The sequence below is a fragment of the Azohydromonas aeria genome, from assembly GCF_009760915.1.
In the GTDB taxonomy this organism is placed as follows: Bacteria; Pseudomonadota; Gammaproteobacteria; order Burkholderiales; family Burkholderiaceae_C; genus Azohydromonas; species Azohydromonas aeria.
The window spans coordinates 1-48463 of sequence record NZ_VIDQ01000012.1; the positions used below are offsets into that span (position 1 = coordinate 1).

81 protein-coding genes and 1 pseudogene (1 of these 82 cut by a window edge) are annotated in these 48463 nt (G+C 68.1%); 19 read left to right on the top strand and 63 right to left on the bottom strand.

Going from position 1 to position 48463, the window contains the following annotated elements; genetic code table 11:
- From FJ694_RS09335 to FJ694_RS09380, 10 genes are all read left to right on the top strand, one after another.
- Positions 1 to 1243, top strand: a 1243-nt coding sequence (locus FJ694_RS09335; RefSeq protein WP_198320778.1) for a coiled-coil domain-containing protein, incomplete at its 5' end; no start/stop codon positions are given.
- Complete coding sequence (locus FJ694_RS09340; protein ID WP_157266325.1) at positions 1240 to 2124, top strand: hypothetical protein; 885 nt, start codon at positions 1240 to 1242, stop codon at positions 2122 to 2124. The genes FJ694_RS09335 and FJ694_RS09340, both read left to right, overlap by 4 nt.
- Before the next feature lie 259 nt (positions 2125 to 2383).
- Positions 2384 to 3568 (top strand): autotransporter outer membrane beta-barrel domain-containing protein, encoded by a 1185-nt coding sequence (locus FJ694_RS09345; RefSeq protein ID WP_157266328.1) that lies wholly within the window; start codon positions 2384 to 2386, stop codon positions 3566 to 3568.
- Between the two features lie 17 nt (positions 3569 to 3585).
- Complete coding sequence (locus FJ694_RS09350; RefSeq protein ID WP_198320779.1) at positions 3586 to 3972, top strand: tail fiber assembly protein; 387 nt, start codon at positions 3586 to 3588, stop codon at positions 3970 to 3972.
- A 27-nt stretch (positions 3973 to 3999) separates the two neighbouring features.
- Positions 4000 to 4218 carry a hypothetical protein gene (locus FJ694_RS09355; protein ID WP_157266330.1) on the top strand — a complete coding sequence of 73 codons (219 nt, stop codon included), beginning with the start codon at positions 4000 to 4002 and terminating at the stop codon, positions 4216 to 4218.
- A gap of 4 nt (positions 4219 to 4222) precedes the next feature.
- Positions 4223 to 4699, top strand: coding sequence for a hypothetical protein (locus tag FJ694_RS09360; RefSeq protein ID WP_157266332.1), 477 nt, complete (start codon positions 4223 to 4225; stop codon positions 4697 to 4699).
- Positions 4696 to 4974, top strand: coding sequence for a hypothetical protein (locus tag FJ694_RS09365; RefSeq protein ID WP_157266334.1), 279 nt, complete (start codon positions 4696 to 4698; stop codon positions 4972 to 4974). Before FJ694_RS09360 ends, FJ694_RS09365 begins: the two co-directional genes overlap by 4 nt.
- A gap of 1 nt (position 4975) precedes the next feature.
- Positions 4976 to 5266: a hypothetical protein gene (locus FJ694_RS09370; RefSeq protein ID WP_157266336.1), complete on the top strand. Its 291-nt coding sequence runs from the start codon at positions 4976 to 4978 to the stop codon at positions 5264 to 5266.
- Positions 5260 to 5727, top strand: coding sequence for a hypothetical protein (locus FJ694_RS09375; RefSeq protein WP_157266338.1), 468 nt, complete (start codon positions 5260 to 5262; stop codon positions 5725 to 5727). Before FJ694_RS09370 ends, FJ694_RS09375 begins: the two co-directional genes overlap by 7 nt.
- Positions 5728 to 5729: 2 nt before the next feature.
- Positions 5730 to 6278, top strand: a complete 549-nt coding sequence (locus tag FJ694_RS09380) for a lysozyme (RefSeq protein WP_157266340.1) — start codon at positions 5730 to 5732, stop codon at positions 6276 to 6278.
- 6 nt (positions 6279 to 6284) lie between these two features.
- Here the strand turns inward: FJ694_RS09380 and FJ694_RS09385 are convergent, their stop codons facing one another.
- Positions 6285 to 7601, bottom strand: coding sequence for a TROVE domain-containing protein (locus FJ694_RS09385; protein WP_157266342.1), 1317 nt, complete (start codon positions 7599 to 7601; stop codon positions 6285 to 6287).
- A 1035-nt stretch (positions 7602 to 8636) separates the two neighbouring features.
- On the opposite strand from FJ694_RS09385, the pseudogene FJ694_RS37915 reads away from it, so the two are divergent.
- A pseudogene (locus FJ694_RS37915) lies at positions 8637 to 8771 on the top strand (FxDxF family PEP-CTERM protein); the annotation flags it as partial.
- Positions 8772 to 8774: 3 nt separating this feature from the next.
- Here the strand turns inward: FJ694_RS37915 and FJ694_RS09395 are convergent.
- Genes FJ694_RS09395 through FJ694_RS09485 form a run of 19 tightly spaced genes read right to left on the bottom strand, consistent with a single transcriptional unit; the run spans position 8775 to position 25589 of the window.
- Positions 8775 to 9098 (bottom strand): hypothetical protein, encoded by a 324-nt coding sequence (locus tag FJ694_RS09395; RefSeq protein ID WP_157266344.1) that lies wholly within the window; start codon positions 9096 to 9098, stop codon positions 8775 to 8777.
- 57 nt (positions 9099 to 9155) lie between these two features.
- Positions 9156 to 9842, bottom strand: coding sequence for a TraX family protein (locus tag FJ694_RS09400; protein ID WP_157266346.1), 687 nt, complete (start codon positions 9840 to 9842; stop codon positions 9156 to 9158).
- Positions 9842 to 11896, bottom strand: coding sequence for an LPD7 domain-containing protein (locus FJ694_RS09405; RefSeq protein WP_157266348.1), 2055 nt, complete (start codon positions 11894 to 11896; stop codon positions 9842 to 9844). Before FJ694_RS09405 ends, FJ694_RS09400 begins: the two co-directional genes overlap by 1 nt.
- Positions 11897 to 11905: 9 nt before the next feature.
- Complete coding sequence (locus FJ694_RS09410) at positions 11906 to 12574, bottom strand: OmpA family protein (RefSeq protein WP_157266350.1); 669 nt, start codon at positions 12572 to 12574, stop codon at positions 11906 to 11908.
- Between the two features lie 12 nt (positions 12575 to 12586).
- Positions 12587 to 12793 carry a hypothetical protein gene (locus FJ694_RS09415; RefSeq protein ID WP_157266352.1) on the bottom strand — a complete coding sequence of 69 codons (207 nt, stop codon included), beginning with the start codon at positions 12791 to 12793 and terminating at the stop codon, positions 12587 to 12589.
- The gene (locus FJ694_RS09420) at positions 12790 to 13065 is read right to left on the bottom strand and encodes a hypothetical protein (RefSeq protein ID WP_157266354.1); all 276 of its coding nucleotides are present in this window, start codon (positions 13063 to 13065) and stop codon (positions 12790 to 12792) included. Before FJ694_RS09420 ends, FJ694_RS09415 begins: the two co-directional genes overlap by 4 nt.
- Before the next feature lie 11 nt (positions 13066 to 13076).
- The gene (locus tag FJ694_RS09425; protein WP_157266356.1) at positions 13077 to 15362 is read right to left on the bottom strand and encodes a type IV secretory system conjugative DNA transfer family protein; all 2286 of its coding nucleotides are present in this window, start codon (positions 15360 to 15362) and stop codon (positions 13077 to 13079) included.
- Positions 15359 to 16384, bottom strand: coding sequence for a P-type DNA transfer ATPase VirB11 (gene virB11, locus FJ694_RS09430; RefSeq protein ID WP_157266358.1), 1026 nt, complete (start codon positions 16382 to 16384; stop codon positions 15359 to 15361). Before virB11 ends, FJ694_RS09425 begins: the two co-directional genes overlap by 4 nt.
- Positions 16385 to 16396: 12 nt before the next feature.
- Positions 16397 to 17743, bottom strand: a complete 1347-nt coding sequence (locus tag FJ694_RS37080) for a TrbI/VirB10 family protein (protein ID WP_232539971.1) — start codon at positions 17741 to 17743, stop codon at positions 16397 to 16399.
- Positions 17740 to 18606: a TrbG/VirB9 family P-type conjugative transfer protein gene (locus FJ694_RS09440; protein ID WP_157266360.1), complete on the bottom strand. Its 867-nt coding sequence runs from the start codon at positions 18604 to 18606 to the stop codon at positions 17740 to 17742. The genes FJ694_RS37080 and FJ694_RS09440 overlap by 4 nt, the downstream gene beginning before the upstream one ends.
- Complete coding sequence (locus tag FJ694_RS09445; protein WP_198320780.1) at positions 18603 to 19319, bottom strand: VirB8 family type IV secretion system protein; 717 nt, start codon at positions 19317 to 19319, stop codon at positions 18603 to 18605. The genes FJ694_RS09440 and FJ694_RS09445 overlap by 4 nt, the downstream gene beginning before the upstream one ends.
- Complete coding sequence (locus FJ694_RS09450) at positions 19316 to 20050, bottom strand: TrbJ/VirB5 family protein (RefSeq protein ID WP_157266362.1); 735 nt, start codon at positions 20048 to 20050, stop codon at positions 19316 to 19318. Before FJ694_RS09450 ends, FJ694_RS09445 begins: the two co-directional genes overlap by 4 nt.
- 41 nt (positions 20051 to 20091) lie before the next feature.
- A complete protein-coding gene (locus tag FJ694_RS09455; protein WP_157266364.1) occupies positions 20092 to 21108 on the bottom strand; it encodes a TrbL/VirB6 family protein in 1017 nt (338 codons plus the stop codon).
- Positions 21109 to 21120: 12 nt separating this feature from the next.
- A complete protein-coding gene (locus FJ694_RS09460; protein WP_157266366.1) occupies positions 21121 to 21519 on the bottom strand; it encodes a hypothetical protein in 399 nt (132 codons plus the stop codon).
- Positions 21516 to 23960: a VirB4 family type IV secretion/conjugal transfer ATPase gene (locus FJ694_RS09465; protein WP_157266368.1), complete on the bottom strand. Its 2445-nt coding sequence runs from the start codon at positions 23958 to 23960 to the stop codon at positions 21516 to 21518. Before FJ694_RS09465 ends, FJ694_RS09460 begins: the two co-directional genes overlap by 4 nt.
- On the bottom strand, positions 23950 to 24279 hold the full coding sequence (locus FJ694_RS09470; protein WP_157266370.1) for a VirB3 family type IV secretion system protein: 330 nt from the start codon (positions 24277 to 24279) through the stop codon (positions 23950 to 23952). Before FJ694_RS09470 ends, FJ694_RS09465 begins: the two co-directional genes overlap by 11 nt.
- 7 nt (positions 24280 to 24286) lie before the next feature.
- Positions 24287 to 24565, bottom strand: a complete 279-nt coding sequence (locus FJ694_RS09475; protein WP_157266372.1) for a TrbC/VirB2 family protein — start codon at positions 24563 to 24565, stop codon at positions 24287 to 24289.
- A 20-nt stretch (positions 24566 to 24585) separates the two neighbouring features.
- Entirely contained in the window at positions 24586 to 25071 is a 486-nt protein-coding gene (locus tag FJ694_RS09480) for a lytic transglycosylase domain-containing protein (RefSeq protein WP_232539972.1), read from the bottom strand.
- Positions 25072 to 25073: 2 nt separating this feature from the next.
- Entirely contained in the window at positions 25074 to 25589 is a 516-nt protein-coding gene (locus FJ694_RS09485; RefSeq protein ID WP_157266374.1) for a hypothetical protein, read from the bottom strand.
- Between the two features lie 66 nt (positions 25590 to 25655).
- On the opposite strand from FJ694_RS09485, the gene FJ694_RS09490 reads away from it, so the two are divergent.
- The 7 genes from FJ694_RS09490 (at position 25656) to FJ694_RS09520 (ending at position 30080) form a co-directional block, all read left to right on the top strand.
- Positions 25656 to 26240, top strand: coding sequence for a helix-turn-helix domain-containing protein (locus tag FJ694_RS09490; RefSeq protein WP_157266376.1), 585 nt, complete (start codon positions 25656 to 25658; stop codon positions 26238 to 26240).
- A 289-nt stretch (positions 26241 to 26529) separates the two neighbouring features.
- Positions 26530 to 27483, top strand: a complete 954-nt coding sequence (locus tag FJ694_RS09495) for a hypothetical protein (RefSeq protein WP_157266378.1) — start codon at positions 26530 to 26532, stop codon at positions 27481 to 27483.
- Positions 27480 to 27878 (top strand): hypothetical protein, encoded by a 399-nt coding sequence (locus tag FJ694_RS09500; RefSeq protein ID WP_157266380.1) that lies wholly within the window; start codon positions 27480 to 27482, stop codon positions 27876 to 27878. Before FJ694_RS09495 ends, FJ694_RS09500 begins: the two co-directional genes overlap by 4 nt.
- Complete coding sequence (locus tag FJ694_RS09505) at positions 27871 to 28086, top strand: hypothetical protein (RefSeq protein ID WP_157266382.1); 216 nt, start codon at positions 27871 to 27873, stop codon at positions 28084 to 28086. The genes FJ694_RS09500 and FJ694_RS09505 overlap by 8 nt, the downstream gene beginning before the upstream one ends.
- Entirely contained in the window at positions 28083 to 28901 is an 819-nt protein-coding gene (locus FJ694_RS09510) for a ParA family protein (RefSeq protein ID WP_157266384.1), read from the top strand. Before FJ694_RS09505 ends, FJ694_RS09510 begins: the two co-directional genes overlap by 4 nt.
- Positions 28898 to 29833, top strand: a complete 936-nt coding sequence (locus tag FJ694_RS09515; RefSeq protein ID WP_157266386.1) for a ParB/RepB/Spo0J family partition protein — start codon at positions 28898 to 28900, stop codon at positions 29831 to 29833. Before FJ694_RS09510 ends, FJ694_RS09515 begins: the two co-directional genes overlap by 4 nt.
- Position 29834: 1 nt before the next feature.
- Positions 29835 to 30080, top strand: coding sequence for a hypothetical protein (locus FJ694_RS09520; protein ID WP_157266388.1), 246 nt, complete (start codon positions 29835 to 29837; stop codon positions 30078 to 30080).
- On the opposite strand, the gene FJ694_RS09525 is transcribed toward FJ694_RS09520, so the two are convergent.
- Together FJ694_RS09525 and FJ694_RS09530 are read right to left on the bottom strand one after the other, a co-directional pair.
- The gene (locus FJ694_RS09525) at positions 30070 to 31023 is read right to left on the bottom strand and encodes a relaxase/mobilization nuclease domain-containing protein (RefSeq protein ID WP_157266390.1); all 954 of its coding nucleotides are present in this window, start codon (positions 31021 to 31023) and stop codon (positions 30070 to 30072) included. The two genes, FJ694_RS09520 and FJ694_RS09525, sit on opposite strands and share 11 nt — an antisense overlap.
- A 4-nt stretch (positions 31024 to 31027) precedes the next feature.
- The gene (locus tag FJ694_RS09530; protein ID WP_157266392.1) at positions 31028 to 31510 is read right to left on the bottom strand and encodes a plasmid mobilization protein; all 483 of its coding nucleotides are present in this window, start codon (positions 31508 to 31510) and stop codon (positions 31028 to 31030) included.
- Positions 31511 to 31694: 184 nt separating this feature from the next.
- Here FJ694_RS09530 and FJ694_RS09535 point away from each other — a divergent pair, with 184 nt between their 5' ends.
- Positions 31695 to 32024 carry a hypothetical protein gene (locus tag FJ694_RS09535; protein WP_157266394.1) on the top strand — a complete coding sequence of 110 codons (330 nt, stop codon included), beginning with the start codon at positions 31695 to 31697 and terminating at the stop codon, positions 32022 to 32024.
- Here FJ694_RS09535 and FJ694_RS09540 read toward each other — a convergent pair.
- The 41 genes from FJ694_RS09540 to FJ694_RS09740 all read right to left on the bottom strand — a co-directional run.
- A complete protein-coding gene (locus FJ694_RS09540) occupies positions 32006 to 32419 on the bottom strand; it encodes a DUF6011 domain-containing protein (RefSeq protein ID WP_157266396.1) in 414 nt (137 codons plus the stop codon). The two genes, FJ694_RS09535 and FJ694_RS09540, sit on opposite strands and share 19 nt — an antisense overlap.
- Positions 32416 to 32646 carry a hypothetical protein gene (locus tag FJ694_RS09545; RefSeq protein WP_157266398.1) on the bottom strand — a complete coding sequence of 77 codons (231 nt, stop codon included), beginning with the start codon at positions 32644 to 32646 and terminating at the stop codon, positions 32416 to 32418. Before FJ694_RS09545 ends, FJ694_RS09540 begins: the two co-directional genes overlap by 4 nt.
- Entirely contained in the window at positions 32643 to 32888 is a 246-nt protein-coding gene (locus FJ694_RS09550) for a hypothetical protein (protein ID WP_157266400.1), read from the bottom strand. Before FJ694_RS09550 ends, FJ694_RS09545 begins: the two co-directional genes overlap by 4 nt.
- A complete protein-coding gene (locus tag FJ694_RS09555) occupies positions 32885 to 33175 on the bottom strand; it encodes a hypothetical protein (RefSeq protein WP_157266402.1) in 291 nt (96 codons plus the stop codon). The genes FJ694_RS09550 and FJ694_RS09555 overlap by 4 nt, the downstream gene beginning before the upstream one ends.
- Complete coding sequence (locus FJ694_RS09560; protein WP_157266404.1) at positions 33168 to 33857, bottom strand: hypothetical protein; 690 nt, start codon at positions 33855 to 33857, stop codon at positions 33168 to 33170. The genes FJ694_RS09555 and FJ694_RS09560 overlap by 8 nt, the downstream gene beginning before the upstream one ends.
- 104 nt (positions 33858 to 33961) lie before the next feature.
- Complete coding sequence (locus FJ694_RS09565; protein WP_157266406.1) at positions 33962 to 34162, bottom strand: hypothetical protein; 201 nt, start codon at positions 34160 to 34162, stop codon at positions 33962 to 33964.
- On the bottom strand, positions 34159 to 34809 hold the full coding sequence (locus FJ694_RS09570; RefSeq protein WP_157266408.1) for a hypothetical protein: 651 nt from the start codon (positions 34807 to 34809) through the stop codon (positions 34159 to 34161). The genes FJ694_RS09565 and FJ694_RS09570 overlap by 4 nt, the downstream gene beginning before the upstream one ends.
- Positions 34802 to 35029 carry a hypothetical protein gene (locus FJ694_RS09575; protein WP_157266410.1) on the bottom strand — a complete coding sequence of 76 codons (228 nt, stop codon included), beginning with the start codon at positions 35027 to 35029 and terminating at the stop codon, positions 34802 to 34804. The genes FJ694_RS09570 and FJ694_RS09575 overlap by 8 nt, the downstream gene beginning before the upstream one ends.
- Positions 35030 to 35031: 2 nt before the next feature.
- Positions 35032 to 35751, bottom strand: a complete 720-nt coding sequence (locus FJ694_RS09580) for a hypothetical protein (protein WP_157266412.1) — start codon at positions 35749 to 35751, stop codon at positions 35032 to 35034.
- A gap of 97 nt (positions 35752 to 35848) precedes the next feature.
- On the bottom strand, positions 35849 to 36442 hold the full coding sequence (locus FJ694_RS09585) for an SAM-dependent DNA methyltransferase (RefSeq protein WP_157266414.1): 594 nt from the start codon (positions 36440 to 36442) through the stop codon (positions 35849 to 35851).
- A gap of 91 nt (positions 36443 to 36533) precedes the next feature.
- Positions 36534 to 36812 carry a hypothetical protein gene (locus tag FJ694_RS09590; RefSeq protein WP_157266416.1) on the bottom strand — a complete coding sequence of 93 codons (279 nt, stop codon included), beginning with the start codon at positions 36810 to 36812 and terminating at the stop codon, positions 36534 to 36536.
- Positions 36809 to 37498, bottom strand: a complete 690-nt coding sequence (locus FJ694_RS09595; RefSeq protein WP_157266418.1) for a hypothetical protein — start codon at positions 37496 to 37498, stop codon at positions 36809 to 36811. The genes FJ694_RS09590 and FJ694_RS09595 overlap by 4 nt, the downstream gene beginning before the upstream one ends.
- On the bottom strand, positions 37467 to 37757 hold the full coding sequence (locus tag FJ694_RS09600; RefSeq protein ID WP_157266420.1) for a hypothetical protein: 291 nt from the start codon (positions 37755 to 37757) through the stop codon (positions 37467 to 37469). Before FJ694_RS09600 ends, FJ694_RS09595 begins: the two co-directional genes overlap by 32 nt.
- 2 nt (positions 37758 to 37759) lie before the next feature.
- Entirely contained in the window at positions 37760 to 37939 is a 180-nt protein-coding gene (locus FJ694_RS09605) for a hypothetical protein (protein WP_157266422.1), read from the bottom strand.
- Positions 37932 to 38117 carry a hypothetical protein gene (locus FJ694_RS09610; protein WP_157266424.1) on the bottom strand — a complete coding sequence of 62 codons (186 nt, stop codon included), beginning with the start codon at positions 38115 to 38117 and terminating at the stop codon, positions 37932 to 37934. The genes FJ694_RS09605 and FJ694_RS09610 overlap by 8 nt, the downstream gene beginning before the upstream one ends.
- 2 nt (positions 38118 to 38119) lie before the next feature.
- Positions 38120 to 38578 (bottom strand): hypothetical protein, encoded by a 459-nt coding sequence (locus FJ694_RS09615; RefSeq protein WP_157266426.1) that lies wholly within the window; start codon positions 38576 to 38578, stop codon positions 38120 to 38122.
- Positions 38579 to 38837: 259 nt separating this feature from the next.
- The gene (locus FJ694_RS09620; protein ID WP_157266428.1) at positions 38838 to 39008 is read right to left on the bottom strand and encodes a hypothetical protein; all 171 of its coding nucleotides are present in this window, start codon (positions 39006 to 39008) and stop codon (positions 38838 to 38840) included.
- A complete protein-coding gene (locus tag FJ694_RS09625; protein WP_157266430.1) occupies positions 38992 to 39249 on the bottom strand; it encodes a hypothetical protein in 258 nt (85 codons plus the stop codon). Before FJ694_RS09625 ends, FJ694_RS09620 begins: the two co-directional genes overlap by 17 nt.
- 29 nt (positions 39250 to 39278) lie before the next feature.
- Positions 39279 to 39467 (bottom strand): hypothetical protein, encoded by a 189-nt coding sequence (locus FJ694_RS09630; RefSeq protein ID WP_157266432.1) that lies wholly within the window; start codon positions 39465 to 39467, stop codon positions 39279 to 39281.
- A gap of 47 nt (positions 39468 to 39514) precedes the next feature.
- Positions 39515 to 39751, bottom strand: a complete 237-nt coding sequence (locus FJ694_RS09635) for a hypothetical protein (RefSeq protein WP_157266434.1) — start codon at positions 39749 to 39751, stop codon at positions 39515 to 39517.
- A complete protein-coding gene (locus FJ694_RS09640) occupies positions 39748 to 40092 on the bottom strand; it encodes a hypothetical protein (RefSeq protein ID WP_157266436.1) in 345 nt (114 codons plus the stop codon). Before FJ694_RS09640 ends, FJ694_RS09635 begins: the two co-directional genes overlap by 4 nt.
- The gene (locus FJ694_RS09645) at positions 40085 to 40438 is read right to left on the bottom strand and encodes a hypothetical protein (protein WP_157266438.1); all 354 of its coding nucleotides are present in this window, start codon (positions 40436 to 40438) and stop codon (positions 40085 to 40087) included. The genes FJ694_RS09640 and FJ694_RS09645 overlap by 8 nt, the downstream gene beginning before the upstream one ends.
- Before the next feature lie 13 nt (positions 40439 to 40451).
- Positions 40452 to 40733 carry an NrdR family transcriptional regulator gene (locus FJ694_RS09650; protein WP_157266443.1) on the bottom strand — a complete coding sequence of 94 codons (282 nt, stop codon included), beginning with the start codon at positions 40731 to 40733 and terminating at the stop codon, positions 40452 to 40454.
- On the bottom strand, positions 40733 to 41071 hold the full coding sequence (locus FJ694_RS09655) for a hypothetical protein (RefSeq protein ID WP_157266445.1): 339 nt from the start codon (positions 41069 to 41071) through the stop codon (positions 40733 to 40735). Before FJ694_RS09655 ends, FJ694_RS09650 begins: the two co-directional genes overlap by 1 nt.
- The gene (locus tag FJ694_RS09660) at positions 41068 to 41511 is read right to left on the bottom strand and encodes a hypothetical protein (protein ID WP_198320781.1); all 444 of its coding nucleotides are present in this window, start codon (positions 41509 to 41511) and stop codon (positions 41068 to 41070) included. The genes FJ694_RS09655 and FJ694_RS09660 overlap by 4 nt, the downstream gene beginning before the upstream one ends.
- Positions 41508 to 41774, bottom strand: coding sequence for a hypothetical protein (locus FJ694_RS09665; protein ID WP_157266447.1), 267 nt, complete (start codon positions 41772 to 41774; stop codon positions 41508 to 41510). Before FJ694_RS09665 ends, FJ694_RS09660 begins: the two co-directional genes overlap by 4 nt.
- Positions 41774 to 42283: a dihydrofolate reductase gene (locus FJ694_RS09670; RefSeq protein ID WP_157266449.1), complete on the bottom strand. Its 510-nt coding sequence runs from the start codon at positions 42281 to 42283 to the stop codon at positions 41774 to 41776. Before FJ694_RS09670 ends, FJ694_RS09665 begins: the two co-directional genes overlap by 1 nt.
- Positions 42280 to 42537 (bottom strand): hypothetical protein, encoded by a 258-nt coding sequence (locus tag FJ694_RS09675; protein ID WP_157266451.1) that lies wholly within the window; start codon positions 42535 to 42537, stop codon positions 42280 to 42282. The genes FJ694_RS09670 and FJ694_RS09675 overlap by 4 nt, the downstream gene beginning before the upstream one ends.
- A complete protein-coding gene (locus FJ694_RS09680) occupies positions 42534 to 42872 on the bottom strand; it encodes a hypothetical protein (protein ID WP_157266453.1) in 339 nt (112 codons plus the stop codon). The genes FJ694_RS09675 and FJ694_RS09680 overlap by 4 nt, the downstream gene beginning before the upstream one ends.
- Positions 42869 to 43255 (bottom strand): ASCH domain-containing protein, encoded by a 387-nt coding sequence (locus tag FJ694_RS36655; protein ID WP_198320782.1) that lies wholly within the window; start codon positions 43253 to 43255, stop codon positions 42869 to 42871. Before FJ694_RS36655 ends, FJ694_RS09680 begins: the two co-directional genes overlap by 4 nt.
- A gap of 10 nt (positions 43256 to 43265) precedes the next feature.
- Positions 43266 to 43517, bottom strand: coding sequence for a hypothetical protein (locus FJ694_RS09690; protein WP_157266455.1), 252 nt, complete (start codon positions 43515 to 43517; stop codon positions 43266 to 43268).
- The gene (locus FJ694_RS09695; RefSeq protein ID WP_157266457.1) at positions 43514 to 43765 is read right to left on the bottom strand and encodes a phosphopantetheine-binding protein; all 252 of its coding nucleotides are present in this window, start codon (positions 43763 to 43765) and stop codon (positions 43514 to 43516) included. Before FJ694_RS09695 ends, FJ694_RS09690 begins: the two co-directional genes overlap by 4 nt.
- 10 nt (positions 43766 to 43775) lie before the next feature.
- Positions 43776 to 43955, bottom strand: coding sequence for a hypothetical protein (locus tag FJ694_RS09700; protein ID WP_157266459.1), 180 nt, complete (start codon positions 43953 to 43955; stop codon positions 43776 to 43778).
- Entirely contained in the window at positions 43955 to 44335 is a 381-nt protein-coding gene (locus tag FJ694_RS09705) for a hypothetical protein (protein WP_157266461.1), read from the bottom strand. The genes FJ694_RS09700 and FJ694_RS09705 overlap by 1 nt, the downstream gene beginning before the upstream one ends.
- Positions 44332 to 44547 carry a hypothetical protein gene (locus FJ694_RS09710; RefSeq protein WP_157266463.1) on the bottom strand — a complete coding sequence of 72 codons (216 nt, stop codon included), beginning with the start codon at positions 44545 to 44547 and terminating at the stop codon, positions 44332 to 44334. Before FJ694_RS09710 ends, FJ694_RS09705 begins: the two co-directional genes overlap by 4 nt.
- On the bottom strand, positions 44544 to 45002 hold the full coding sequence (locus FJ694_RS09715) for a hypothetical protein (RefSeq protein WP_157266465.1): 459 nt from the start codon (positions 45000 to 45002) through the stop codon (positions 44544 to 44546). The genes FJ694_RS09710 and FJ694_RS09715 overlap by 4 nt, the downstream gene beginning before the upstream one ends.
- A gap of 536 nt (positions 45003 to 45538) precedes the next feature.
- Complete coding sequence (locus tag FJ694_RS09720; protein ID WP_157266467.1) at positions 45539 to 46201, bottom strand: hypothetical protein; 663 nt, start codon at positions 46199 to 46201, stop codon at positions 45539 to 45541.
- On the bottom strand, positions 46198 to 47136 hold the full coding sequence (locus FJ694_RS09725; RefSeq protein WP_157266469.1) for a recombination-associated protein RdgC: 939 nt from the start codon (positions 47134 to 47136) through the stop codon (positions 46198 to 46200). The genes FJ694_RS09720 and FJ694_RS09725 overlap by 4 nt, the downstream gene beginning before the upstream one ends.
- 6 nt (positions 47137 to 47142) lie before the next feature.
- Positions 47143 to 47442 (bottom strand): hypothetical protein, encoded by a 300-nt coding sequence (locus tag FJ694_RS09730; protein ID WP_157266471.1) that lies wholly within the window; start codon positions 47440 to 47442, stop codon positions 47143 to 47145.
- A gap of 2 nt (positions 47443 to 47444) precedes the next feature.
- On the bottom strand, positions 47445 to 47810 hold the full coding sequence (locus tag FJ694_RS09735; protein WP_157266473.1) for a RyR domain-containing protein: 366 nt from the start codon (positions 47808 to 47810) through the stop codon (positions 47445 to 47447).
- A gap of 211 nt (positions 47811 to 48021) precedes the next feature.
- On the bottom strand, positions 48022 to 48463 hold the 3' portion of the coding sequence (locus FJ694_RS09740) for a hypothetical protein (RefSeq protein ID WP_157266475.1). The gene runs 296 nt beyond the window's last position; only the last 442 of its 738 coding nucleotides appear in the window; its start codon lies off the right edge, out of view; the stop codon is at positions 48022 to 48024.

Sequence of the window (48463 nt, forward strand, 5' to 3'; positions counted from 1 at the left end):
GCAGAACGCCTGGGAGCAGCAGGTTGAAGCGGTGCGCAACGAGCGTCTGGGCCTGGAGCAGCGGCTGCTGCAGGTGCAGGGCAACACGGCCGAACTGCGCCGCCGGGAGCTCGCGGCGCTGGACCCGACCAACCGCGCGCTGCTGCAGATGATCTTCACGCTGGAGGACGCGAAGCAGCGGGCCGAGGAGCGCGCCGGCATCGAGCAGGAACTGCTTCAACTGCAGGGCAACACGGCCGAATTGCGCCGCCGGGAGCTCGCGGCGCTGGACCCGGCCAACCGCGCACTCAAGCAGCTGGTCTTCAACCTCCAGGATGCGCAGGCCGTGGCCCAGGAGCGTGAGGGGCTGGAAGCGCGGCTGCTGCAGATCCAGGGCAACACCGCGGAGATCCGCCGGCGCGAGCTGGAGGCACTGGACCCCGCCAACCGCGCTATCCAGAAGATGATCTTCGCGCTGGAGGACGCCGCGGCCGTGGCCCAGGAGCGCGAGGGCCTGGAGCAGCGGCTGCTGCAGGTGCAGGGCAACACGGCCGAACTGCGCCGGCGCGAGCTCGCCGCCCTGAATCCGACGAACCGCGCGCTGCTGCAGAAAATCTTCGACCTGGAGGACGCGCAGAAGGCGGCCGAGGAGGCGAAGAGGCTGCGCGACGCCTGGAAATCCATCGGCGACACTATCTACCAGGAGATCCTGCGCATCCGCAACCTCGACGACGCCGGCGGCGGCAAGAGCTTTACCGAACTACAGGCCGAGTTCGCCATCGCCACGGCCAAGGCCAGGGCAGGGGATCAGGAGGCCGCCAAGAGCTTGCCGGACGCATCCAAGGCACTGCTCGAAGCCGCGTCGAAGATGGCCGGCTCCGCCGAGGAGTTGGCCGGCATCCGCGGCGCCACCGCAGGCAGCCTGGAGCAGACGATGAAGCTGCTCAAGGCGCTGGGTGTCGAGATTCCCGGCTTCGCCGCCGGCGGCAGCCACGCCGGTGGCCTGCGTGTGGTCGGCGAGGTCGGGCCGGAGCTCGAAGCCACGGGCGCCGCGCGCTACTTCAGCACCGAGGCGCTGCAGCGGCTCATGAGCGGCGGGGGCGCGCAGGAGGAGGTGCGGCTGCTGCGCACCGAGGTGCAGAAGCTGCGCGAGGACATGCGCGCCGGGCACGCCGCCATCGCCGGCAACACGGGCCGCATGGCCAGCCGCCTTGACGATGTCACGCCCGATGGTGACGCCATCAGCATCCGGGAGGCCGCTTGAACCTGATCGACCCCGTCGTCATCGACGACACCAGCTTCGTTTCGTCCAACGTCGCGGAGAACGACGCTGCGGCCTACAACCCGGCCACAACCTACGCCGCGGGTGCCACCGTGGTGTGGAAGCACAAGGTCTGGAGGTCGCTGCAGGACTCGAACGTCGGCCACGCGCCGGATGTGTCCTCCGCCTGGTGGAGCAGCACCGGCCCGACCAACCGCTGGGCGATGTTCGACCGCGCCGTGGGCACGCAAACCGTGGGCGGCACCGCCATCACGGTGTCGCTCATGCCGGGCGCCATCGACACGGTTGTGGCCATGGAAACCCAGGCGTCGAGCGTGCGCGTGCGCCTGGTGGCCGATGGGCAGACCCTCTTCGACAAGACGAAGTCCATGGAGGCCGGCGGGACGCCGATCACGGACTGGTACGCCTACTTCTTCGCCCCGGTCGGGCGCGCGAAGTCGGCCGTCATCACCGGCATCCCGCAGCGCAGCGACGGCACGCTCACGGTCACGATCGCGCATGAGTCCGAGGCGCGCTGCGGCGTGCTGGCCATGGGCCAGGCCTACCCGCTGGGCGAGGTGCTGGCCGAGCCGTCCTTGAGTTTCACGGACTACAGCCGCAAGGCGGTGAACCCCGACTTCGGCACCATCGACATCGTCGAGCGGGCCTGGAGTCGGCGCAACTCGCTGCAGATCAAGGTGCCCACGTCCAGCCTGTCGGACCTGATGGACAAGCTCGTGAGCGTGCGCGCCAAGCCCAGCATCTACCTGGCAGACCTGCCGCTGGACTGGCTGCGGATATACGGCCTGTGCAGGCGCGCGGATGCGGTTGTGAAGTACATCGACTTTTCCTACGTCTCGCTGGACCTCGAAGGGCTCATCTGAGCCCCTTCACCAGCCGCGCCACCGGCCGCCCTCGGGCGGCTTTTTCATGCCCGCCACTGGCGGGCCGTGAACCCAGGAGCCCGAATTGAGCGGCATCCAGCCCACCGGGACGCTTGCGCCCGGCACCGACATCGAGCCGGCGCCACCCGCGCCCGCGCCCGCTCCCTCTCCTTCGCCAACCCCTTCGCCGCCACCCCCGGCGCCAGCTCCGCCCCCGCGCGCACCCGTGCCGGCCGTTCCACCTGGACTGACAAAGATCATGGCCATCACCCCATTGCCGACCGCCCCGAGCCGGGATCGTCCCGCGACGTTCCGCCCCGAAGCGGACGCCTTCCTGGGGGCCTTCCCCGGACTCGTCACCGAGATCAACACCACCGGCGGCAACATGATGTCGCTGGAGGCCTCGACGTACAGCGCGATGCTGGCCGCGCAGCAGGCCGCGGCCAGCGCTGCGGCGTCGGTGAACTCCCCGAGCTACACCGGCACCAGCGTCAGCAGCCTGGCGCTGACCGCAGGCGCCAAGACCGTGGCCGTGCCGGCAGGGAAGAACTGGGCTGGCGGAATGACCCTGCAGCTGTGGAACAGCCCCACCAGCTTCATGAGCGGCGTCGTCACCAGCTACAGCGGCACCACGCTCACCATCACCATCAACAACGTCACCGGCACCGGCACGTTCGCGTCCTGGCAGATCAGCGTCTTGCCCAGCGTGGCAGGCCTGACCGATGACCTCGTCATTGCGGCGCTGGGCTACACGCCGCCGCGCGCGAACGGGACCGGCGCCACAGGCGTGTGGCCGATCTCGGTCAGCGGCAACGCCGCCACTGTGACGACGCTGACCGCGGCGCAGATCATCGCCGCACTCAACTTCACGCCGGTGTCCAGCACGGGCGCGAACGCCAGCGGCAACTGGAACATCAGTGTGCAGGGGTCGGCCGGATCTGTGGCCTGGTCAAACGTCGCCGGCAGGCCCAGCAACCTCAGCGACTTTGCCAACGGGCCCGGCTACATCACCACCAACGGCCGCGCCTATCCGCGGCGCAGCGACGGCGCCGCCGTGAACATCGTCTACAGCGGGCAGAGTGGGCAGCCCAACTACCTGCTCGGCACGAACGATGGGGTGACCTTCGCGGTGTGGGACCCCGACATCGTGGCGGTGAGGCGCGCAGCCACGGCAGGCGTCGCCGATAGCGCGAACGCGGTGGACTGGAGCCAGGTGGCGAACCGGCCGACGCGGGTGAGCCAGTTCACGAACGACAGCGGCTTCGTCACGACGGCCACGGCCAACGCGACGTATTTCAACGCGGTGGCCATCGTCAACGTCTACCAGGCGCCATCGGTGCCGCTCTACCACGAGCTCAGCGACGTGTCCTTCACGGACAACGGCGGGACGCTCACCGTGACGAAGAACTGGAAGTACGTGCCACCCGTGTTTGAGGGCACCTGAGCTTGAAGGAGAAGGCATTGAAGGAATTCATGCGGCTGCGCGCCGGCGTCGTGGTCGGCACCGCGCAGGCTCAACAACCGATGCCCGCGGTCGCGGGCGACGACGAGTGGCGGGAATGCACGCCGCAGCAGATCGAGCGCTGGCGCCAGGGCTGGCCCTACATCCCGAGTCCGGACGGTGACGGCGTCGTGGAGCAGGGCAAGCCGACGCAGACCCTGATCGAGGAAGTGATGGCGGAAGTCAATGGCCGCATCGCTGCCTCCGACTGGACGCAACTGGCCGACTCGCCACTGTCCGAGGAGGCACGTGGCGACTGGGCTGCGTACCGGCAACTGCTGCGCGAGGTGCCGCAGCAGGCCCTCTACCCGAGCGTGGTGGAGTGGCCCGAGCCGCCCACGTCATAGCGAAACCCTGACCTACAGAAAGCCGGCATGCCCAACAGAAACCACCCGCCGGCACCGCCGGCCGTTCCCGATCTGACCGATGACGAGAGGAAGGCCTTGCGAGAACTCCTGGAGCGCGACCGCCGCGTGACCTGGCTCTGGTCCACCGCGCGCACCTGGGCGGTATGGGTGGCCGCGGTCGTGGGCGGACTCACGATTGGCTGGGACTCGATCAAGAAGTTCATCCAGATCGCAGGGAAAGGCTGAGGTCGTGACTCAAGCAACCGACATCCTCTACCGTGGCCGCTGGTGGGCCACCGCCGTGCTCCTGCTCTGCCTGGTGCGGGTGGTGTTCTGGGCGCTCGATCGGGAGCCACCCTTCGAGCTTCGGGGTGCCAGCGTCGAACAGCCGGTGGAGCCCGGCGGGCCGGTGCGCATCACGCTCGACGTGCGGCGTGACCTATCGCGCAATTGCAGCCTCCTGATCGTGCGCTACCTCATCGACGGCGCCAGGTTCCGCTTCTACCTGCCAACGATTGAGCTCGACGCGAGCGCGCTGGAGCAGCTGGAGCGGCAGACGCCGGGCGAGAACCGCATCCTGCTGCAGATGCCGCCGGAGGCGACAGCAGGCAAGGGCGCCTTCGGCAACGTGCTGAGCTACGCCTGCAACCCCGTTCACTTCGTGTGGCCGCTGCGCGTGGCCTATGAAGTGCCTTTCGAGATCGCGCCCGCGGAGACCCAGCCATGAACGTCCCGACGATCCCGACCCGGCTGCGCTGGGACGGCAAGACCACCTTCATCCGCCATTCCGGCGTCGAGGTCGTGCTGCCGTTTCGGCCGCCCATCTTCGGCAAGGAGGTTGCGGAGATCGACTACGCGCCGACCATGGGGGCGATGCAGATCCGCGAGTCGGCCGATCGGTGGCGCGACATGACGGCCGCCGAGAACTCGCTGGCCCACGCCTGGCTGTCGCTGCTGTCCCAGGACGTGCTCGGCGCCGCGAACCGGCTGGTGGAGGCCTAGCGTGCTGCGCGAGGCTGTCCCCGCGACACCGCATGTCCGCTTCGATGGTGCCGTCTGCGCGATCCGGCACGAAGGTGTCGCGATCCAGATGCCGAATCGGCCTGCGGTGCTGCCGCGCATCGTGCTGGAGGTGGACTTCGCGCCGACGCAGGGCACGATGCAGCTGCGCGAGTGCGCGCAGAGGTGGCGCGACATGACCGCCGAGGAGGCCGCGCTGCTGCAGGTGTGGCTCGAAGGCGTCGTCGGCGCGGTGAAGGCGGCTGCGGGCCGCGAGGGGGGCTTGAGATGCTGACGACGCTGCTTTCGTTCCTGGGCGGCTCGTTCGTGCGGGCCATCTGGGGCGAGGTCTCCGCCTGGATCACGGCGCGCCAGGACCACCGCTTCGAGGTCGAGCGCATGAAGCTCCAAGCCGAGATGGACGCCGCGCAGCACGAGCGCGAGCAGGCCGCCATCCGGCTGCAGCACGAACTCGGCGTGCAGACCATCCGGGTGCAGGCCGACGCCGACCTAGCGCGGCTCGACGCGCAGGCCTTTGCGGGCGCCATGGAGATGACGGCGCGGCCTTCGGGCGTGCGCTGGGTCGATGCCTGGGCCGCGGCCGTGCGTCCCGCGCTGGCCACGCTGTGCCTGGCGCTGCTGGCGCTGCACTTTCACCGCAGCGGCTGGGTGCTGGATGACCGCGGCTGGGAGCTTGTCGGCGCCGTCCTGGGCGTTTACGTCGCGGACCGCACGCTGTTTCGCCGCGGGAAGTAGTCGTGAGCCGCTTCGACGCCGGACTGCTGGAACGCGCGCGCCGCGCTGTGGCCGCTTTCTCGGCCAAGCCGCAGGAGCCGGCCGCGCCGGCGCAGCCCGTCGATGACGACGAGGCAATCCTGGCCATCGTGATGCCGATGTGCGAGCACTTCGAGGGGTTCCGCTCGCATCCGTACCTGTGCAGCGCCGGCGTGCCCAGCATCGCCTTCGGCGCCACCTACTACCTCGACGGCCGCCGCGTCACGCTCAAGGACCCGCCGGTGTCCGTCGCGCACGGCCGCGCGCTGCTCCGCGCGCAGCTGCGGCGCGACTTCATCCCAAATGTTCGCCGGCTGTGTCCGGCGGCGCGCACGCCGCAGCGCATTGCGGCGCTGGCCGACTGGACGTTCAACCTTGGCGCCGGGCGGCTGCAGGCATCCACCATGCGCAAGCGCGTCAACGCCGAGGATTGGCCCGGCGCTCGCGCCGAGTGCCTGAAGTGGGACATGGCTGCGGGGCGCAGGCTGCGCGGGCTCGCGCGGCGCCGGCAGGCTGAAGCCGCGCTGCTGTAGGCGCCATCAGGCGCGCTGACGCTCCAGTTCGGCGATGTACTGCACCACCGCTTCAGAGAAGCCGTTGATGTGCGTCCAGTCGCCGTAGCCGACTCCGCGCTGATTGGTTGCCACGTTGATGATGTAGCCGCGCCCGATAGGCTTGCCGACGGCGTCGTGGCTTTGCTCGTCCGTGATGACGATGAGGCGGTCAGCCTGAAGCTGCGCACGCAGCTTCTCCAGCGCGCCGCCGAGGTAGGTGGCGCTGTGGCGCTGGGAGTGAATCACCGCGTCGATCAGTGCCATCCCGCTGCGGGCGGGCACCTCGACCAATCGCTCGGAGAAGGTGAACACGCGCGCATCCTCACAGACGCCGCGCACCAGCACAGCCAAGGCGGCGGCGGCATCCATGCGGTTGAGGTCCGACTTGGCCGACAGTGATGCGTCCATGGAGCCGGACACATCCACCAGCAGGACAGTCTTCCCAGGGATCTTCTCCAGACCCCCCAGTGCAATCTGCATGGCTGCGTCGATCTGCGGCTCCCAGGCCGGCACGGCGCGCGCCGCAGCCACGTAGCGGAAAGGCAGCGCCTTGGACTTAGCGGCACCCGACTGCAGCGCCTCGAACACCAGGGATGCGTCCACTTCCGCCTGCTGCATGTTGCGCAAATTCCGCAGCAGCGCCATGTAACCCAGCTTCTTCTCTCGCAGCAGCCGCTCGAAGGCATCCTTCTTGTCGGAGCCAGCAGAAAGCGCGACCTCCCAGGTGTCCGGCGCCGGCAGCGTGCCCTCGACCAGCTGCTTCCACACGGCAGCCTGAGCCTTGTCCTTGGGTGTGGCGTGAACCAGGAACAGGACATCGCGCAGCCGCACGGCATTGGCACGGTCGTACTTGGCCAGAGCGTAGGCGTCAAAACGTGTGAGCGCAGCCGCCAGCCCCTTTTTCACCTGCTTGGCCAGCGGCGCCTTGCCGTCCTTCCAGTAGAGCGACAGGAACTCGGCCGGCTCGTCCGCGCGCTGGATCACGTGCTGCAGGGTCCGAGCAATCAGCCCGTCCGGGCAGCGCTTCGCATCACGGGCGAGTTCGCGCACCAGCAGCAGCGGGGCGTGGCGCAGGCGCTGCTTGTCACGCGCCTCGATAGCGATCTCCGCCACCTCGTGTGGGTGGCACAGCGGCACCAGGCGCTTGATGCGATCGGCGACCGCCTCGCCGGATTCGTAAAACCCCGATTCCCAAAGCAGACAGGCCAGCACCGTGCGGCGCAACTCGTCAATGGGCTTGATCTGAGACGCCACCGCGCCTTCATGCGTGAAGGCCGGCTTCGGGGGGACGTTGATGCGCATGGTGTGATGCTCAAAAGAAAAGGCCGCGACAAGCGCGGCCTCGTTCGGAGCATTGCGGGGGAACAGGCGAAACCGGGTCTGTAAGCGCTCTAACCAACTGAGCTACCGGCGCCTTGCGGCGCCGGGCTGGACTCGAACCAGCGACCTCTCGCTTAGCAGGCGAAGGAACCGATCTCTACACCACCCAAACATTGCGGGAACAAGCGGCACCGGGCTTTCAAACCGATAGAAGTAACCGATGCCTTCACCACGCGAGCGCAATTCTATACGCGCCGACACCCATTCGGGCGGCCCTCACCCATTAGGGTGATACCTCAACAACCCGCCCCATTCCACCGTCGCACCTTCACCACCACCGGAGGCGTCGCGATGCGCTGGAAACGTCCCCTTCTTCCCCTGATCCTTGCCGCCTCAGCGGCCCCCGCTCTCGCCGTGCAAGTCGGCGCCGGCGTCCAACTCGGCGGCATCAGCTACCAGCTGCGCGATCTTGCGCCCGATGATGGCCAGCGGTCCTGGGCCGAGATGGTGTCCCGCTCGCTCGTCATGAACGCGCTGGCCTACAGCTACAGGCCGGACGGCCGCCAGGTGACCGTGGGCGGCCCCGTGTTCGGCGGCGCCGATGGCCCCCTGAGCACCACGATCCTTCGCGGCGCATCCTTCGCCAACGCCACCTCCTTCGCCGGCAACGAGACGCTGTGGCTGGCATCCAGCGGGACCGCGGCATCCGGCGCCGGCCGCTACGACGGCTTTTCGGTCACCAGCCGCTACACCGTGGCCTATCGGCTGGCGCCTCACACTGAAATGACCTGGACCGGCCAGGCCTCGGCGAACGCCTGGGCCGGCTTGGGTGATGTGACGCAGGCGGTCGCCCGCGTGGACTTCGGCGCGCCCGGGCGCACGCTCAGCGCGACCGGCTATTCCGACCCCTCGCTGGAGCAGCCGGTGGCCTTCAGTCTTGGCAACATGGACTTCGTGCTGCGCAACGACACCGACCGGGCGCAGCGCGTGGTGGCCACGTTCCGGACAATGGTCGCCGGGGGCAGCGCGCCTATGGCGTACAGCACAGCCGCGCATGTGGCGGCCGTGCCGGAGCCGGAGACCTACGCGATGCTGCTGGCCGGGCTAGGTGCGGTGGGGTTCGTGGCGCGGCGGCGCAAGACCGTCGCGTAGGGTTCAGAGTGCCCGGGCGATCCAGCCGAACAGGGAGATCGCCCCGACCGCCAAGGCGGCCAGCGTGCCGAAGATGGCAACGGTGGCCGTCGTAAACGAGTACCGGCCGTTCTGCGTGTCGCGCGCCAGCATGAAGCCGATGGGCGAGAACTTGAAGCTGCGCGGGCGCTCGCCGTCGGCCAGCGCCCAGTCCAGCTTCGACACTGCCCAGATGCCCAGCAGCAGCAGCGCCGGGCCGGCTAGGGTGTCGGTCTGCACAGCGATGGTCGCCCAGATGCCTGCGGGCCAGGCCAGTGCGTCGATGATGGCGAGGGTTCGGCGGCTCACGGGGTGTCTCCTTTACTGCTCAACGGTTCGAGCAGCAAATGGATTACTGGTGCGACCTCAACGCAATGCCCAAAGTGCAAAAAGGTGCAACGGATAGGCCGCGTAGAACGCCCAGCGCAGTCGTGGCACTGGCAGGTCAAGCCGAGACGCGAGCAGCACCAGCGGCGCCGCAGCAAGCGCCCACGCCGCATCCCACGGCTCGCGGTAGAACGCCGCCAGCAGCGCGAGGCACACGCCCCACGCCAGCGCCGCACCCCAGGATGGCCTGCGCCACCAGCACCAGGCCGCCACGGTCGCGCCCACCACCGGCCACCAAAACTCAACCAGCATGCCCCCGAGCACTGCAAGAACCGTTGCCATGACGATGCGCCTGCGCATCAGGAGCGCGATCACGGCCGTGCTCAGCGCCAGCGTGAACATAATGTTGAGCGGCCACCAGCGCCCCTGCATCGCCATGAAGGCGGGCGAGGCCAGCAGCCCGAAGACCAGCATGCGCCGGCAAGCGCGCCAAGCCGTTGCCTCGTCGGCGCGGGCGAGGTTGTGCGCCAGCACGATGCCGAACAGTGGCATCACCACGCGACCGGCGGCGAAGGCCCAGTGCACCTCGCCGTGGTGCAGGTACTTGTTCCAGTGGTCCACCAGCATGAGCGCAAGGCCCAGCCACTTCAGGGCTTCAGCGGACCCGTGGGATAGCGCCGGCACGCGCGCGGCGTTGCGCGTCAGGATGCGCACCGGCGCGGCCATCAGCGGCTCCTCTGCGGCGCGGCCACGTGCTGGGCCTGCTGTATGTGCACGGTATGTGCCCGCTGCGCCTGCGCGTCAAACACACGCACCTCGGGCACCTTGCCCTGCGCCGCCAACTTGTCCAACGTCTCGGCCCCCTGCTTCATGAGCGTCTGCATCTGCTCCTTGGGCACGTTCTGCGACTTCAGGTAGACCTCCAGGGCCCCCAGAGCCTGCTCGCGCGCCTTGGCGGCTTGCGGGTCCAGCGTGGCGGCTTCCCTGGCTGGCGCTGCTTGCTCGCGCGCGGCGCCCTGCTGCGGCGCCATGGGCTCGATGCGGTTGGTCTGCAGTGCGGCGTCGCGCTCGCGCATCTTGATGGCCAGCCGCTCGCGGTCCGCGCGCGTGGGCTCATAGCCCTGCGTCGGCAAGCCGCGCACCGACGCCTCCATCCAGGCCGCCGCCTTGAACGGCTCTGTTCCCTTGAGGTGCAGACCCTTCCAGCCCTTGGCTTCGGCCAGGTCCACCATGGCACGGGCGACCTCGGGCTCGTTGCGCGCAGTGGTCACTGCGGTGTCGCGATCCACAAAGGCCACCTGCGCCTGATCGTGGCGCGAGCGGTATTCACCGGCGTTGATCGTGAAGCGCTCGGCCAGCGACGCCATCAGTTCCTGGCGACGCCGCTCGGCGGGATCTACCGGCACTTCGGGCGGCGCGTAGGAGCCGATCTTGATGTCTGCATCGGGATGCGGCGCCTGCGTGCCGGCGGTTCGCTGTGCCTGGTCACGCGCCACGCCGTCGATGATCTTCTGCAGCCGCGGCGGCAGCTTGTACGGCTCTTGCGGCACGACACCCGCCTTCAGCAGCAACTCCTCGATGCTGTTGACCACCGGCTCCGGCTTGCTGGTCTGGGCGGCCGGCGCGGGCGTCTCCGGCGTCATGGCCTTCCACACGACGCTACTGGCGCTGGCAGTACCGAGCGAGTAGTTGATGTCTGCGGGCTTGAGCGTTTGCGCATTGCCGCCAATCGCTGGTCTGGGTGCCTGCGAGGCCTGCTGCTGTGGCGCCAAGGTAGCGGCTTTTGGCCCAGCCTCCGGTGTCGGCTGCTGCTGTACCGTCGCCTGCACCGGCGGCACCCCCATCCCCAGCGCATCGCCTCGCAGCGAGCCGTTGCGCCCGCGTGTGGCCTGCAGATGCTTTGCCGCCGTCTCGCCCACGTGCGCCGCCAACTCCTCCTTGGCCAGCGCCGGGTGCTTGGCCAGCACCTTGTCGCCACTCCCATAGGCGGTCACCTCGTAGCGCAGGCCCTGCTCGGTCTGCCGCTTTACGTAGGACATGCGCTCGACGGGCTGGCCGTCGATTTCCAGGCGGCGCTGCGGCACCGGCTGGTCCGGCGTCTTGGCGGTTGTCGCGGTCTTCTCCGGCGCCACCTCGCGCCGAACCTCGCTGGCGGGCACGTCCAGGTCTGTGCCGGAAAGCGAGCCCACGCGCCCCTGGAACTGCGCCAGCTTGGCGCCTACCGAGGGCCCCAGGATCTTTTCCAGATCCGCCTTGGCCACGTCCACGAAAGCAGCGATCACTTCATCCTCGCGGCCCGCACGGAGGGCCGTGAAATGCGCCCGGACACCGCTTGGCGTCGATTCCTTGCCGAAGTCGATTCGGCCGACTTCAATGCCGTTGATCTGCAGCCGCGCTTTGTCCTGATCCATGATTGTCTCCTTGGGTTGCTGCGGCCCGGCCGCGAGAAGGTCTTCCGTGTCGATCGCCTTGGCCGGCTGGCGCTGGCGCGCTTCCTCATAGCCGGACTTGAACTCCGGCGGCGCCTCCAGCATCACGTGCTCGAACTTGCCGGGCTTGTCTGGTGCCGGCGCCGTCATGGCAACCTGGGTCACATGCGGTGTCTCCAGCCGTTCGCCCTTGATGGTCTCGACCATCAATTCATGCCGCACGACGCGCGGCATGTCGGCGCGGTCGGCCGCGTAGAAGGCGGCGCCCGCCTGGTGGCCGTCAGCGTAGAAGCGCGGCTCTCGGCCCTTGGCCATGAGTTCGTAGTTGCCGGATTCAATGGTGGTGGACATGGCGACCCCTTACTGAGCGGCCACGGTGGCGCGCTCGTCCAGGGTGGCGGGGCGGGGTGCGATGCGGTGCACCACGATCTCGACGCGGCGGTTCATGGCGCGGCCCTCCGCGGTGTCGTTGGGCGCGGCGTGGTCGCCTGCGGCCTGCCAGGTGGCGCGGATGCGCGAGGCCGGGATGCCTGCCTGCAGCAGCAGCGCCTGCGGCGCCAAGGCGCGCTGGCGCGCGATGGCAGCGTCCGTGGGGTTTTCCTGCTTGGCGTCCGTGCGTCCGCGAAGCTCCACCAGTTCCGCGCCGCGCGCCGCCTCAATCAAGGCGCGCTGCGCCGGCAGCGGGAGCGCCAGCCTCGTGCTGCCGGTGGGGAACGTGACGGTGTAGATGCTGGCGACTGCACCGGCGTCGAACACCGGGATGCCGCTTCCCCGCATAGCCACCGGCACCGGCTTCAGGCCCAGGGCCTGCGCCTCTGTGAGCATGCGCTGCGACGCCGCCTCGCGGCCTGCAATGGCGAGCTCAACGCGGGCGCGCTGCAATTCGGCTTGCAGCTTCAGCGCCTCGATGTGTGCGGGGTCGTTGGCGGGCGCGCGCGTGGATTCCTCGGCCTTCGGCGGCTTCGGCGTCGATGCGCAGCCGGCGAGCAGGGCGGCGACGCCCAGGGTGGTGATAAGGGTGGTTCGCATGTCGAATCCTTTTCAGCACACGGGGATGGGGCAGCCTCCGCCGATTGGCATGCGCTGCTGCATCTGTTCCACCAGGCGCATGTTCTGCTCGGTTTGCTCCAGCAGTCGGCGCAGCGAGTCGTGGTCGAGCGTGGTGGTGGTAGGTGTTCCGGGGCTCGCGCAGCCGGCGAGTGCCACGCATGCGGCGATGGCGGCCAATCCGCAGGTACGGGCGTTCATTGCTGCCCCTGGGCGCGCAGCAACTGGGCAACGCTGGGCTGCTGCGCTCCCATGCCGCTGCGCGTTGGCGCCGAAACAAGAAGGGCATCCGGGCGGTACACGCGGCACGCTGGGTTGTCGGCGATGGCCTGCGCGGTGTCGGGGCCGTAAGCGCCGCTCAGCCGCTCGAAGAACCTCCACACCAGTTCCTGGTCAGTCTGCGCTTGCTGATCCGTGGGGTCGCATCCATCAAGGCGCACCGGGCGGTGTCCGCAGACAAGGCTGTATCGCATCACGTTTCCTTTCAGAGCTGGCGGCCGTCCTCGGGCCGTTCGGGGGCAGAACCGTTGAGCTTTTGAACGTCGATCTCCGGCCACATGCCGGCCGGTTCGTCGGCGGGCGGCGTCGCGCGGCGCGCAGGCTTGACCACAGTGATGACGCCGTCGCCGTCCACGTTGATGCTCTGGCCCAGCGTGGTCTTGATCGGCGCCGGTGGCGCTTCGCCGCCACCTTTGGCCGGCTGCGCAGCGTCCGCGTTCTCAGTGCGCCGTGGCTTTCGTGGTTTGACGGACTGCGCCACCAGCTTCACCGTGCCGTCCTTGGCCACGTTGATGTCCAAGCCGATCGCGTTGGGCTCGGCGCGGGCGCGCTCCGGCTTCGGCGGCACCGGAGCCGGGGTCGGCTCGGCAGGCGGCATCAGCCGGGAAAAGAAGTCGCCCAGGAAGGCCTCCGCCTTGTCCGGCGGGGTGTCCGGCTCCATGGGCACCTCCAGGCCCGTGGTGTCGATGGCCAGGCGCTCCATGGGCATCTCGCGCACCGGGCCGTCCTTGTCCTCGACCGGGCGGTGGCGGAAGTCGGTGCGGGCGATGTGCAGGTCGATGTTGATGGGTTCGACCTCGACCCTGGCGCGCTTGCGCTCGACCATCAGCGGGTCCTCGTGCCAGCGCGCCTTCGTCGCTTGGATCGGCGGCACGTTCTCGATGAAGATGAGTTCGGCTTCCGCGCCCAACTCCTTCACCTCCTGCGGCAGCAACAGCGGGCGGTTGTGCTCGCTCTCGTTTGTGGAGGTGCTGCTGGAGCCGCCGCCTCGGCCGCTGGAGTGACTGCGGCCACGGCTTGCCTTTCGCACGGTGGTGGTGCCGAGGCGGCGCGAGATTTCCTCTGCATCCTCCTGCTCGTTGGGCGCGAAGCAGACGTGGCAGGCGCAGGCCGTGCGGATCGCGCGTGCGGTGTCCTTGCCGTAGGTCGCTGACAACTGCGCAAGGCTCTGGATGATGATGAGCAGCCGCATGTTGTAGCCCGGCATGAAGCCGATGCCGCGCGCGATCACGTCAATGCGCCCGGCTGCCGTGAACTCGTCAAGCACCACCAGGCACTGATACTTGAGAGCCGGGTTCTGGCTCGGCAATTCCTGCACGTTGGCATGGACCATCTGCGTCAGGAACAGGTTCAGCAGCAGCTTGGCCGCGGCGAGTTCGTCGAAGGGCATCACCAGGTAGACCGTCATGCGCTTCTTGCGCAGATCCGCAAGGTCGAAGTCGTTGGCGCTGGTGGCCGCATCGGTGACCGGATCGGCGAAGGCCTTGAGCGGGCCGGTGAAGGTGCTCACGATGCCGCTGAGGGTGTTGTCGGCGGTGTTGGCCAGGAAGCGGCCGAAGGCGGCGACGCAGTCGAAGGACAGCGGAGTGCCCGACTTCTCGCGCTCGTTGATGAGGCCGGTCAGGTAGTCCCGAAACGGCTTGCCGTCGCCGGCTGTCATGCGCAGCATCTGCCCGATCGTGCGCGGCAGCGCCGGCGTCTCCAGCAGGTACAGGCCCATCGCCAGGAACAGGTTCTGCGCCTGGTCGGCAAAGAAGTTGGCGGTGTCGGAGCCCTTCGAGTCGTCGCCGTTGGGGAAGATGATGTTGGCGAGCTTCTGCAACTCCGACACGCGCAGCCGGCCATCCGTGCTCACGTAGCCCAGCGGGTTGTAGCGGTGCGAGCAGCCGCCCTTGTCAAAGGGCGCGAAGACGTAGACCTCCTGGCCGTGCGCGGCACGAAAGCCGCTCGTGGCATCGCGCAATTCGCCCTTCACATCCAGGAACACCATGGAGTCGGCGAAGTTCAGGCCATTGGGTACGGCGATGGAGACGCCCTTGCCGCTGCGCGGCGGGGCGGCCACCAGCACGTACTGCTGGCCGTCGTAGGTCAGTAGCCGCTTGCCGCGCCGACCGACGATGATCCCCTTGCCCTTGAGCAGCTTGGCCCTGCGGATCTCGGCCTCGTTGGCAAACCGCGCGCTGCCGTAGAGCTCGCGCCGGCGCTGCGCCCCCTTCCAAAGCGCCAGTGGCGCGCCGACGTAGCAGAGACCGAAGGCCAGCAGCATGGAAGCGAGCAGCTGCTTCTTGTGCTTGGGGTCCTCGCCGTAGCGTTCCCAGTAGCGCGGCAGGCTGTCCCAGTCCGCGCGCGTCGGATTGGTCTTGTTGATGACCAGGAACGTCGCGGCTGAAAGCCATAGCGCGGCGCCGGTCAGCAGGATGACCATGAAGGTGCAGAAGCCGGCCAGGGCCACGGCCTTCGTGTCGATGGTGATGGTGGCCTTGGTGCTCATCGCGCACCCCCTGCGGCCAGGGCCAGCTTGCGCTCCGGGTCGTAGTCGATCTCGCGCACGTGGCGCCCGCTGCCGTCGGTGCCGAACTGCACGATCACGTCCACCGTGAGCTTGAGCAGCCGCATGACCTTGTCGTAGTCCAGGCGGGCGCCGCCCTCGCTCATCAGGATCATCAGCGCCAACTGCTCCCAGGCTTCCGCGCAGGAACCGGCCTGCAGCGAGGTCATGCTGCCGGGGTGGCCGGAGGCGGCCACGCGCACGAAGATCGGACATTCGTCGGCGCGCACCTCGGTCAGCAGGATCGTGTCCGGGCGCATGCGCAACGCAGCCTTGAGCAGCGCCTTCGGGGTCGCCTTCTCGCCCTCGCGCTCCGTGTCGGAGTAGAAGAGGTGGGCGACGTTCGGGTGAGCGGACATGCGCAGTTCGCGCACGCTCTCGATGGTGATGACGCGCCGGCTGTGCGGGATCAGCCCCGCGGCGGCCTTCATGATGAAGGTCTTGCCGCAGCCGGTTGGGCCGCTGAAGGCGATGGTCTTGCGCAACTCGATGGCGCGACGCAGGAACGCCCCGACCTTGCCGGCGCGCTTCAACTCCAGCAACTCGACCTCGTGCTGCTGCAGCGCGGGCGCGGCCGTCACAACCCGCGAGAACAGGCCCGACGCCTCCAGGTCGGCCATCGTCGGCTCGGTGGCCGAGGGCTTGCGGATGGAGATGGCGACGGTTTCGCGCGGCACCGCCGGCGGGATCACGAACTGCGCGCGCTCGTCATCTGGCAGGCTCACGCTGAGCACCGGGCTCGTGGCGCTGATGGACTCGTCGAACAGCGTGGCCGCGGCCTTGGCCAGGTCGTAGCACTGGTTGAAGTTCATCGCCAGTTCGCTGCGCTGCCAGCCCTGGCCGGACGGCAGCACGAACACCTCACCGGGGCGGTTGATCGCGATGTCCTCGATGTCGTCGCGCTCCAGCCAGGGGCGCAACGGGGTCAGCAGCCGGCGCACGGCCACTTCGTCTCTTGCAGACATGGGGGATGCCTTTCAGCGGGCGGGCCGCAGTGCGTAAACCGAGCGGAAGTCCACGTCGTGCCTGACGTAGACGCCGACGGTGTCGCCTTGGTTGGCGGTGAGGAGGGGCGGGATGTTGATGGTGGCGCTCAGCACCTGCTCGGCGAGCTTGGAGCTGGTGTCGGCCGTGCCGCCCAGCACCACGGTGGCGCCGCCACCGTCCTGCTTGTCGGCGATGACGACCTTCACGGCGTCGTCGATGAGGGAGAGCAGCAGGGCAGCACCCAGGCGCTCGCCCCAGCGGTTGTCCACGTGGCCGCCGAGCCCGGCTTCGCCCAGCGCGCCGGTGGCCGGCGAGTCCAGGTCCACGATGACGCTCTCGGGTGCGGGTGTGCGCACGCGCGTCCACAGCACCGGGATGCGCGTCATGCCCGGGCGCACGGACACCATCTTGTACTCGCCCTCCAGGATGCTTCCCTTGGGCAGCAGCACCACGCGCTTGTCGGCCCCGAACACGGCTCGCGAGGTGATGCAGGAGGCATTGCCGGCCGTGGCCGTGACCACGCGCGTGGTGAGCGAGCACGTGAAGGATGTGCCCATGGGCATCACCAGGCTGGAGTCGGGCAACTGGCGCGCGGTGAGCATGCTGCCGGCGTCTCGCGCCGACTCCGTCTCGGCCTGCTGCGGCGTGGCCGGCTGGCGCGGCGGCTGCGTCGGCATGGCCGCGTTCATCAGCCCCGGCATGCCTGCGCCCATGCCCGGCGTCGGCGCGTTCATGCGCTGCTGCACCATCTGCATCATGTCGCGCAGCCCGCGCTGGCGCTCCTGCAACTCCGCCTTGGCGGCGGCAAGCTCGTCCTGCGGCCCAGCGGTCTGCGCATCGCTCACAGCCCCGCCGGCGCGGCCCTTGGACGGCGGCAGCAGCATGGGCGCATCCATAGGGTCGATGACCCGCTTGGCCTGCGCGGGTGCGCCGCCACTGCGGCTGCGGTTGTCCTTCACGCCGATCGGCTCGATGCCGTCGTCAGCGTTCGGGTCGAGCTTCGGGATCTCGTAGCGGGCGGCGGCTGACGCTGCAGAGTCGGCCGAGCGGGGCGCCGGCGGCGCGAGGGCGCCGGGGTCGAACTGGCGGCTGGCTAGCGCTGCGGCCGTGCGCTGCGACTGCTCGCGCGCCTGGGCGTCCTCGGTGTCCTGCTGCTTCGTCAGCTTCCAACTGACGCCGGCAGCCAATGCAGCGACCATGCACAGCAGGCCTGCAGCGATGGCCACGGTTCGCTTGGACAGGCGCCGATTCGTCTCCGCGGCGAGGTTGGGTATCTCCAAATCCTCGTCGCCTTCGGCGCGCGCGGCGCCGGGCTTGATGCGGTTGATGTCGGTCACGGGTTGGCTCCTTGCTCGAACTGGCCGGTCTTGGGGTTCTTCACCAGGCGCTGCACGCCGTCCGCGGCGGTGCCGGCCACGGGTGCGCGTCCCTCCACGTCGAAGGCCTCGTTGCGCACCGCCACCACGGCCGCGCCCTGGCGCAGCACGAACTGGCGCACCACGCGGTCGAGCACGAGGAAATCACCCTCCATGCCGAGGTTCACGATCTGCTCCGACCCGTCGGGGTTGACCTGGAAGGCGGCAGGCACCTCGCGGTTGCCAGTGAACTGAACGTAGGTGAAGCGGCCGTCGTCGAAGATCGCGCGCGGGCGCAGGTCTTCGCTGCCCTTGCCCAGCGCCACCGTGTAGGCCGCGTTGCGCACCTCGGGCTTCAGGCGCATGCGCTGCTCGACGATGTCCTCGGGACGCGGCGCCATGGCCAGGGCGGCGGCCGTCATCTGCGCCACGCGCGCCTGCATCGGGTCCGGCGGGGGCGGCTTGCGCGCGAGGACGGTCACGCGCCGCGCCGGGCGAACGGAAAGGTCGAACTGCAGGCTGATGCTGCGCCGGTTCGTCACCACCTCCAGGGTGTTGGGCCGGTTCGCCGCCTTGCGCGGCTTGGCGAAGATGCGGCTGTCGCCTTCGCGCCACTCGATGCACCACGGATGCTCCGGCACGTCGCAGCTGGCGCCGATGCCGACCACCGCTGAGACGATGGTCTCGCCGGGCTCCAGTTGAATGTGCGTGGGCACGCCGACGGCGACCGGCACGCGCAGCACGGTACTGGGGTCGTATTCCACTTCACGGATGGCGCCGGCGTCCTGCGGCGCCGCCAGGGCGGTCTGCGCGGCCAGCACCGCAAGAGCCAGCGCGCCCCTCATGAGGTGGCCCCGGCGCGCGGGACGGTCGCGATTTCCGCATCCGTGCGGTAGGCAGTGACGACGAAGCCCAGCGGGTTGTCGAGCCGGTCCTGCTCCTTCATCGCGAGCTTGGGCCGGTACTCGTACTGCAGTGTGGCCTGGTAGCGCACTACCTGCGGCTGCGGGCGGTCGATCGCCGTCGTCACCAGGTCATAGGTCACCACCGCCTGCCGGATGCCGTTGAGACCCGGCACCTCGCCGGCCAGCCGCACGGCCGTGACCTTGACGCGGCGCTCCTCGGTGTCCTTGAGGCGTTCGTCAAGGCGATTGGGGCCCTCGAACTGCGCGTTGTAGGGCTGGAATACCTGCGGCGTGCTCATGCGCCCGACGGTCTTGTAGTCGGTCTGCAGGAAGCGCCAGGCGTAGGCCTCGCGCGCGCCGACGTATCGGGCGAGATGGTGCTTGTCGAGCGCGTCGTTGATCGGCACGGTGCGCTCGGTCAATGGCTGCGAGATGCTCACCTCGCCGGTGGCGCGATCGACCAGCACGGGGATGGTGACCTCCTGGCGCAGCTTGCCTTGCACGGCGATGCCGATGACGGCCACCGCGGTGATGGCCCAGCTCACCTTGGCAACCGTCCACGCGCGATGTTCGGAGCGCTCGCGCAGCAGTTGCTCGTCCACATCCCAGTTCGCGCTGGTGGCTGCTGCTGCAGCCTTCGTGTGCGCGCTCACGGCGCCACCCCGCCCCGGTAGAAGTCGGCGATGGACTTGCCCTCGCGCAGCATTGCGGCCGTGCGCTCCCGGCGCTGCATCTGCTCGATGCGCTCCCGGGCCTGGACCTGCTGGCCCCAGAGCAGCGCACGGGTCTGCTCCTGCTGGAGCATGGCCTGCTCGGCGTTGAGCCGGGCGATCATCTCCAGCTTGCCCGCCGGGTCCGTGGTGTGGCTGATCGCGTCCGTGAGGCGGTTGATGTGGACCATGCGTTCTGACGACTTGGCCAGCGCGCCGTCAATGAGCACCTGGTCCTGCCACGGCACCGAGGTGTCGCGGTCGCAGCCGGCGCGACGCGACTCCTCGATGAGCGTGCAGTCGAAGATGGTGTTGTTGTCGCGCAGTGCCTTCGCTGGCCCCGTAAGACCGGCGTAGCCGCGCCGCGCCGCGTCGGCAATGCGCTGTGCGGCGTCGAGGGGCACGTAGTTGTCGAAGTTGCCGTTGCGCAGCAGGCCGCCTAGAGCGCGCGAGCCGGTTTGCGCGTTGAGGGTGCTCTGCAGCGCCTCGATCTGCGTGATCTGGTGGCCGATTTGCGTGATCTGGTTCGCGGCATCCTGGATGAACTGCATGATGCTGTTCTGATGCTCGACGGCGCTGTAGACCGGGATGCCGGCACGCGCCGGCAGCGCCGTGGCGCAAAGCAGGCATGCGGCGGCCGAGACTCGGGCCAAACGGCCCTTGAGGGTTGACATGAGGGAACTCCTTTCTGGGGAGCGGTGAGGAAAGGGGTGTGTCAGCCGCGACTGCGCGAGGCAATGCGCTGGTAGAGGGGCTGGATGCCGGTGGCGCGGCCCACAGCGGAGCCGGCGCGGTAGGCGGCGCTCGGGCCCTTGCCGATGCTGTTGTCCGTCGGCGGCTTGGGGCCGCTGCTGCCGCGACCGCCAGCGCGCAGCATGGTCATCACCTGAGTGAACATCGCCACACCCATCTGCGCAGGCGCGCCGCCGGTGAGGCCTGTGACGAAGCCAGGCGACTGCCACATCACGACGCCGAGGCCGACGAAGATGGCGAAGTAGACGGCGGCCTCGCCGATCAGGTTGAGGGCGCCCACGTTGGCGCTCGCGGCGCCGACGATGCGGGTGTTCAGGTAGAGCGAAAAGCCGAGGCAGAAGAACGCCACCGCCGTGACCAGGACGATGCTGAAGAGGGAGCCGACCCAGTTGATGGTGAACCGGCGGGTGGACTCGAAGAGGGCCAGCATGATGAACAACGGACCCACGATCAGCAGAAACTTGCCCAGCAGAGTGGTCACCAGCACAACCACGAAGGCACACAGGATGAAGAGGGCGTTGCCGAGGGCGAAAAAGAAGATCGCGATGACGCCCCCGACCATGTCCTTGCCGAAGCTGATCTCCTCCCAGACACGGGAGACGAGCAGGCCCGCCTCCCGATCGAAGGCGTCCAGCGCATCCCAGGCATTGGTGATCGAGGCCATGCCGGAGCCACTGATCTGGAACAACTGGATGAGGCCCAGGCTCGCGTTGTCGAACGTCCTGGCTGCGTAGTTGTTGTAGGCCGCCGTGGTCGCCAGCGCGACGATAAGCATGTTCCGCACAAGCTTCCATGCAAATGTCTGGATCGGCTCCTGTACTTCGCCGCGGTGCACGGCGAGCCCGTATAGGAACACCCAGAGCGTTCCCGCCGTGATGGCCATGGGTGTGAGCCAACCCATCAGGATCGTGATGTTGTCGGCCACGAAGGTCTTTAGGGCGCCATCCACCTCGCTACCCACTACCGCAATGAGTCCCATCGTCGCCTCCTGCTATTGCTGATAGGAGCCCGCCGGCAGCGGCGAGTAATAGTCGCGGCAGCCGGCCGCGGCATCGCGAGTCGGGCAGGTGCGCCACTGGCCGCCGACCTTCAGAACCCAGGTGCGCATCCGCTTGTCTCGGCCGGGGACGTACTCGCGGCAGCTGCTGTCCACCCACAACTGAGGACACTCCTGCCAGCCCCGCTCGGTCTCGATCAGGAAGCTCGGCCGCAGGTAGCCCGTGGTCCAGATTTCCTCCTTGGGGCGCGGCGGCGACTTCTTGAGCCACTTCGGACCCGGCGGCTGCTCAACCACCACGCGCCCGTCAGGCATGGTGCGCACGGCCTCGTTGGGGATGCCGGCGTGCGTGGCGGCGCAGGCCGCGAGCAAGATGACGGGGGAGAACTTCACTTGGCACCTCCAGAGCGTTGCTGCGCCTCGCGGGCGCGGATGCGGGCGAACAGCACAGGCATCCAGGCATCGGGGTCGTCGCCGACCTCGGCGCGGATCTCGTCGAGCAGCCGGACGTTGTCCTCGCTGCCGGAGAGAATCCACAGGTGCTCGTCCATGCCGGACAAGTCGAAGTCGGCGATGCAGCTGGCGTTGCCCTGCTTGAAGAAGAAGCCGCGCCCGCCGTTGTTGCCGAGACGCTTGACGACCGCGTACTCGGCCGGCGTCAGGCGCAGGCCTTCGAGGTAGGCCTTGGCGCTGGCACTGGGATCGTGGAAGCAGATGATGCTGGCGGCCTGCGTCACCAGCGTGTCGCCGGTCATGTCGTTGGCCACGTCGCCGGGCTCCTGGGTCGTGAATACCGGCAGGCCGTTCTTCTTGCGAACGGTCTTCGCCTTGTCGTGCGCGAAGGCTGCGAGCACCGGGTCCTTGAGAGGCTTCCACGCCTCCTCCATCACCAGCATCAGCCGGCGGCCGTCCGTCTTGCTCTCGACGAACTGCAGCAGCGCCATCAGGATCGGCGTGCGGATCTCGACCTTGGGCAGGAACTCGGTGTAGTCGAAGCCCGTCACCGGCTCGTTCGGATCGAGGTCGTCGGGCGCCTCGTCGAAGACCCAGCCCAGCTGCTTGCCTGCACACCAGCGCTCCAGCCGCTCCTGAATGCCGTTCTTGCCGAGGCAGCCGAACAGTGTGGAGACGCCGCGGTCGGCCACCGAGAAGTCGGGGCCGAACAGGGTGTCGATCGCGCGCGCAAGATCCTTGCGGTCCTCGGCCGAAGGCATCCAGGTGGCGTCAGCGACCATCGCCAGCACCAGGCCGAATAGAAAGGCGCGGTGCGCCGGCGAGTCGGCCCACTGGAACGGGTTGATCCCCGTGGGGAAGCCTTCGGCCAGGCGCTTGTAGTTGCCGCGCATGGCGCGCAGCACGATCTCCAGGCTGCGATCCTTGTCCAGCACCACGATGTCGGGCGCCGGGTTCCAGCGCCGCGACTGCAGCAGGAAGGCGCCTTCGAGCACAGTTTTGCCGGTGCCGTTGGGGCCCAGGATCAGCGTGAGGCCCGGGTACTTCTTACCCTCGCTGGCCTCGCCCGACGGACTCTTGTGCAGGCTGATGCACAGCTTCTGGCCGTTGAGGGCCTTGGTCAGCAGCAGGGGGTCGCCCCAGGGGTTGCTCAGACGCTTGCCGCTGTAGAAGCCGTGACCGGCAGCCATCGCCGCGAAGGCACCGGCACTCAAGTGCGCCGTGCGCGGCCTCCAGCGCATGTTGCCCGGGCACTGCGCCCACCAGACGCGGTCGGCGACGAGGTCACAGCGGGCGAAACGGATGCCGGTGCTTTCCGTGATGGCGCTGGCGAGCTTGGCGGCGTTGGCGCGCGAGGCGTGCGGCGTGTCGCCGAACACGGCATACGACCCGTGCACCTCGCCCCACTTGCCGTGGCCATCGGCTGCCTCGGAGATGGCCCGGTCCATCGCTTCGATCTGGCCTGTGGCGGCATCCTCGGCCGCCTCCATCTGCCGCTTCATCAGCTTGAGCTTTTCGACGGCGTCGTGCCGCGACAGCGGCGCAAAGCTGAGCGTCTCGATGTATTCGACCGACTCGTAGAGCGCGTCCGACAGCACACCCGGCTCCACGACGCCCTCGCCGAAGTCCACCGGCTCCAGCATCGTGGCATAGCGTTCGCGCTCGATTCCACGCAGTTCGCCGGTGCCACCTCGAAAGGACGCGCGCACCACCGCCAGGCGCCGATGCAGCGAGCCCTGCCCGGCGCGCACCGGGCTCCAGAAGCCGTTCACCAGCAACCCAGCGAACTCGCCGAACTCGGTGAAGGTGATGCCGTCACGCTCCACTTCGCCCAGGCGCCGCGGCTTCCAGGCGTGCAGCATGCGCTGCAGCACAGCCGCGGCCTCCTCGAAATCAGCGTTGTCCTGAGCCTCGTCGGCCTGGATTTGCTCCCGGGTGCGCGGCGCATGCACCGGCATGCCGAGGAAGCCACGCTTCGTGGCGCGGCGCGGGCGCATCAGGATGGTGACGAAGATGCGGTTGGAGCGGAATGGCATGGACTGCAGTCGCGCATTCCAGTCCTCGTTGAAGACCGTCTCGTACTTGCCGCCGGGCACGGGCGCCAACAGGTCGCGCTCGAAGCACTGCCAGCGTGTCTCGTACACCGCAAAGCGATCGTCAAGCGTGGACAACCAGTTCTTCTTGACCTGGTGCGGAGCGTCGATCGCCACCTCTTCGGCCGTCTCGAAGGGAATGGGCCGCATCAGTTCCCATGTGCCCACCAGGTCGCCGTGGCGAGTGCGGTTGATGTGGGGCGTGAGCATCCGGCCGAACGGAATGAACGCGGGCGATGCCACCTCGCGCCGCGCTGAGGCCCAGCGCCGCGGTTCGTCAAAGGACATCGCGGCCTCCCTCGTGCGCCACGGGCGAGTAGGACCGGGCGCCGCCCCACAAGCCGCGGTTGCGGTGCATGAGCTCCAGTTGCGCCCACATCAGCCACTGGCTGCAGCGGTGATCGTCCTTCTTGGTCAGTTGACGCATGCGCGCCAATGCCGCCACGGTGAGGGCCGTCGTGATGCCCAGCGGCCATCCGGTCGAGAACAGATAGCCGCTCCAGGCGCCGACAATCGCGCCACCGCCGCCAACGAGCATGCCCGGCAGCAGCGGCACCCCCAGGAAGATCGGCGGGCGCGTGGCGCCCTTGTAGATGACCTCCTGCATGACCCGCTCAAGTGAACAGCCAGGAGGCAATCGTGGCGCCACCGGCCGCCAGCACGCCACCCCACAGGATGTTGCTGCAGTCGCGGAACTGCGCCCCGGCGAACGCCATCTTGTAGCCGGTCCAGATGATGGATGCGGTGAAAAGGCCGATGCCGGCCCCCAGCAGCCATGTGTTGAGCTCGCCCAGGCGCGTGTTGATGTCCGGCAGCCCGGCGTGCGCAAGGCTTGAGGCGGCAAGCAGGACCAGCGCGGACAGCGTCTTGGTGGCGGCGCGCCGGGTGGACATGGTCTTGAGTGCAGAGGTTTTCACGGGGACTGCTCCTTCGTGGAGGGCTGGGGAGAAGCCGGTGCGCTAACGACCTTCGAGACATAGCCGTTCGCGAAGCCGGCGGAGAAGCTGCCGGTGTTGAAGGCAGACAGGGACTGGCGCAGCGCTGCCTGCGGGTTGGCCGCGGGAGCGCGCTTGAAGGCGTCCAACAGCACGGTCTGCGTGGCCTTCAGGTTCGTGCAGGGGTCGAAGACGCTGATTTCGTCGAGGCCGAGCCACTGCCAGTTGCGCACGTTGATCTGGCCTAGGCCTGCGTCGAAGTCGAAGCCCTGGCGGCGCAGGGCGCGCGCGGTGACGACGGCTTCAGCCAGGCTGCGCGGCTGGCGCTCCAGGCGTGCGCCGTTGACGTTGATGGCCCATGGGTTCCCGGCGGACTCGACGGCGACGACGCGGGAGATGGTGTCCGGGTGCACGAGCGGCGCGCAGGCCGGCAGCAGCGCGAGCAACGCGGCGGACAGGCTCACGTTCAGTGCCCGCCGTTGTCGAGGTAGTTCGGGTCCTTCGGCGGCTGCGCCGCCAGCCAGCGCTGGAAGTCCTCGTCGAACTTCGTGTCGGCGTGCTCGCCAAGGAACGCCTTGGCCTGCGCGCTGTACTCCAGCACCGGCTCACGGCCGTCGCGCGTCCACCAGACGCGCAGCCAGTTCGTCACGCCCTGGGTCGTCACGTTGATGACGCCGGTCTTCGAGCAGTACGTGGCGCCGTCCCATTCCTGGGTCACCAGGTACTGCGGCGGGCAGTTGGCGGCGCTTGCCCACTGGAGATTGCTGCCACCAGCCATGGCGCAGTTCAAGGTGCACTTGCCGCGGCTCCAGCAGCGCAGGAACTCGGTCACGTCGGGGCGGCACTCGGCGATGGAGCGCCAGGGGCCAGCGAGACAGAGCAGGACCTTGCAGCTGTCGAAGGCGTAGGCCGGGGTTGCTGCGAACAGGCTGGTCACCAAGGGCAGTGCCAGGAATCGACGCTTGAACTGGTGCGGTTGCATTTGTTGCACATCCTTTTGCCGTGCGGATGCATCATCTAACCGTCGCCAAACGCCGTTCTTTTCAACATGCCCAATTCAGAAACCAACTGTCAGCAGCCGAGCGCATGGCAGCACTTCGACACAATCGCGGCTTTGGCCCTTTGGCCGCGTGGTGAATTGGCACTGATGTCGAGAACAAAAAACCGTCCAAGTGACCTGAGCGAGAGCCCAGCGCCGCGCTGCGTGCGTGCGCTCCTGGATGCCAAGGGGATTCCTCGCCGGCAACACGCTGCCGTCGCTGCAGAGGCGCTGTCGCTGTCGATAAGGGCCACCGAACGCAAACTCAATGGCAAGGCCGCCTGGACCGTTGAGGAGATCGCCAGAGTGGGCGAGCACGTGGATGTGCCGCTGCTGCTGGGGATGGGGCCGCTGCTGGAGCGCGAGGGAGAGCGTGCGCTGCTGTACGTCGGGGCGATGTATCTGCGCTGTCTCGCAGTGCTCGGAGAGACCGTTGAGCCACCCTTCCGGGACGACATGGTGGCCGTCAGTGTGCCGGGTCAATGGCTGATCGTGCCGTCCAAGGACCTCAAGCTGCCCGCCAAAAGGGTGCTTCAGGTGTTCGTGACGGACTTTGTTGGAGTGGCTGGACTATCGCCAAACGCCGCCGGATGACGCCGCACGTACATGGCTCATGTACGCCATGCGTTCAGTTCGGAGCACAATGGCACCCGATCAACCCTGGCCGAGCACTTGAGCGCTTGGCCTCAACCTGTGAAAGGAATGGGACCGACGACGTTCAGATGAACTAGGCCCGCAAACGAAAAAGCCCAGGGCGGGAACCCTGGGCCTCTCGTGTTTCGCTGGCCCCGCTAAGAGCTGCCACAAAACCGAATACGCAAGCGGATTGTGCAGCGAAAAGCGGGGGCGCGCAACGCGCGGGCGCGCTCGCCCTTACGAAATCATGCAACTGCACACCGCCGAAGCGGGGGATGTGCGCGCGCGCCCGCGCCGCCGCCCACGCGAGACTGACCCCGACCTACCACCCTGCCCGCCGCCGTTCGTCCGCGCCGACCAGCGCCTCCTGCGCTTCACCGGCGCCCTGGCTGACCTCACCGAGCAGATGCGCGACACCCTGGCCGCGATGCTGCGGCTGGCCGTCCAGTGGAATGCGCCCGGCGAATGGTTCGTGCTGTCGGTCAAGCGCCTCATGCGCGCCCTGGGACGCTGCCGCAATTCCGTCGTGAACTACATGCGCCAGCTGCGCGAGGACGGATGGATCGAGCGCGACCGCTGCCTTGACGGCGCCCGGCGCCTGGGCATGCCCGTTGGCAGCACCCGGCTCACCGACAAGACGCTCGAAGCTCTCGCGCTCGCGCGGCATGCCCATTGCGCTGGGCATGCCTCAAGAGCTTTCCAAGCGAAGCCTGCTTCGCAGGGAAACGCGCCCGAGGCGCCGCCTGTGGATAACCTGCCTGAGTCAAAACCCGAAGCGCCGGTACTGCAACCCTGCGTGATCGCGCAGGACGGCTCCCGCATCCCGCACGACCTCGCGCCGCTGCTGGTGGCGATGACGGGCCGCCAGCTCTGCAGCGTCCTGGGCGTGGCCGGACCGCTGGGCGTGCGCGTGCAGGACATCGCGAAGCAGGCGCTGCCGGCCATCGTCAAGGCCACGTGGCCGGTGGCGTACCTCAAGCGCCTCGTGCGCAGCGACCAGGACTGGAAGGTGCCGCGACGCCAGGAGAAGGTGGCGCCGGTCTCGGTCAAGAGCCGCAGCACCCTGGCTGCGGAGCGGCTGCAGCGCCAGGCCGAGCAGCGTGAGCGCGAACTGCCGCCGCCGACGAAGCCACCGGCTGCGCTGCTTGCGCGCCGCAACGTGCACGCTATGATGGCCACGACACTAACCAACCTACCATGACACACGAACGCCACGAATACACGCCGGCAGCACCGCTGCTCGAAGGAAGCCTGGCAAAACGACAGCAGCGCTTGGCCGCTGGCGACATGGTTTCTACAGAGGAAGCGGCGCAGATCACGGGCACCAGCCGCTTCACGGTGAACACCTGGATCGACAAAGGCCGCGCCATCGGCTTGTCGCAGTCCAAGCGCGGCTACCGCATGCCTCGCTGGCAGTTCGAGCCAGCGATGTGGGACGCGCTGCCGAAGGTGTCGCAAGCGCTGGGTACGGTGGAGGGCTGGGCGATCCTGGCCTTCTTGGAGACGCCGCATGGCGGGCTGGATGGCCGCACGCCGCGGCAGGCCATCGAGCAGGGTCAGGCGCTGCGGGTACTGGAGATCGCTGGTCATGAGTAACCGTGACTTGACCGCTGCAGTCAATTTCTTCCTTCGCCACAAGAGCGGAACCTTTGCGTTCCGGCGCCTGCCATTCGTGCCGCGGGTCGGGGACAAGTGCGTGTTCAACGAGGTCCGCTATCAGGTGGCCATCGTCGAGTGGTGCATGGATGAAGACGCTACCGATGTTGGGGTGCGGGTCAACGTCGAACTGGAGCCGGTCGCATGAAAACCCTCGTCCTTGCGAACCAGAAAGGCGGCGTCGGCAAGTCCGCCATCTGCTGCCTCCTGGCCTATCACTTCGCCCGCCTGGGCCTGCGCACCCTGGTGCTCGACCTGGACCACCAGGGTCACGCCACCGCGCCGCTCACTGCGTCGGGCAAGGCGACGGTTTCAGCACTCACCTCCGATCGCGCGCTCACCGACGCAGCGGCCATGGTCGAGCCCGGCGACTTCGTGCTCGTGTCGGCCGGCTACCAAGGGCTGCTGAGCCTGGAGTCGCAACCCGACCGGCACAACGAGTTTGCGCGCAACCTGCGCGGCTTCCTGCATCGCATGGGCGAGCGGTTCGATGTGTGCGTGGTGGACACAGGCCCGAACCCGGACATTCGCGTGGTGTCCGCGTTGGTTTCCGCGGACTACGTGCTCGCACCCATCGACCTCGGCCAGGAGGCCATCAGCGGGATCGTCAACCTCTTCAATGCCCCGCGCGTAGGCATTGCCACGATCCACGCCCGCCTCAACCCGCGGCTGCAGTTCCTGGGGATGCTGCCGAACCGCGTCAAGGCCGTGCCGCTGCACAAGGCAAACCTGCTCAAGGTCATGTCCTCCAGCGCCTACCGTTCCAAGCTGCTGGCGCGCGTGGACAAGCCAGAGAGCGGCGGCGACTTCATGTTCCTGGCTGATCGCATGGTGATCCAGCAGTGCCAGGCCAATGGGCAGTTCGTGGCCGACGTGCGCGGGCAGACTGCGGCGCGCGAGACGTGGGCCGAGGTCAAGCCGGTGCTGGACCGGGTGGCAGAGATGATGGGGGTCTCAAAGTGAGCGGCGACCGATTCAACCTCGACCTGCCCGAAATCCTCGACCTGGGCGACCTACGAGCGGCGCCTGGCGCGAGTGGTGAAGCACTCAAGCTGGACCCCAAGACCATCCGCGCCAGCCGCTGGGCCAATCGAGCGGAGCAGTCCTTCGACTCGCCGGAGTTTCTGGAGCTCAAGACCGAGATCGCCGACGCCGGTGGAAACGTCCAGCCGATCAAGGTCCGGCCGCTGGCCGTGCCGGATGGTGTCATCCGCTACGAGGTGGTTTTCGGCCATCGCCGGCACAGGGCCTGCCTGGATCTGGGCATCGACGTGGCGGCCGTGGTCGAGGATGTGGACGACCAGAATCTGTGGACGCAGATGGAGCGGGAGAACCGCAGCCGGGCGAACCTGTCGGCTTACGAGCAAGGGACGATGTACCAGCGCGCGCTGGACGCGGGCTTGTTCCCCAACATGCTCTCGCTGGCCAAGGCGATCGGGCGCGACCACGGCGATGTGTCCAAGGCCATCGCCATTGCTGGCTTGCCGTCGCCAGTGGTCGAGGCTTTTGCCTCGCCGGCCGACATCCGCTTCCGCGACAGCAAGCCGCTCAAGGACGCTGTGGCGAAGGCGCCAGAGGCGGTCATTGCAGTGGCGCAGGCTATCGCCACCGAGCCTGAAAAACGGCCGGCAGCCGAGGTCATCCAGGCGCTCACGAAGGCTGCCGAGGGCGATTGTGGACCGTCCACAATGCCGCCCCCGGCGACTGCACCGAAGGCAGCCAAGGCGTCCACGAAGCCGACTGGTCGCGATTGTGGACCGTCCACAATGCCGCTGCGCTGGGCCCTGGACGCCAAGGCTGGCGCCATGAAAGAGGCCAAGAAAGGCGAATGGGTCCGCTGGGCGGATGTTGAAGCGGCACTGGCCGCCAAGGGAAAAAATGAGTCAGGCAAGTGATGTGAGCGTCGCCCTGCAGCCCCTGGCGCAGGGCATCAGCCAAGCCCTGGAGTCCGTCGCCGGCGAGTCGTTGGCTTTCGTCCTGCTGGTGTCGGTGGATGGCACCACGCAGTACGTCAGCAACGCCAGCCGCACCGATGGCGTCGAGCTCATCAAGAGCCTGCGGGCGCGCTGGGAAGCGAACCGCGCCGACATTCCGGCGCACTACAACCCGGATCTCAAAGGCAAGCCGCCGATCAGCGGCTGACTTCCGGCCCTGGGCGCCCCACCTCCTGCGCCCTCGCCTGCTCCCGCGCCGCCGCCATCTCCTGCACCATCGGCGTCCCGGCCAGGAACGTCTTCACCTCCCGCGCAAGCGCTTGGTCGGCCGCATCCGGCGATCCGGCCAGCGCGTTGTGCACGTGCCCCCACGCCGCAAGCGTCAGGTTCATCGCCTCCGGCGTGACGCCGTGCCGCTCGCCGCGGTCGTTGTGCAGCCTCCCCTGCTCGCGCGCCTTCACGGCCCAGATCGCCTCGCTTTGACGGACGACGCCGCGCACCACGCGCCGGCTCGCGTCCGCTTCGATCCCGCGTGAACGCAACTCGCGCGCAAAGCTCTCGCGCCAGCGGTGCAGGTCTGCCTTGCGCGTGGGCAGCCGCTTGAAGTCGCGGCCCATCGTCCGCACCACGATGTGCAGATGCGGGTTCTTCTGATGGCCGTGGTAGGCCCAGGCGTACTTGTGACCCTCGAACTCGGCTGCCAGCATCTCGCGCACTGATGCCTCCAGGCGCTGCCGGTCCACGGTGCCGGCGGGCATCCCCATCTCGATGTGCAGCGTCTCGCGCCAGCGGCTGCCCTCCTCCGGGATCAGCGCGGTGTCGCAGCGAAAAAGCTCGCCCAGCTCCAGCACGGCCGGCATGCCCTTGAACACCTCGCCGTTCTCGTCCGTCACCTCGATCTCGCCGTGGTGGCTGATGTAGCGCAGCACCCGGCGCACACCCTTCATCCCGGTCTGGTTCGACATGATCTTGACCATCACCTGCGGCGCGCGCCGCACGGTGGCGCGGATGCGGGCGCGGATCGCGCGCGCCGTCACCGGCCGCGGGCGCAGCAGCTTCGGCTCCTCGCCGGCCCGGCCACGCTCCGGCCCTTCGTAGAACAGTCGCGTGCCCCACTCCAGCAGCACGCCATCGACGCGCGGCTGGCCCACGGCATCAGCCGGCCGCAGCCGCCTTGCGTGAGCGCTTCGCGGGCTGCGGCTGGGCGTGGGCGACGCTGCGCCGTGTGGCGCTAAGGTCGCCCAGCAGCGCCGCGGCCTGCGGCACGTGCGCTTGCACGGCCGCCACCGCCGCCCGGATCGCTTCGCGGTCGGCGCTGGTCATCGTCCCCGGGTGCTCGTTGATCTGGCGCGCCGCCTGGTTGAGGTTGCGGCCGATGGCCAGCAGCTGGCGGTTCGAGTCGGCCAGGGCGCGCAGCAGGTGTGCTGCGGCTGCGCCGATGCCGGGATGCCGCACCAGGCGCGCGACGAGCTCGGCGCGGGACCAGCCGGCGGCCTCGGCGTTGGCGTTGAGGACTGCGGACTCGGCCGGGGTCAGTCTGACGGTGAGCTTGACGTAGTCGCCGCTGCGGCGGCGGCGCTTGAGGGGTGGGGGTGCCGTGGGGTCAGCAGCCGGCGGCTGCGCAGGGGCTGCGGGCATGTTGGGGCGGTGTTCGTAGTGACGGCGGCACGCCTATCCTGCAATCTCCCTTTGCTGCTGGTCTTGCTGTTTTGCTGCTGGTTGCTCGGGTTACGAGCAGCCAACAGCCGAAGTCAGGCTGGGCAGGAAGTGGCCGGCTGCTTGGGTGTCCAATGGCTGGTATTTCATCCATCGGGGGCAACCCATGCCCAAGCCCACCAAGCTCCACTGTCCCCGTTGCCGCGCCCGCTTCAACGCCGACCTGTCGCTGTGGGTTCACGGCTCGGACTTCTACCGTCAGGTGCAGGTCCACAGCGACGCCGACGACCGTGGCCGCCTGCGCTGCAGTTGCGGCCGGTGCGGGCACTTCTGGTGGTCGTCGTCGGCGGAGGCGGCGCACCGCCTGCGCGAGGCCGAGGAGGCAGCCATCGCCGCGGCGGCAAAGCGGCAGGATCTCGGGCCGGTGGCGCCTCCGCCAGGGCTGCGACGGCGGGCGAGGGTGAGTGCTGCGGCCGGTCAGATGCCGCTGCTGTAGCGTGCCTTCACGATGGCCGTGGCTGCTCCCTTGTCGCGCTCGTGCACGCTTCGGAAAGTGCTGAAGCGGCTGTCCGCCACGGCGAGCTCGTCCCATACGCCGACGCTGTCGCGATAGATCACCGGCATCGTGTCCACCGGAGCGCCAGCGGTCACCAGGTCCGCGATCACGTTCTCGGCGTCGTTCGTCACGGACTTGCCGCCGTTCAGATCCACGATGCAGATTACGCCATCCTCGACGGTCCACGAGTACGTCGAGCGCGGCGGCCCGAACAGGTCCATCGTGCGATCCATGGCCTCGGCCATCTTGATCTGGCAGCGGCACACTGGGCCGATCTTGAGGGCGACAGAAACCGGGTCGGTCAGCGGCTTGCCGCAGATGAGGCAGCAGGTCATCGCGCTGGCACCACCGAAAGCAGGTAGATGCCTGCGATCAAGGCAATAGCCCCGAGGACTGCGATGTCCACGAAGTCCCGAACCTGCTTGGAGAACTCGCCCTTCTTCGCGCCGAAGATGTAGGCCAGGCGCACGAGGTATAGGCCGCGCAGTCCGGTGGCGAGGCCAGCGCCTCCCGTCAGGACCAGCGAAAGCGCCGCAAGCAGGAGCAGGTCAATGCTGCTCACGCGCCGACCACCCGCAGCACCGGCCTTGCTGGCTCCAGCAGCTGGCGCACCAAGCGGCAGCACTCGTCCAGGCTCAGCGTGCTCAACATCATCATGAATTCGGTGCGGCCATCCGGGTGCCGCCACACCCTGCGCACGTAGAGGCTGCCGCGGTCGCAGCCGCCAGCGGGCATGCTCTGCTGCTCGCGGTCGATGTCAATGCGCCGCCCGTGAAGCGGGCCACCAACCATCAGCGTCTTCAAGCGCACCTCCCATCCCGCAGGGCGTCAATGTCGTTCTTCGCGCGCAGCACCAGCGCCAGCGCGGCAGTCGTGTCGGCGTCATCCAGCCCAAGTTCGCGCCCGAGTTCATGCGCTAGTTCGGCGACATCGCGGCCCCTGCCGTGCGGCATGTGCTCGGCCATGGCGTAACACGTGCGGCACCACAGCATCAGCCGGGCCATGTACTGGTCGCCGCGCACGGCCGCGACCGTCTCGCCGTACTCCGCGATGCGAACTTGCCAGGCGGGCAGAGCGGGGGACTCAGCCATGGGTTACCGCGTGCGCCCGATCCGACAGCATCCGCCCGCCATCGAAGATTGCGATGAAATCCGCCGTCCCGTTGAGCGCTCGCGAGTACAGCCACGGCGGCGTCAGGATGCGGTGCTTGAGCCGCCAGATCGGCTTGGCTGCATGCACCTTCGCGTTGCCGATGAGGACGTAGTGCTCGCACGCTCGGATGATCTTGGCCTCGTCGGGCCCGTACATATTGCCGCCGGCGGCGTGGCGCGCGGCGTCGTAGCGGTGCGTCACCCAGCAAGCCACCACCACCTGCGGCCGGTGCTTGGCTACGGCCGAGTTGGCGTCCAGTTGCTCGATGTGCTCGCCGTAGGTGACGGGCACTTGCCCGTGCGCACGGTAGTACGCGGCGCTCAGCGCGTCGGCTTGCTGGTGGCAGTTATCGGTGGCGGGGATGCCTAGCGCCGCGGCAAGCGCGCCGTGGCCGGCGCCGACCTCGATGGCCGTGCGGCCGGCGATGAACTCCTGCAGCCAGGACACGAGTTCGACAGTGGGGAAGGAGTAGATGCCGTGGCGAGCACCGAACAGAGCCCGCTCATCCGGTGTCGTCGTCGCCCACCAAGCGGCCGGCAACACGCGCGGGCGGCCCGGGGATTCAAGGGCGTCGGTGGTCAGGTCGCGCGTGCTCGCGGGGTTGAGGAGGAAAGCGTTCATGAATGGATTGGATGACCGTAAACTGTAATTTGCGTTTGAGTAATCCAATGGGCGTGATGAATTGCCGAAAATCCAGCCCTAATGATTAACCGGGATTATTCGAGTTATCTACGGGGCTGATCGGTGCTCGGCAGCGGCTCGATGCGCAGCGGGCACGGGTCGGCGTCCGGCGCGTCGGTCCAGCACCGCGCGTCGTCGTAGTCCGTGTACCGCCGGCACTGCTGGCACTCGTCGGCCAAGCGCAGCCGCGGCCCCGGCGCGGGACGGCCGCCGCAGCGGGACACGTCGGCGGGCAGCCGGCTCACCGCAGCGCCTCCTGCGCCGCGGCGCCGTCCATCACCTCGCGCGCACGGCGGAACGCGCCCATCGTCATGCTGGGTGTGATCGTGTTGCGGTCCAGGTGCGCAGCGAACTCCGGCGAGGCGTTGCGGTAGCTGTAGGCGAATGGCTCCTCGAACGCATCGGCGAACGGCTTGAGCGCCGCCCGCGCCTCGTCCCGCTCGCGCTGCAGATCGGCCACGGCAGCCGCCGCATCGCTCCACCGCCAGCACGCCGCCAGCCGCGCGGCCTGCGCAGCGTCGGGAGTGGCTGCACGGGCCATGTCGGCGACGTGCTGCAGCTGCTCGCGCGCCCGCTGCGCGTCGTTGCGCTCGCGTTCCGCCTCGCGCTGCGCCTGCTCCAGCTCGTCCGTGAGCCGGGCGTTGGCCGCGCGCTCGCTCTCCAGCGTCTTGACGGCCTCCATCGCAGCCGCGGCGCTGCGCTGCAGCTCGTCGCGCTGGGCCTGCAGTGCCGCCACGAGGTTGCGGTAGGGCTGCACCTGGCGCTGCAGGTGTTCGATCTTCTTGCCCATGTCGCAGACGGCGCAGCCGTGCGCGTGGAACGGCGAGCCGCAGGCGGGGCAGAGCCACTTCCCGGCATCCGCCACCCCGGCGGCGGCTTGGGTGTCAGCCATGGCGGGCGCCCTCCTGCACTGCTGCGCGCTCGTCGGCATCCAGTGGCATGGGTTTGATCTGCTGGTAGTGCTGCACCGCCTCGCGCAGCCACACGAAGCGCCGGGCACGGAACCAGGCGCGGCCGGCGTAGTGGAAGGCTGCGAGGCAGGCGCCGGCCAGCAGCAGCAATCCACCCGAGGCGCACAGGGCGTAGCCCAGCAGCATGGCGAAGCTGTCCATGCTCATTGCCCTGCCCCCGAGGCGCCGTCCGGCAGCGGCGGGCTTTCTTCGCGCACCCGGCACGATCCGCCGCGCGATGCGCAGGCGTCGCCGCAGGCTCCGCAGCCACCAGCAGGCGGCGGCAGAAAATCGGCCGTGGGCGCGGCGCCGGTGGGGGCGGGGATGCCGTGGGCGCGCTCGACGGCGCGGCAGTAGCGCATGACCATGGTCAGCGCCGCCTCGTCAATCTCGCCGTCAGGGTCTGCGCCTATCTCGGTCGCGATGGCGTTCGCCTCGGCCATCAGCACCTCGCGCATGCGCGCATCCGTCAGCGCCTGCGCCTGTGCGGGCGCCGCCTGCCCCGCTGCGGGGGCGCCGGACAGCGCCTGCGCGGCGATGTCGTGCAAGTCGGCAAGTTCCGGCACGCCCAGCGTGCGGTTGTAGATGCGCTGCAGTGCAAGCAGCGTGTCGGGCTCGGCCGCCGGCTGGGCGGCCAGGGCTGCGCGGGCGCCGCGTGCCTCGATTTCGGCGACAGCGGCATCGTTCACGACCCATGAGCCGGTCGCCTCCAGCAGATGCGCCGCGATGTGGTGATAGAGGCCCTCCAACTGCTCGATGCTGAAGGCGTGCGCGGGCTCGCCGGGCAGGTGCCGGTTCGTGTAGCGGTGCGCCTTGACTTCGGCGGCCCAGGCGATCAATTTGGCGCGCAATTCGTCGCGGCCTTTATCGTTCGTGCTCTCCATATTCCTCTCCGTTATTTACTGGTGTTGAAATTTGGCGTCATTAAGTCGCTATCAATCGCGGATTAAATCGGCGGCGGCGCTTGATCGGGGCGGACTATCAGGCGGCCAGGGGGATGCGCCCGGGGCGCAGCAGAGGACGGTATTGCGTCGCCGTCTGCCCCTCGCGCCATACCGTCCAAACCACGTCCATCGTCGGCGCGGCACGCGCTCCGCTGGCGCGCTGGTCGAACAGGAAATCTGGCCGCCACGTCAGCGGCAGCACCCACGCGGGCGGCATTTCGGCAAACAGGCTTGCGCGCCGGGCTGCGTGCCAATACTGGCTCTTGAGCAGCATTGCGACGACGGGCGCCTGGTCGCGTGCGTGTCGGATGAACTGCTCCGAGAGCACGAACGGCGGGTTCGTGATGACGGCATCGCAGTCGTACTCGGTTGCGAGAAAGTCCTTGCCGCCAATGCCGTAGCCCGTTTGTCGAATGTCCGTGCTGTAAACGGAATCGACGTACTGCGTCAACACGTCGCTCATTGCGCCCGCACCACACGCCGGCTCCCACACTGCCGCGTTGCGGGGAAGCGCAAGGAACTGCATCAGCGCGTGCGTGGCATCGGGCGGCGTCGGGTAGTAGTCCAGTTCGCGGCGCGGCTTGCTGCCGGCATTTGCGAGAGTAACGCCTTGATTTTGGTTGTCGCTCATGTTGGATTTGGTGATTTGATAATCAGGACGCGCGGCGGAATCAATGACGGCAATTCCGCGCTTCGGTCCAATATGCGGGACGGTTGCCTATTTATTTGGCAGGCTTATTCAGGCCACGCCAGCATGGGTAGCTGTCAACTTGGCGCCAGTGCTGGTTCTTGTCCGGCCCGAACAGCCACGCCACGCCGTTCCACCACTGGCGGTAGATGCCATCCGTGAACTGGCGCTCGTACCAGCCGATGCGCGCCGGGCGCACCGAGCATGCAAACCAGGGCGTCACGCCCTTGGCCGGGCAGGGCCGGTGCTCGTTGACGAAGGCCAGCCACGTCGCGGCCGAGCGCATCGGACGCGGGGCAGGGGCGCCGCTCATGCTGCGGCTCCCTGGCCGGCTTGCTCGGCGAGCTTCTTGCGCACGCCGTCGTAGCGCGCTTCCTCGGCTGCCTTCTCGCGGTCAAACCACGCCTGGGCGCCGCCTGCGGCCTTGGCGTCGTTCAGGTCCGGGTACAGGCCGGGTAGGATCAGCGTGTTGGTGATCCAGCGCATCGCCTCCTCGGTATTGGTCTCCTCGGCCTCGATGGCGGCGGCCTGCATCGGCAGCACCATCAGCATCCACATATGGCTGGCTCGGGCGTGGTCGGACTCGTGCTGCGCGGCCTGCTTGCGCAGCGTCGTGACCTGCGCGCGCAGCTGCTCAATGGCGTCTGCCGCGCGCTCCGTCATTGCCCCGCCGAACATGCGCAGCGTGGGCACCAGGTCGTGGTTCGGGTCTACCGGCCCCGCCAGCGCGCCGGCAATGTCGCGCCAGGTCAGCGGCACGATCTGCTTGCCCATGGGCGCCATGTCGCAGCACTTGCCGCACGTCGCGGAACGCAGGTTCCACGAGTCGCCATCGGCACCGGTTTCCTCTTTGCGCCAGAGGCGCCAGAGGGCGCCGCACTCGGTGCAGCGGTGGGTCGGCGCTGCCGAATTGAAGTCGATGGGTTTGGTTTGCATCTGTTTTTCTCTCTGTTGATATTGCGCCTTATCAATGGAAGTCGGATGGGTATTCGACCGCAACCGTCTCCGACTTCGCCCGCTTGGCGCAGTGCTCGCACCACGCCCGGTGCACGGCCAGCGGCACGTCGTACTCATGGATCTCCAGCGCCAGCGCGCCCTGGTCCTCGCGCACCGTGCGCTGCGCCAGCAGGCCGCGGTCGAGCAGCTTCTTGACGCTCAAGGGGTGCGGTTGTGGCCGTCCGCAGCCGCGGCTCCAGCCTTGGAAGGTCAGCAGGGTTTGCTGCGATGGCGTCAGGCGCGAGAAGTCGTAGGTGTCCATGCTTAGAAAAGCTCCTGCTGGTCTTCGGCGGCTGGCGCTGCCGGCCGCGCCGTGTCGGCGCCTTGCTTCTGGATCTGCTCGCGCCACACGCCTTTCGTGGTGTCGCCGAGCTGGTCCCAGGTCGGGGCGCTGCGGGTGCTGGCCTCGTAGAGGCGGCGGGCCTGGGCGTCGATGTCAGCCACGGCAGGGCTCCTTCGCATTGCTGATCGCCTCGGCCAGCGCCTGGCGCATGCGCGTCGCGCCGGCGGCGCTCTTCTCGGTGAGGTCGGCCACGTAGCGGCCCAGCAGTTCGCCCAGCAGGCGCTCCAGGGCGGCGGCTTCGTCGGCAGGGAGGGTGGTGGTGATGCGCAGGGCGTCCATGGTCAGCCTTTCACGGTCTTTGGCTTGTCAGGTTTTGTTGGCGCGGTGTCAGCTTTCTTTGCTCGCTTCGCTGGCACCACACCTGGGCCGTAGCGCTTGGCATTGAGCTTGTCCACGTGGTCCTTGACCTTGTCGTGGTCGTCCGGGTGCGCATAGAGGTTGCCGATGGGCTTCAAGCCCAGGTCGCGTCGCCGCTGATCCAGCGCTGCCCATCGTTCCTTGCCGGTCTTGGCCGTCGGCTTCTCAGAGGTCATTTCTGCTTGTAGTTCACTGCGCAACTTGTTCAGGCACTCGTTTGACTGCTCGATGTGGCGCTCGTAACGCTCGCGCAAGGCCATGGCCGTCTTGGTGCCGGGGTTGCGGGCCGATTGCATCAGCGCAGTGGTGGCGATGTTGTCGTGCCGGGTCATCTTGTCGAGCAGCGCCAGCCGCTGCGCCGGCGTGAGCGGCTTCGTGCTCATTGGCGGAGCTTCAGGTAGCAGGCTGCCACGCGCTCGGTGACGTACTGGCCGCGCTTCGCGCCCATGCCGTCATAGCTGGACGACACCATTGCGTTGCACGCGCTGCACGATGGCCGGGGCATCGTGGTAGTACACCTTGGCTCCGTACTTCAGGGCATTGGCTTCTTCGTTGGTCATGACGTTTCCTGTTGTCGATGGGCCTATTATGCACCGTGTTGGTACTAACGCAATAGGCATGACGACAGCATGGCGCACGTCATCAGCCCTTCGTTTGCGTGTCTTCGCGGCGCTGCGCCGCTATGCGCTCGCAGTGCTCCCGCACGAGCCGCCGCGCATCCGGCTTCGACGCGAACCAGGCGAACAGCGGGTAGCAGTCGTCCTGCGCCAGCGCAGGCGGTGGCCAGCCGGTGGCTTCAGGCGTCGTCGTCAAGGAAGGCGAGGTCGTAGACCCACTGCGGCGCGCCGTCCGTGCACAGGCCGTACCAGTCCAGCACGCGGCCTTTCTCGTCGGCCGGAAACACGTTGAAGTTCTCGTCTCCAAGGATCGTCTCCAGACCCCAGGACGTGATGACGTGGAGCGCAACTGTTCCGTTGTCCAGCACGATCGGCGGCTCGACGCGGAAGAGGGCGCCGCCGTAGCCCTCGGCCGGCGTGACGCCTTGAACCTTCATGGCGGTTCTCGGTTGGCTTGCGTCCATGGTCAGTCCTTGCGCGTGCCCTTCGGCAGCGTGTCCTCAAAGTGCGCATGCTGCTCACCCTTGAGCCGCAGCCGGCCCAGGTTCTCGCAGGCTCCCATCACCACCCGCAGCCGCACGTTGTTGCCGTCGCCGAGCTGGTGGTGTAGCCAACCGACGCAGTGCACGCCCTCGGCGCTGTCGTGCGGGTTCACGTCTTTGCGCCAGGGGCACTTGGCGCATTGGGTGGTGCGCCGGAGCTTCACGGCCAGTCCTCCAACGCCAGCGAAACCCGCGCCGCGGCCACCATGGCTTCCAGGTCGATGATGCGCAACGACTGCTCCCGGTAGATGTCGAACTGCTTGGACAACATCTCCTCCTGCGCCTCCATGACTTCGACCGCCAGGCGCAGGCCTGCGGCGTCACGCGCCGTGAGCCGGTGGCCCGGGCGCGCGGCGAGGTCGCGCAGGCGCTCGATGCTGGCCTTGCTCGCGCTCATGGTGCTGGCGCTGCTTCTTCGCAACCGGCCGTAGTCTGCTCTGTGGCCAAAGGTGAGGACTTTTGTGCATCGCCGTCGCCGTCCTGCGCCAGCCCCAGAAGCCGCCCGGCGCGCTCGACGGCCTCGGCCTCGCTGCCATCCGACATCCCGCCGCCGGTGAGGGCGAGGTACTTGCCGGCCAGTGAGTGCAACGCAAGCAGCGCGCTGCGTAGCTCGTTGAGCTCGCGGTTCTGCGCCTCGGCATCGGCCAAGACTTCGCTGGCCAGCAATTCCTCGCGCTCCAGGGCTTCAAGGCGGTCTGCGGCAGCGCGCAGCTGCTGAGGAAGCGTCGCGTCAGCCACGGGGAACCCCCTCCAGTCCGAGATCCGCAATGGCCGCGCAGACGCCCCGCGCCAGTTCGGTAGAGGCGTTGCCGCATTCGTAGCTCTTGAGCGCGTGGAATGCGGCGCGCAGCAGCCGCTCGTGATCGACCTTGAGCGCCTGAAGCTGGCGCATCTCGGCAGCCTCGATGTCGGGCTGGCGCTCCATGCTGCCGCGCCCGGGCATCTTCTCGTTCCAGGCGTCGCCCAGCACCTGGCAGGAGCGGCCGTACCCGATGGTCTCGCCGATCTGGCGCAACTGGCGGATGTAGGGCGCCTCGAAGGAATCGAGGGCGCGGATGCGGTGGTCTGTGTCGGGGGTGGTCATGATTTGGTTCCTCTTATGGTTCTTCGGCCAGGCGCTCAAGGGCCTTGACCTGCTCCAGCGCTCGCTCCATCACAGCGAGCAGTCCTTGCGCCGCCGCCCGGATCTGCGGCGCGTTGTGTGCGCGCACCGGGCGCATGCCCTGGGAGCGGCTGCCGGCGACTTCGGCCAATACCTCCAGGGTGCTGGCCCGGTAGTCGCACGACGCGCACCTATAGCGGCGCCGCGTGCCTTGGTCCGTCGGGCGGCTCTCGATGCAGCGCATGCTGGCCCCGCAGGCTGGGCAGGGAAAGGCCATCAGGGTGACTCCGCTGCTGGCGCTGACGCACCGATCGGCCGCGACCAGTTCCGCGCCATGTCGCCCGCGGTGTGATCCTCCTGCGCGTCCTGCATGCCGAAGGCCGCCAGCGCCAGCCGCGCATCGGCATCAGTGCAGCGGCAACCCATGACGCTGATGCCCAGCACGTGCTCCGGGACCGCGGTGGCGGTGTCCACGGCGCTGAGCACGAACAGGCCCGTGGCCGGGTGCGTCCAGGCATCGACGCTGTACGTCGCAGACGCAAGGCCGGCGGGGCACTCCCACCACTGCGCCGGCTGCCAGTCCGGTGAGGTCGGGCGCAGCGGGGCAGGGTTCACCGCGTGACTCCGCGCCACACGTAGTCGCCCTTGTCCTCGCGCATCGCAGGCTCCTCATCCTGGCAGTGGCAGATGTGGCCGCTGAGCTTGTCGGCCACAGGGCGCCAGAAATTCCGCGCCCGTCCGCCGGGTACGTGGTTGTCCTCGGTCGCATCCGACAGCCCGAAGGCGGCCAGCACGAACAGCGCATCGGCGGCGGTGCAGCGCCCGCCGTTGAGGGTGATCGAGAGGTGGTATTCGGGCCCCAGGTCCGGCTGGCCGGGATCGTGGGCCACTTCGACGGCAGACAGCGCGAACAGGCCGGAGGCAGGGTGTTCCCAGGGCTCGACGGGGTAGCCGAGTTCGGCCAGCTGCGGCGGGCACCGCCACCAGGTGGCGCGGCGCCAGCCCGGGCCCGTGGGCCGCTTCGGCTGGATGATGGAAAGGGTGCCGGTCATCATGCGGGGCGCTCGGTGGTTGCGGCGATTTGCGCGGCACCCTTCGCCGTCAGCCGGTACGTGAGCCACGGGTAGCCGTCGCCAGTGCCTTCCACAATCAATCCCTGCTGGCGCAGGTCACGGATCGCGCGATCCAGCCAGGGCGTCTCGCAGAGGTCGAAGGTGCTCACGCGCGGGTGGTTGGCGAGGCAGCGCAGCACGTTGCTGGCGGTGCGCTCGGCCGGCTCGAGACTGGCGGCCGGGCCGCTGAATGAGTCGAGGTGCATCAAGCTCCCCGGTAGTTGGTGACGGCGTAGGCGAAGCCATTCGGCGGCGCCGCCCGATGCCAGGTCTGCGCCTCGACGTGGAAGCTGGATCGGTCGAAGTCCGGAAAGCGTGTGTCGCCGGCGAAGTCCTGCGCGATCTCGGTCAGCGCCAGCTCGTCAGCCAGTCCGAGCGACAGCGCTTCGGCATAGACCTGCGCGCCGCCGATGACGTAGACGACAGGCTCACCGGTTGCGCGCAGCAGCGCCAGCGCATTGCACAGCGAGGACGCCACGATCACGCCGGGCGCGCGCCAAGCTGGGTCGCGCGACAGTACGACGTTCCTGCGGCCAGGCAGCGGGCGCACGGCGGCCGGCAGGCTGTCCCATGTGCGCCGGCCCATGATGACGGCCGCGCCCATCGTGAGGCGCTTGAAGTGCGCCAGGTCCTCGGGGAAGTGGCCCCAGGGCAGGGCACCCTGGTTGCCGATGACGCCATTGCTGGCCACGGCGGCGACGATGACGAGTCTCATGAGGGTGATGCTCCGGGTGAGCTTTTTTGGGGCTTCGCCGCCGCCGGCTGCGCAGCACTCCAGGACTGCATCCCGGGCCAAATTGTCAGCGTCTCAGGCAGGCGGCCCTCGGCGCCTTCGCGCTGCTGGCGCAGCGAGTCGGCGGCGAACTTGCGCAGCTGCTCGGCGGTGGCCACGGGCATCTTCAAAGTCACGCCCGGGCCTTGGTCGCTGAAGACGAGGCGGGCCGTGACGAAGCCGGGTTCGGTGCTCAAGGTGTTGCCTCCGCAGCTTGTTGTTCCTCGCGCCCCTCCAGCGCGTCGATGTCCGCCGGCGACACCACGCCGAACCGACCCAGCAGCCCGTCGAGCGCACCCCACAGCACCGCGATGCGGCCGTCCAGCGGCTTGCGCGCCTGGTGCGCTTCGAGCAGCCGGTACGCGGCCACGAAGAGGGCGGTCTGCGCCGCATCCGGCCCGGGCGCCGCGGCAGGGTCCTGCAGTGCCTCGCGGATGCGGGAGAGCAGCATCTGTGCGCGGGCAGGGCGATCCATGGCTAGGCCGGCGAGCTCGGTGAGTGCGGTCAGGGCGGCAGCGTGGGTGGTGGTCATGCCGTTGCCCCATCGGTGAACATGAACTCGATGCGCGTGACGACCGTCTCCGGCGTGCAACCCTTGTGCGAGTCGCAGAAGAAGCGCACGAACTCGGATGGCCAGCGCAGGGTGGCGTGATCGCCGAAGCCTTCCAACGCGCACTCGGCCAGGCCGTAGTCAACGTCGTCCTGCAACGCGCGCAGTTGCTCCTGACGCACGCTCACCACCAGCAGCGGGGCGCGCAGCGGCTGCACCTTCTCGCCGCGCTTGAGGCCTATGCACTTGGCGACCGGGCGCAGCTGCTCGCCGGCCTGGAGGTGCTGCCAGCCGATGCGTCGCGTCACTGTCTTGGTGCCGGCGAGCAGTTGCGGTGTCGTCAGGGCGAAGGAGATGTTGCGCATGGCGGCCGACTCAGTCCTTCTTGAGCCGCATCCAGCCGGCCTTGCGGTCGAACACGATCACCTCGCGCTTGCGCAGCGCCTGGAGCCGGCGGTCGATGATTCGCCACTCCGGCGGCTTGAACCGCCCCGGCGCCGCCTGGCAGATCGGCTTGGCCAGCGCCAACAAGTCCTTCATACCGTCGAGGACCATCATCGTGTTGCGCCCGGCGTCGATGTGCGCCAGCAGCGCGGCGTCGAACGCGGTGTAGTCCGGCGCGCTCAAAGCGACGCCTCCGGCCCGGCCGCCTGCACCAGCCGCGTGAAGTCGGCCACCGTGCGGCACTTCTCGCAGTCGTCGTCGGCGAGCTCGATGCCGACCTCATCCTCCAGCGCCATGACCAGTTCGACCAGGTCGAGGCTATCGTGCTTGTGCAGTTCGGTGTCCTGGCTCACGGTGGCGGGCGCGAGGCCCAGGACTTCTGCAGTGATGCGCTCGACGCGCTGCTCGGTGGATTCGGTGGTGGTGTTCATGGGTTTGCTTTCAGGACGTGGGCAGGTCGCGGCAAGGCTTCCAGGTCTCGCCGGGATCGGCCGCCGCAGGCTGCGGTTCAGGCGCGGCGCCTGCGGGATGCAGCGTGTTGGCCAGTGGCACGCCCAGGCTGGCGCTGTAGGCTGGCGGCGGCGCGAGGTCGCCGGAGTTGGTCGGGATGTAGAAACCCATCAGTGGTGCTCCGTGATCGGCCGCAACTCCTGCAGCGTCTCCACCGCCACGAAGCGCACCAGGCGCTGCGGCTCGCTCACCGTGTCCGCAATGACCTGCATGACGGCAGCCATCTTCGGCATGGTTTCCTGGGACGCCTTGTTGTCCACCATGCACGCGGGCAGCACACCCATCGGCGTACCGATGCTGCGGATGCCGACCTTGTCGTGGCTTTCGTCCTTGCCGATCCAGGCAAGCATGGCCACGGGCGGCTCGGCCGATTCGTCAAGCGCCTGGCGCGCGATCTCCTTCATGGCCAGGGCGAGGGCGTGCGGGCCTATGTGGGCGTCCAGGCTCAGTGCCAGGATGCGCCGAAGGGCGTCTTCGTGGGTAGTGCTCAAGGGGTGCTTCCTTCTTTCGTGCGCCCGGCCTTGGCCGGCTGGCGCTGCTGTGCCGGCGCTGCGGCTTTGGCGTGCTCGCGGGCGATCTGCTCGACAGCCTCGGTCGGCATGTCAAGCGACGCGGCTGCGCTGGCCAGCGCTTCGGGCGTCTTGCCCAGGTACTGCTGGGCAGTGGCCAAGACCTTGGCGACGTAGGTGGTCGGATACGTCATGCAGCGGCCCTCGGCCCCTCGCTTGCCTGCCGCACCGTGTCTGCGATCTTTTGCGCCGGCTCGAAGTCGATCACCAGGCCGAGTGCCGCGCACTGGTTGCGCCAGTAGTTGACCTTGGCCTGCATCTCGGCGGCCAACTGACGCGTCATGAACTCGTTGTCCAGTACGGCATCGAGGGCGCGGTAGCCACCACCCTCCTGTTTGCGGTCACTCGGAATGGACACGAATGCCTGCACGGCAACGGCCGGCTGATTCGGGACTTCAATCCGAACTGAGCGGATCAGCCTGCGCGCCTGCTCCAGTCGCCATTGGTGCGCGGCAGTCGTGTTGTCCCACTGGAAATGCTCGTGCAGCGGGTGCGCCTTGTCCGCAGCCTGCTTCACCACGTCCTCGGGCCGCAGCAGGCCGTCGTGCTCTGCTGCGATCCGCTCCAACTCACTCTTGATCGTGTCCATCTTCAACTCCTGTTGTTCCGTGCCTGCTGAGCCAAGCCAAACCCCTCCAGGCCATTCCTTTCCATGCCTGCCAGTCCGCGCCGCGCCCCGCCTTGCCGTGCCCCGCCTTGCCTGCCTCACGACGCCCGACTTCGCCCAGCCGGGCCATTCCTAGCCTGCTGAGCAAAGCCCCACCACGCCTTACTGCGCCCGGCCGGTCCATGCCTGCCCTACCTCGCCAGTCCACGCTGTTCCTCGCCGCGCCTAGCCTGCTATGCCAAGCGTCACCCCGCCTTGTGAAGCCTTTCCGCTCCACGCCGCGCCACACCGGCCTCACCTCGCCTTGCCCGGCAATGCCAAACATCGCCATGCCTGGCCTCACGTCGCCCAGCCCAGCCACGCCAGCTGCGCCGTACCTATCCCAGCGCCGCCTTGCCTTACCTGCCTTGCCGAGACGAACCGGTCCTGGCCTTGCCTTGCCAAGCCTCGCCTTGCCATGCCTGCCGCACCGCGCCTCGCCAATCCAAAACTCGCCATGCCATGCCTTGCCTGCTGCGTCAGGCAATACCGAATTGCGCTCTCACCGATGCGTCTTGGTCCGTGCCAATCACCTCGAAAGTGCCCCAGCCGCACCCCGCACTGCTTTTGCTGTCCGGGCGCCCAGCACCGATGCCGACCTGAAGCCCAACCCGCGACATCAGGTTTATTACGTCAGCCGCCTTGAACTGGCTCTGGTCGAACTTGATGCGCAGCTTTGCCGCCCAGGACTGGTACTGAGGGCGGGCGCGCACATCAACCACGCCGGTGGCGTTGCGGGTGTGCGCGGAGAAGGTCCGGCTCTCGCCGTAGATGCGGATCAGCGGCAGGCCGTCGATGCGGTCGAAACCATCCGCCTCGATAAAGCAGCTCAACTTGGCCAAAGTCATTTTGAAGCCGACCAGCCGGCACGCGGAAATCATTCCGGCACGGAACGCGGCAGCATTCATGCCCTCCCAGCCATCGAACGAGCGATAGCGAGCTTCCTCTGCTTCGCGCTCGTAGTCGCGCGCCTCTCTGACCTTTTTGGATTTCGCAACTGAACCTTCGGCCATGCGGCTCATGAGTTCGGCCTTTTTCGAGAAGCGCTCTATGACCAGCGGCGCTGTGCCGCGGATCAGAAGTTCCAGAACACCGAAGTTCGGTGCGCTGATGACGACGTTTTCTTGCTTGGTAGTGCTCATGCCGGAGTTCCTGCTTCCTCGGTAATGGGTGAAGTGACGTTGCTGGTCTGCGGCTCGCCGCCGAGCGCATCCAGCAGCTCCGGGATCAGCCGGCTCAACTCGCCCGTTGCGATGGCCGCGTCGGCGTCGAAAGACTCGTCCTCGTCCACCACGTTGCGGCCTTCGAGGGCGGTGTCCAGGAACTGGAGCTTCTTCAGCAGCAGCGCGTCGGTCAGAACGAAGGCCACGCGCTCGTTCCAGCTCAGCGCCAGCCGCGTGGGCCGCTTGCCCGCTGCGATGTGCTGCTTCACCTCGTCGGTGTCGAGCGCGTGCTTGGCGTACCGCACGGTGGCCTTCGTCTCGTCCGCGGCCCGTACCTCGCACTCGCGGTCCAGGTAGAACCCGGCGGGCGCCTCGCCCTCGGCAAGCCACGCCGCCATGCAGCCCGCAGCCGACTGCTGCGTGACGATGGGCTTCACCGCGAAGCAATCCAGCGCCTTGACCAGCATGCTCACCACGGCGTCTGCCTGCTTGGCGCTGGCGTCGATGGCCAGGAGCCCGGCGCGCGGGTCGATCCAGACCTGGGTGCGGCTGCGCTTCGTGAACGCCATGGGCAGCAGTTCGTGCGTGGCCTGCTCGACCAGTTCCTTGCACTCCTTCTTGCCCGGCTTGTAGCCGCGCTCCTGCTCGATGGCTGCAGCGATGGCCTCGACGCGGTCCTTGACGACGGATGCCGGCAGCAGCCGCTTCTCGGCCATCAGCGCCAGCAGCCAGTGGCCGCCGACGACTTCGAGCAGCGGCGCGTGCGGCGTGCCTCGCGGCGGCACCCAGCCGGTGCTCAGAGGCTGCGTCGGCGCGCAGGGCGTGAAGGGCTCGCGGGCGAGGGCGGATTCGGTGGCTGCGGCGTCGGGCTGCCAAGTGGGCGCGATGCGCAGTAGCGTAAGGGTCTTGAACATGGTGCGTCAGCCCTCGGCCCCGTCATACGGGTGCGCCACCAAATACGCCCGCCCACCCGCGTTCTCCAGGTGCAGCGCGTGCGTCTCGATGTTGAAGCCGTTCTTGACGGCGAGCCGGATGTTCTTGATCCGCACCCGCTCGCCGACTTGGCTGCAGCGGCCTTCGAGCAGGTCCGTCATGAGCGCCATGCCGACGACCTTGGCGGCGTCGGACTTCTTCTTGGCCCACTCATGAGCTTCAAGGTGGCCCATCCACATCCAGAGGTCGGAGAGGTGTTCGGGGTCGGTGATTTCGATTTTGAGCATGGTCAGCGGTCCCGCATCGCGCCCACGATGGCCTTGAACACGTAGTCCTTGGCCCGCTGCTCCGCCGGCAGGTCCGAGTACGGGACGATGCAGGGGTGCAGCTTCAACTCCGGGTTCTTCACAGGGCCCCAGGTCCAGCCGTCGCGCAGCTTGTCGGCCATCCAGGCGTTGTGCTGCGCGTCCGGGCCGGCGTCGGGGTTGTCGATGGCGAACTGCACGCCGGCCACGGTGCTGTCGCGCTGCCACTGCTCGGCATCAGCCCAGGGCTTTTGCGAGTGGTCGCCGTGGGCTTCGCACAGGGCCTTGTTTGCCTCGTGGCAGGTGCGGGCGATGCGCTCCAGTTGGTCGGCGGTGAGGTTGGTGGGCATGCAGGGTCCTTGGGTGTTGGGTGAGGCCCGGCCCGCTCTTGCGTCGGGTCCGGGCGCTCGGTCTTCAGCAGCAGTTGCCGATGTGAAGAAAGTAGGGCGGCCACAGCAGTGGCGCGGCGCGGGAAGGTCTTGGCAGACAGGGAGGAATGGCACTGAACCCACGCCGCTGGAGTCGCCCTGAAAACTTGGGTTGGGTGGCGGCCCCTGGTGCTCAGGACGCGCCGCGCTGCAGGATTCGCCAGGACGACCGCGATGCGGCAACCGCAGCAGGGTCGTGCCACCGACCGTTGTCGCGATTCAGGGCGCTTCCGCTTTCCCAGCGGACCGCCATGCCGTCATTGGCGCGGCCCCGCAGTTGAACGACGACGCCGATGCTGCCGCGATATGCGCCCTCCAACTTCTCGATGCGGTCGCCGACCTGCAGCGGGCCGCTCAACGGGTCGAAGTCGGCCGCCGGCGCATCGGCCAGCCGCAACCAGGCCGTCTCGACCCGCCATCCCAGCGATTGCGTGTCGTGCTCCTCGCGGATGTCGGTGTCCACTGCGCCCAGGTGCGTCACCACGCACGGCGTTGCCATCAAGCGCCGGGCGGCTTCGGCGTCCACGCCGAGATCAAAGAACTGTTCCTGCGTGGCTGTCACGTAGACGCGGCTG

Bases quoted from the DNA above. Each gene is read 5' to 3' on its own strand.
- FJ694_RS09345 (WP_157266328.1), top strand. From the start codon at position 2,384: ATGGCCATCACCCCATTGCCGACCGCCCCGAGCCGGGATCGTCCCGCG.
- FJ694_RS09355 (WP_157266330.1), top strand. From the start codon at position 4,000: ATGCCCAACAGAAACCACCCGCCGGCACCGCCGGCCGTTCCCGATCTG.
- FJ694_RS09365 (WP_157266334.1), top strand. From the start codon at position 4,696: ATGAACGTCCCGACGATCCCGACCCGGCTGCGCTGGGACGGCAAGACC.
- FJ694_RS09375 (WP_157266338.1), top strand. From the start codon at position 5,260: ATGCTGACGACGCTGCTTTCGTTCCTGGGCGGCTCGTTCGTGCGGGCC.
- FJ694_RS09385 (WP_157266342.1), bottom strand. From the start codon at position 7,601: ATGCGCATCAACGTCCCCCCGAAGCCGGCCTTCACGCATGAAGGCGCG.
- FJ694_RS09400 (WP_157266346.1), bottom strand. From the start codon at position 9,842: ATGGCCGCGCCGGTGCGCATCCTGACGCGCAACGCCGCGCGCGTGCCG.
- FJ694_RS09405 (WP_157266348.1), bottom strand. From the start codon at position 11,896: ATGTCCACCACCATTGAATCCGGCAACTACGAACTCATGGCCAAGGGC.
- FJ694_RS09410 (WP_157266350.1), bottom strand. From the start codon at position 12,574: ATGCGAACCACCCTTATCACCACCCTGGGCGTCGCCGCCCTGCTCGCC.
- FJ694_RS09415 (WP_157266352.1), bottom strand. From the start codon at position 12,793: ATGAACGCCCGTACCTGCGGATTGGCCGCCATCGCCGCATGCGTGGCA.
- FJ694_RS09420 (WP_157266354.1), bottom strand. From the start codon at position 13,065: ATGCGATACAGCCTTGTCTGCGGACACCGCCCGGTGCGCCTTGATGGA.
- FJ694_RS09425 (WP_157266356.1), bottom strand. From the start codon at position 15,362: ATGAGCACCAAGGCCACCATCACCATCGACACGAAGGCCGTGGCCCTG.
- virB11 (WP_157266358.1), bottom strand. From the start codon at position 16,384: ATGTCTGCAAGAGACGAAGTGGCCGTGCGCCGGCTGCTGACCCCGTTG.
- FJ694_RS09440 (WP_157266360.1), bottom strand. From the start codon at position 18,606: ATGAGGGGCGCGCTGGCTCTTGCGGTGCTGGCCGCGCAGACCGCCCTG.
- FJ694_RS09450 (WP_157266362.1), bottom strand. From the start codon at position 20,050: ATGTCAACCCTCAAGGGCCGTTTGGCCCGAGTCTCGGCCGCCGCATGC.
- FJ694_RS09455 (WP_157266364.1), bottom strand. From the start codon at position 21,108: ATGGGACTCATTGCGGTAGTGGGTAGCGAGGTGGATGGCGCCCTAAAG.
- FJ694_RS09465 (WP_157266368.1), bottom strand. From the start codon at position 23,960: ATGTCCTTTGACGAACCGCGGCGCTGGGCCTCAGCGCGGCGCGAGGTG.
- FJ694_RS09470 (WP_157266370.1), bottom strand. From the start codon at position 24,279: ATGCAGGAGGTCATCTACAAGGGCGCCACGCGCCCGCCGATCTTCCTG.
- FJ694_RS09475 (WP_157266372.1), bottom strand. From the start codon at position 24,565: ATGTCCACCCGGCGCGCCGCCACCAAGACGCTGTCCGCGCTGGTCCTG.
- FJ694_RS09485 (WP_157266374.1), bottom strand. From the start codon at position 25,589: ATGCAACCGCACCAGTTCAAGCGTCGATTCCTGGCACTGCCCTTGGTG.
- FJ694_RS09490 (WP_157266376.1), top strand. From the start codon at position 25,656: ATGCCCAATTCAGAAACCAACTGTCAGCAGCCGAGCGCATGGCAGCAC.
- FJ694_RS09495 (WP_157266378.1), top strand. From the start codon at position 26,530: ATGCAACTGCACACCGCCGAAGCGGGGGATGTGCGCGCGCGCCCGCGC.
- FJ694_RS09500 (WP_157266380.1), top strand. From the start codon at position 27,480: ATGACACACGAACGCCACGAATACACGCCGGCAGCACCGCTGCTCGAA.
- FJ694_RS09505 (WP_157266382.1), top strand. From the start codon at position 27,871: ATGAGTAACCGTGACTTGACCGCTGCAGTCAATTTCTTCCTTCGCCAC.
- FJ694_RS09510 (WP_157266384.1), top strand. From the start codon at position 28,083: ATGAAAACCCTCGTCCTTGCGAACCAGAAAGGCGGCGTCGGCAAGTCC.
- FJ694_RS09530 (WP_157266392.1), bottom strand. From the start codon at position 31,510: ATGCCCGCAGCCCCTGCGCAGCCGCCGGCTGCTGACCCCACGGCACCC.
- FJ694_RS09535 (WP_157266394.1), top strand. From the start codon at position 31,695: ATGCCCAAGCCCACCAAGCTCCACTGTCCCCGTTGCCGCGCCCGCTTC.
- FJ694_RS09540 (WP_157266396.1), bottom strand. From the start codon at position 32,419: ATGACCTGCTGCCTCATCTGCGGCAAGCCGCTGACCGACCCGGTTTCT.
- FJ694_RS09555 (WP_157266402.1), bottom strand. From the start codon at position 33,175: ATGGCTGAGTCCCCCGCTCTGCCCGCCTGGCAAGTTCGCATCGCGGAG.
- FJ694_RS09560 (WP_157266404.1), bottom strand. From the start codon at position 33,857: ATGAACGCTTTCCTCCTCAACCCCGCGAGCACGCGCGACCTGACCACC.
- FJ694_RS09570 (WP_157266408.1), bottom strand. From the start codon at position 34,809: ATGGCTGACACCCAAGCCGCCGCCGGGGTGGCGGATGCCGGGAAGTGG.
- FJ694_RS09575 (WP_157266410.1), bottom strand. From the start codon at position 35,029: ATGGACAGCTTCGCCATGCTGCTGGGCTACGCCCTGTGCGCCTCGGGT.
- FJ694_RS09580 (WP_157266412.1), bottom strand. From the start codon at position 35,751: ATGGAGAGCACGAACGATAAAGGCCGCGACGAATTGCGCGCCAAATTG.
- FJ694_RS09585 (WP_157266414.1), bottom strand. From the start codon at position 36,442: ATGAGCGACAACCAAAATCAAGGCGTTACTCTCGCAAATGCCGGCAGC.
- FJ694_RS09590 (WP_157266416.1), bottom strand. From the start codon at position 36,812: ATGAGCGGCGCCCCTGCCCCGCGTCCGATGCGCTCGGCCGCGACGTGG.
- FJ694_RS09600 (WP_157266420.1), bottom strand. From the start codon at position 37,757: ATGGACACCTACGACTTCTCGCGCCTGACGCCATCGCAGCAAACCCTG.
- FJ694_RS09610 (WP_157266424.1), bottom strand. From the start codon at position 38,117: ATGGACGCCCTGCGCATCACCACCACCCTCCCTGCCGACGAAGCCGCC.
- FJ694_RS09615 (WP_157266426.1), bottom strand. From the start codon at position 38,578: ATGAGCACGAAGCCGCTCACGCCGGCGCAGCGGCTGGCGCTGCTCGAC.
- FJ694_RS09625 (WP_157266430.1), bottom strand. From the start codon at position 39,249: ATGAAGGTTCAAGGCGTCACGCCGGCCGAGGGCTACGGCGGCGCCCTC.
- FJ694_RS09635 (WP_157266434.1), bottom strand. From the start codon at position 39,751: ATGAGCGCGAGCAAGGCCAGCATCGAGCGCCTGCGCGACCTCGCCGCG.
- FJ694_RS09645 (WP_157266438.1), bottom strand. From the start codon at position 40,438: ATGACCACCCCCGACACAGACCACCGCATCCGCGCCCTCGATTCCTTC.
- FJ694_RS09650 (WP_157266443.1), bottom strand. From the start codon at position 40,733: ATGGCCTTTCCCTGCCCAGCCTGCGGGGCCAGCATGCGCTGCATCGAG.
- FJ694_RS09660 (WP_198320781.1), bottom strand. From the start codon at position 41,511: ATGATGACCGGCACCCTTTCCATCATCCAGCCGAAGCGGCCCACGGGC.
- FJ694_RS09665 (WP_157266447.1), bottom strand. From the start codon at position 41,774: ATGCACCTCGACTCATTCAGCGGCCCGGCCGCCAGTCTCGAGCCGGCC.
- FJ694_RS09670 (WP_157266449.1), bottom strand. From the start codon at position 42,283: ATGAGACTCGTCATCGTCGCCGCCGTGGCCAGCAATGGCGTCATCGGC.
- FJ694_RS09680 (WP_157266453.1), bottom strand. From the start codon at position 42,872: ATGACCACCACCCACGCTGCCGCCCTGACCGCACTCACCGAGCTCGCC.
- FJ694_RS36655 (WP_198320782.1), bottom strand. From the start codon at position 43,255: ATGCGCAACATCTCCTTCGCCCTGACGACACCGCAACTGCTCGCCGGC.
- FJ694_RS09695 (WP_157266457.1), bottom strand. From the start codon at position 43,765: ATGAACACCACCACCGAATCCACCGAGCAGCGCGTCGAGCGCATCACT.
- FJ694_RS09700 (WP_157266459.1), bottom strand. From the start codon at position 43,955: ATGGGTTTCTACATCCCGACCAACTCCGGCGACCTCGCGCCGCCGCCA.
- FJ694_RS09710 (WP_157266463.1), bottom strand. From the start codon at position 44,547: ATGACGTATCCGACCACCTACGTCGCCAAGGTCTTGGCCACTGCCCAG.
- FJ694_RS09715 (WP_157266465.1), bottom strand. From the start codon at position 45,002: ATGGACACGATCAAGAGTGAGTTGGAGCGGATCGCAGCAGAGCACGAC.
- FJ694_RS09720 (WP_157266467.1), bottom strand. From the start codon at position 46,201: ATGAGCACTACCAAGCAAGAAAACGTCGTCATCAGCGCACCGAACTTC.
- FJ694_RS09725 (WP_157266469.1), bottom strand. From the start codon at position 47,136: ATGTTCAAGACCCTTACGCTACTGCGCATCGCGCCCACTTGGCAGCCC.
- FJ694_RS09730 (WP_157266471.1), bottom strand. From the start codon at position 47,442: ATGCTCAAAATCGAAATCACCGACCCCGAACACCTCTCCGACCTCTGG.
- FJ694_RS09735 (WP_157266473.1), bottom strand. From the start codon at position 47,810: ATGCCCACCAACCTCACCGCCGACCAACTGGAGCGCATCGCCCGCACC.